Raw genomic sequence first — 57,671 nt, 5'->3', positions numbered from 1 at the left:
CTTGAGGGTTTGTCTATGAATGAAAACAAAGATGTCTTTCTTGAAGTTAATGAAGTAAATACGAAAGCACTGTCTTTTTATAGTAAACATGGTTTTGAAATTCTATCAAGGCGCAAAAATTACTATGGAAGTAATGATGCCTTGGTAATGAGGAAGGTGATGGAATGATTATATTAGCAATCGAATCAAGTTGTGATGAAACTTCTGTAGCTATCGTTGAGGATGGTCAAACAGTATTATCAAATATCGTAGCGTCACAAATTGATGTACATAAAGAATATGGTGGAGTTTTCCCAGAAGTTGCTTCAAGACTTCATGTTGAAAACGTAAACTTTGTAATACGTGATGCTTTACAAAAAGCAGATAAGTCCTTTGATGACATTGACGCTATTGCAGTAACACAAGGACCGGGTCTTATTGGTTCATTACATATCGGTGTTATGGCTGCTAAGACACTGGCTTGGTCTTTAAACAAACCATTAATACCTGTTCATCATATTGCAGGTCATATTTATGCAAATAAATTATCTGGAACATTAGAGTTTCCATTACTAGCTTTAGTTGTTTCTGGTGGACATACAGAGCTTGTACTTATGGAAGATGATTACAAATTCGAAGTAATTGGTAAGACCCAAGATGATGCAGTAGGGGAAGCCTATGACAAAGTAGCTCGATTAATGGATTTATCTTATCCAGGTGGTCCAATTATTGATAAGCGAGCACAAAACGGTAAAGTACACTACACCTTGCCAAAGGTAAAGACAGAAAATGACTTAGACTTTTCATTTAGTGGCTTAAAGTCTGCTGTTCGTCAGTCAATTTTACGTGAAGAACGTGAAAATAGAGAGCTCAATGTCGATGATATGGCATATGCATTTCAACATGCGGCAGTTGATAACTTGATGAGTCGCGTTAATATTGCTCTTGAAAGATATGATGTTAAATCATTTGTCCTTGCGGGGGGGTAGCTGCAAATAGTGAAGTAAGAAAACAAGTTGAAGGATTAAAGACCACATATCCAGACTTAAACATCCTACAACCTCCATTATGGGCATGTATGGATCAAGCTGCAATGATAGGTCTAGCTGCTTATACATGTTTTAATAAAGGAATTGTTGCAAGTTGTGAAATATCGGCATTATCTAACAAACAACTGAATGATTATTAATTTATTCACATAGATATGAAAGAGTCGTTATGGTATGATTACAGTGGTGGTGATATCAAATGAATCAAGTAACAGCTAATGTACCTAAGGCTACAATGCAAAGGTATCCAATATATTTAAAAGCTTTAAGAAAACTCTACAATATGGGAGTTGAACGCATTTTATCACGTGAACTTTCACTATTCGTAGATATAGAATCTACAACAATTCGTCGTGATTTTTCATTCATCGGATCACTTGGTAAACAAGGGTATGGATATGATGTTAAGTCATTGATAGAAACTTTTGATAATCTTCTAGGTGTAAGCTTTGAAGAAAAGTTAATATTAGTAGGTGCTGGTAATCTAGGACGTGCTATTTTAAACTACAACCGTTGGAATCACGTTGTAGGTGAAATAGTTTGTGGTTTCGATGTCGATCCAAACAAACTGGGAGAAGCATCAGATATTCCTATTTACCATATGAGTGAACTAGAAACTCGTATGCCAGAAGGATGCCGTATCGCTATCGTTACAGTATCCAAAAATGTACAAGAAACAATTGATCGACTAGTAGACCTTGGAATCGTTGGTATCGTAGACTTTTCAAGTGAACATATCCAAGTTCCAAAAGATGTCGTAGTAAAAACAGTTGATGTTGTTTCAACAATTCAAGAATTAATATTCCAAACAAACAATATTCGATAAGAGGTGGCTTAATGATTTCATATTTAACAATTCGTGAGTGTTATGATTTACTCGCTTATGGCTCAGAGATAGAAGTAGATGCAATTGAGTATATTCAACTACAAGGTTGGATTCGTACAAACCGTAAGGGGAAAAATGTAGGTTTCATTGAACTTAATGATGGAACGTATTTTAGAAATGCGCAGTGTGTTTATGCTGCAGAATTAGAAAACTATGACGAAATTGGTAAATATGGAACTGGTACAGCAGTAACTGTAACAGGACTATTTAAGAAAACACCAGATGGTCGTCAACCTTTTGAAATTGAAGTAACAGAAGTAGTTCTAGAAGGAGCTGCAAGTTCTGAATACCCGCTTCAAAAGAAACGTCATAGTTATGAGTATCTTCGTGAGATTGCTCATTTACGTACACGTACGAATACCTTTATGGCAGTGTTCCGTGTTCGTTCAGTGCTTTCTATGGCAATTCATGAGTTCTTCCAAAACCAAGGTTTTGTCTATGTTCATACACCAATCATTACTGGTAACGATGCTGAAGGTGCTGGAGAATCATTCCATGTCACAACACGCACAGATGGTGATTATGAGAAGGACTTCTTTGGACGTAAAGCTAGTTTAACTGTATCAGGACAACTTCATGCTGAAGCATTTGCATTAGCATTTAGAGACACTTATACATTTGGACCAACATTTAGAGCAGAAAACTCAAATACTGCACGTCATGCAAGCGAGTTCTGGATGATTGAACCTGAAATAGCATTTGCAGATTTAGAAGACGATATGAACTTAATTGAAGATTTAGTTAAGTATTGTATTGAATACGTGCTTGAAAATGCACCTGAAGAAATGAAATTCTTCAATGAACGTATCGATACAACATTATTAGAAAAATTAGAGTCACTTGTACAAAGTGAATTTAAACGAATGACTTATACTGAAGCAATTGACTTACTAGAAAAAGTAAACGATCGTTTCGAGTATAAAGTAGAGTGGGGAACTGATTTACAATCAGAACATGAACGTTATATTAGTGAAGAGATTGTAAAAGGTCCTGTATTTTTAACAGACTATCCTAAAGATATTAAAGCATTCTACATGCGTATGAATGACGATAACAAGACTGTCGCAGCATGTGACTTATTAGTTCCTTATGTTGGGGAATTAGTAGGTGGATCACAACGTGAAGAGCGTCTTGATTATCTTAAAAAAAGAATGGATGAAATGGGAATTCCTAAAGACCAATTAGAGTGGTATCTTGACCTTCGCCGTTATGGTGGAGTCAAACACGCTGGATTTGGTATCGGATTTGAGAGATTCCTAATGTATATCACAGGTATGCAAAACATTCGTGACGTACTACCTTTCCCACGTACACCAAGACATCTTGATTATTAGTAAAGAAAGTGATTTTTATGAAATACCGTTCTAATTATGTGCCTAAAGAAAAAAAAGTGAACTACAGAATTGTAGTTCCTTTTATCATAGTTTTGGTTTCTTTGGCCCTAACACTTATTATTGTATTCTTTCCAAAGACTGCTCATGTAGATACCTCATATACAATTTGTAATCTCAACGCAAAAGATTCTCGTAACATTATGATTAACAATAATACTGAATCCTTTACATCAATGAATGACTATAGTTTTTATGGTCAGACGCTGGGGTTTTACAAGGATACTTATACGCCTTATAAATCAGATGGCTTTACTGGTCGTACTATTTTCTTGAAAAATCTTTGTACCGATAAAGAGGAAGTTTATTTACTTGGATCAGAACTCGATAATAAAATTCCCTTAGATACGCTACAAGCTGGTTTCTATGAGATTCAAATATTGGAAGGTTTTTCTAGAAATCGATTAACTTCCAATTTTAAAATAAATGAAACATTTAAGACAATTTCAAAGAATAAAGAAGGCAAAGAAATTCGTCTAATTGCAGATCAATCAATGTTTAATAATGAAGGAGTTCCAGCGCTAAATGCACAATATGTCTACTTAGATGTAAAGAATATTAGCCAAGACCCAACAGGATTTGATATTGTATTAGACCCTAATGGTCTGTTTGATGATGGAAGAGGGTATATGACACCTGGTTTATCGTATAACGACTTTATTGAATCTAAAGAAATGTATGAAATGGCTGAAAAGGTACAATCAATTCTTAGCGAAAATGGTTATAGAGCTAAAATTGCGAGAGACAAAACTAAAGGTAAGAACTTCCATGGAGAAGGTGGACGTATTGAAGATGCATACAATGTTGATGCAAAGTATTACATTCATTTATCAATGGTTTATGATACAAAACCAGATACTAAGGGAGCAACTGCTATTTACTCAAATAAATCAACTTCTGATTTTGCAGTAAAAATTGCGAATGAACTAGCATCAAAAACTTCATTACCTCTTTATGATTATGGGAGTTCCCAAAAGGGGATATTTAGAACGTCTCTGTTCGAAGGTCTCGATTTGAATGCAATCTTGAGAGAAACGGGTGGAAAGTTAACAGGCGCTGGAACTGTTAATGACCGTTACAAAGCATTAAACAGCTTTGCGCAAAACAGTAATAGAGCCATGCACTCCGTGATAGTGGAGTTTGGATATATATCCAATCCAGATACATATCAAGCATGGTTTAGCGAAAAAGATAAAATTGCACAGGCTTTAGCTGATGCAATTATAAGTGAAATAGAAAAATAACAGGGGATTTATTATGATTGTGAATGTACGTGCTGCCAATAAATCTTTTGGCTCACAAGAACTTTTTAAAAATCTAAACTTAAAAATTGATGAACGTGAAAAAGTAGCGATTATTGGTGCCAATGGCGTTGGTAAAACAACGCTTTTTCATATTCTTCAAGGAACTGAGAGTCTTGATTCAGGAGATGTATTTTGGGCATCAAATATACGCATTGGATTCTTAGAACAACTTCATCTCGATGACATAAGTATCACAGTTAAAGATTACTTTAATGAAGCGTTCAAAGAGCTGTTTGTTTTAAAAGACCGTTTGGAGTCATTAGAAACAACGATGCTTACGGATCATAGCGATGCAGTATTGAAACAATATGACCGTGTTCAACAGTCCTTTCTAAGACTGGGTGGATACACCTATGAAACAGAAATACATACCATCCTTACAAAATTTAATTTTACTGTAGAAGATTTAGAAAGACCCTTAAATACATTTTCTGGGGGTCAAATAACACGTCTTGCGTTTATTCGATTATTACTTAGTAAACCTGACGTATTGTTTTTGGACGAACCTACAAACCACTTAGATATATCTACGATTGAGTGGCTTGAAGGATACTTGAGTTCCTATGATGGTGCTGTAGTAATTGTATCCCATGACCGTTTATTCCTAGATAGAGTTTGTCGTGTCGTAATTGAAATTGAGAACTACCAAGCAGAACGTTATGAGAGTAACTATAGTGGTTATCAAGTACTAAAAGAGAAGAATATTGAACGCCATAATATTAAGTTCCAAAATCAACAGCGTGAAATCGAACGTCTTGAAAAGTTAATTGAGAAGTTCCGCTTTAAACGTAGCAAAGCTGCTTTTGCGCAATCAAAAATTAAGTATCTCGACCGTATGGATAAACTTGAAAAGATTGATGTCAAGAAACGAGAGTTTAAGGCTAATTTTAAATCGAAGTTACGAGGTGGTAAAGAAGTACTTTCAATTAGTGAACTTGCTGTAGGATATGACAAACCACTCTTATCAATGACCTATACCTTTGAGAGAGGGCATCGTTACGCCATAGTTGGAGATAACGGAACAGGAAAATCTACTTTATTAAAAACACTAGCAGGAAAACTTCCACCACTTCAAGGTGAAATGCTCTTAGGGCATCAAATTGAAATGGGATATTTTGACCAACAACTTCTTAACTTCTCGATGAACAAAACAGTTCTAGAAGAAGTATGGGATGATTTCCCTGAACTTGATCACACTGAAATTCGTCAAGCACTAGGACGATTCCTTTTCAAAGGGATGATGTCTTTAAATCTGTAGGTGTTCTCTCAGGTGGAGAAAGAGTACGCTTATCATTAATCAAGCTAATGCTTAGTGGCGATAACTTACTAATTCTTGATGAGCCTACGAACCACCTTGATATTCAAGGCAAAGAAGCTTTAGAAAAAGCTTTAGAAAACTTTGATGGAACCATGATTTTTGTTTCTCATGACCGATATTTCATTGATAAACTAGCAAGTGACGTATTTGTGATTCAAGATGGGATAATTCGACATGAAGCACGTTCGATTCAAGAAATAGCTCATGAAGAAAAGAAAGCTGTTAATGAGAAAAAAGAAACCTCTAAAGAAGCGTACCAACAAATTAAACGTATAAAAAATAGACAACAGAAAATAGAATTACTCTTACCCGATCTTCATGAGCAGCTTGAATTACACAGAGAGTTGCGCTTTGATGAAGATTATTATCACGATCCACAAAAAATGGATAATTTGAATCAAGAAATTGATGCAATCCATGTGGAAATCAAGCAACTCGAGGATGAGTGGACTGAGAATGCCTTGATTTTAGAAGAACAAAGTAACAATGAATAGAAAGATTGGTTATTTTTGAATATTTGTGTATAATAGTATGTGGAAATATATAAGGAGACGATAGACACTATGGCTAAATGTTTAGTGGCTCAATCAGGTGGGCCAACATCAGTAATTAACGCTACAATCGCAGGTATCGTTAAAGCGAACCAACTTAACCCTGTATACGATACAGTTTTAGGTGGTATTCACGGTATTGAAGGAATCTTAGAAGAAAAATTCTATGACCTAACAAATATGAGTGATGACGAGAATAGAGTATTACGTCAATCACCATCAAGTGCATTAGGTTCATGCCGTTACAAATTAAAACGTGAAAACGTTGCTGACTTTGAGAAATTGTTTGACATCATGGAACGTCATGATATTCGCACATTATTCTACACAGGTGGTAACGACTCAATGGATACAGTTGCTGCTTTAGATGAATATGCAAAAGCAAACAACATCGAAGGATTCCAATTTGTTGGATGTCCAAAAACAGTCGATAACGACTTAATGGTTATGGATCATGCTCCTGGATTTGCTTCAGCAGCTAAATTCATCGCTACTACAGCTCTACAAACATGGACAGACTCAACTGTTTATACACGTCAAGATGTTTTCATTCTTGAAACAATGGGCCGTGATGCAGGTTGGTTAGCAGCTAGCTCATGTGTATCAGGAGTTGTTGATGTTCTTGTATTACCAGAACAACCATTCAATAAAGAAGCATTCTTAAACACAGTTAAGAAACATATTGAAGAAAAGAACAAATGCTACATTGTTGTTAGTGAAGGTGTTCGTTACGAAGACGGAACATACCTTGCAGCTGGCGAATCAAAAAATGATACATTTGGTCATGCTGTTCTTGGTGGAGCAGGTAATGCATTAAAAGAAATGATCTTAGAATCAGGCATCTCAGAACGTGCTAAAGTTCAAGACTTAAGTAATGCACAACGTTCACACGCAACAGAACAATCAAAAGTTGACGTAGAAGAGTCATTCCAATTAGGAATGTCAGCTCACATGCGTTCTATTGATCCATCATTCACAGGAATGACAGTTCTTGTTAAACGTGTTGAAGGTGACAAATATGATGTAGTTTACGATGCAACAGCATCAAGCAACATCGCTAACCATGTGCGTAACTTCCCACAAGAGTGGATTTTACCTAACTTTGCAGGTATCACAGAAGAAGCACATGCTTACTTTGAACCACTATTAGTTGGTATCCCAGAAATCATGTATGATGAAAAAGGATTACCACGTCAAGTAAAACCTTACTACATGCGTTAATTCAAAAGGAACTTCTTCATTGAAGTTCCTTTTTTCAAAAATATGTCTCTATACAAGTGTTTAGGATTTTATTTAATTTGAGAAACAATCTATTTATGAAAAGTTGAATATATCAATTTAATTCTATAAATAATCATTGTTGTGGAAAGCTTTTTGGAAAGGTTTAATTATTTTCATAAAAAAACCCCACTATTAAGTGGGCAAATTGACTTTATGGCGGAGAAAGAGGGATTTGAACCCTCGCGAGCGTGAACTCCTATCGGTTTTCGAGACCGACCCCTTCAGCCTCTTGGGTATTTCTCCATTGCTCATGTATTTTAGCATATTACGTCATAAAAAGAAATGTTTTTTCTTGTATTTGAATAACTAAAGGAGTATTATTTATTAGTATTTGGGAGGTTTTGTTATGGACGATTATATTTTACAAATCTTAAAAGCTAATGCAGAGGCAAAAGAACAGGTTCAAGAGGTTCTTGAATCACATGCCGATGATATTCAAAAGCTCCAACAGGAAAAGAAAAAAATAGATCAAGAGTTGGCACAACTACTTACAAAGGAAACAGATTCACTTCAGAAAGAAATGGATTCGTATCGTGAGTCATTAGAGCCGGTTTATGATCAAGACTATGAACAACGTGTCTTAGACCTTAGAAATCGCTTTAATGATGCCAAGGAAGCTTGGTATGAACGCCTATTAGAAAGTATTGTGACTAATAATGGCAAGTGATATTGCTATGGCTGTAAAGGCACGTTCTTTATTTTCAAAACACTTAACTGTTGAAGAGTTCCGGATGATGTCGCAGTTTAAAACTGTATCAGAGATTGCTGCATATCTTCAGACTAAACCACGATATCATGATGTTTTAGCTCAAATGGATAAGCAAGATGTCCATCGTGAAGAATTAGAGAAGCAAATTAGAAGAATGGGTATTAATGACTTCTTAAAATTAATGCGCTATGTTAAAGAAAGTGATGATTCATTCTTTAACTACTACATTAAAAGAAGAGAGATTGAGTTAATTCTGTATGTTCTTCATGCGATTCGCTCGCAGTCAAAACACCAAGTCGATACATATATTAATTTACTTGAACAGTATATGGAGATTAGCATTGAAAAGCTTATAAATACGACATCGTATAAAGAATTACAAGACTATCTCGTAACGACGTCATATGGTCATTTACTTGATAACTTATATGAGAATGATGTTGATTTGGCAGAAACTGAAGATAAGCTCAATGAGTATTATCGAATTGTACTGAAAAAATTAGTTCAAGGCTCAAACCATATTGAACTTCTATCGATTTTTAATATGGATGATGAATTAAAGACGATAGCTCATATCTATCGTTTGAAGAAGTATTACAAAGTTTCAGCAGAGGATATTATTCCTCGACTTCGTTATATTCCATTTTATATTCCTAAGCATCAGATGAAATATTGGGTTGAGACCTATGATGCTGAAGAGTTTATAGTAGCGTTTAGAAATTCAACATACAGTCGATATGCTTCTAAAGAAGATTTTGTAACAGTTGAAACGTATTTAAATTCTGTAAGATATCATTTTGCAAAACATCAATTACGATTTGCAAAAGATACGAATACTGTATTGGCATCATATATGATGCTAGTACACTTAGAAATTGACAATATTATCGATATTATTGAAGGGGTCAGATATCAAATATCTCCTGATTCGATAATGAACTTAATTACACAATAGGAGGATAGAAAAGTGGCAATAGAAAAAATGAGATTTGTAACAGTTTCTACACGTCCTGATGGTGTACTGCAAATGATTCGATCGATTAAAGACTATACAAGATTTCATCCAGAATTAAGTAGTTCGGTCATTACTGAAGGTGATGGTGGTGAAGCATATTCATCACCACATATCTATGAAAATTACTATAATCGCATCTTAAGCCTTTTAAAAGAATCAGAAGTAGTCCTTGAACCAAAGGTTACTCAAGACTATTCTATTGAAGAAATTGAAACAGTCATTTCTCAATCAGAGAAAATTGCAGATACACATCAAGAAATGCACGACTTTATGAAACAAATGCATAAAGATGATATTATCGCTTTTGAAAAGCTTCAAGAATATCCACTTGATGGTATTCATGATGGATTGATTTCATTTAATTTTGGTAGAATGCCGATTAGTAGTAGAGATAAGATTACACAGTATGCTGATGAGAAATTTGTCTTTACAGAACTTCATCGTAATAAGCATGATGCTTGGGTTATTTATGTGTGTCTTAAAAAGGATGAGCAATTCTTTGTAGATCTTTTTGAATCTTTAAGTTTTGATCTGATTCCTATACCTAAATCTTTAGATGCAGATATTCATTATACCTTTGACGATCGTTTACAAAATATCTATGGTTTTGTAGAGATGATGAGTGAATGTGAAGACTACTATAAATACATAGCAGTGTACAATGAGCAAGTAGTGTTATCAGGCTTTGTTACTGAGGACTGTATTCAAGACTTTAAAGAAAAATTCACAGCTGGTGAAGCAATTCATGACTTCCCACCTGAAGTACAAAAACAACTTTTACCACCAACTTCGTTGAAGAATCCAAAATTCTTTAAACCATTCCAATTATTTATTGAAATGTATGGTTTACCTAAGTATGGAGAATATGATCCTACACCATTTTTCGCGATTACATACTGCTTACTATTTGGCATGATGTTTGGAGATCTTGGTCAAGGTATGGTAATTGCATTAGTGGGTTACATATGGAATAAGAAGTGCTCCGGTGACTTAGCTAAAATTATCTTCCGATTAGGAATCTTCTCGATGATTTTTGGTGTAATCTATGGTTCATTCTTTGGAAATGAAGAAATTCTCAAACCATTCTTAGAACCATTTGGTTTACCAATCCATGTCACGAGCCCAGAATTCACAATGAATCTATTAATCTCAGCAGTTGCTGTAGGGGTGTTCTTGATATTGAGTGGAATGCTCACCAATATCATCATATCGTTACGTCGTAAACGATATGAGCGAGCACTGTTTACTCAAAATGGACTTGCTGGGTTTATATTCTATGGTTTCTTAATGTTAAGTATTGTAGGGTTAGCGAGTGGAAACAACATCTTAAATCCAATAACAATTGTTTGTTTCTTAGTCGTTCCATTCCTTATGATGTTCTTTAAAGAACCATTAACTCACTTGCTAGAAAAAAGAGAACTCGCTCCAGAAGAAGGATGGGGTGGTTACATCTTAGAATCAGTATTTGAGTTACTTGAAGTGTTACTAGGATTTGTATCCAACACAATGTCATTTATGCGTGTCGGTGGGTTTATCTTAAGCCATGCAGGGATGATGACAGTTGTAATGACACTTCAACAAATGACCGGTAATGCATCACCAATTGTATTCATTCTTGGTAATGTACTTGTTATCGGATTAGAAGGCTTGCTCGTAGGTATTCAAGCACTACGTCTTCAATATTATGAAATATTTAGCCGTTTCTATGACGGTGGAGGAAAACCGTTTAAAGCGGTCAAATAAGAAGGGGAACATTATGTTAAATTTATTCGAAATTATTATGCCAATCGTGCTAATTGCAATTATATCACTACCATTAGTACCAGTTTTTAAAGGAAAGTTAGACGTTCGTAGTGCTAAGTTCCGTATGTATCTACAAATTTCATTATTCTTTGCTACACTATGTGGTTTTATTCTATTCGCTGGAGCAACTTATGCTGCAGAAGCTGAATCAGCATTTGTAGGAAGCAACGCTCAAGGAATGGGATTCTTATCAGCAGCAATCGCTGTTAGTGCATCTGTAATTGGTGCTGGTTATGCAGTAGGGCAAGCAGCTCCTGCAGCTATCGGTGCTATTTCAGAAAATCCAGATAACTTTGGTAAAGCTATGATTTATGTTGTTTTAGGTGAAGGGGTTGCTATTTACGGTCTTCTTATTGCAATCTTAATTATTCAAAAATTATGAGAATGTATCTCATTAGTGATAATACAGATACACAAATGGGATTGCGACTCGCTGGAATTGAGGGAGTTATTGTTCATGAAAAAGAAGAACTTCATCGTGTTCTAGAAGAAGTCAAACAGGATGAAGCTATTGGAATACTATTAGTTACAACCGTAGTATTCAATCTTGATCGTGATAAATTACAAGATTTAAAGTTAAATTCGAAACGCCCGCTTATTGTGGAAATTAGTGATCGTCATAAGTCACACGAAGTTCAGGCAATGATTGATGAGACGATCTCGAAGATAATAGGAAGGAAGATAGGATGACAAGTGTTAAAGCTCAAGTAACTCAGGGTATTGTAGACACTATTGTTTCTGAGGTTCGTAATGAATCCAATGAAATGAATACACAGTTTACAGAAAGACTCCAGTCACAACTGGATGAATATACTCAAGAAAAGAAAAAAACATTTGATTCTAAGCTTAACTTAATTAAAGATAAAGTTTCGAAAGAAAGAAGCAAAATTGAATCAGAATTACGATTTGAAAACAATCGTAAACTAAGAAATGAACGCAGTCTTTTACTGGATGAACTTAAAGAATCTCTTACTAAAGATATTCTAGAGTTTATTAATACAAAAGAATACGCGTCATATTTGAATCAAATTATACAAACTCTCAAAGAACGTGTTAACGCGCATGACTTAATTGTGAAAGTACGTGCAGAAGACCATAAACTTATCACAGAAGATGTAACTGTAGAATCCATAGAATTACCGATGGGAGGAATTATTTGCGAATATCAAAATTTAGTCTTTGATTATTCATTGAAGACACGTTTTGATACTGCAATTGAAACCTTTATTAAAAACAGTAATGTAGGTATTGTGGAGGTTTCAAAATGAGTACAGTATATTGGATTAACGGACCTATCATAAAAAGTAAAGATGTCGATAATTTTATGATGTCTGAAATGGTTTATGTTGGTGATAAGAAAATCATGGGTGAAGTTATTGGAATCGATAAAGACTTTGTAACCATCCAAGTTTATGAATCAACAACATCCATGAAGGTAGGCGAATCAATTGAACATACAGGTTTATCTCTAAGTGTAGAGCTAGGACCTGGATTATTAGGAAATATTTATGATGGTATTGGACGCCCATTAAAAGGATTGTCTGAAACTTATGGTTCTTATTTAGATGTTGGTCAATCCATGCGTACCTTACCAGAAGATAAAGAATGGCATCTTCATTATCTAGTATCTAAAGGAGATTCTGTTAAAAGAGGTCAAGTATTAGCAACTTTTGAAGAAACAGGATCTATTGAACACCGACTCTGTTCAACACAAGATGGAGTAATTGCGTCTGAATGTGTTGATAAAAGTTATAAACTTGATGAAACGGTTATTGCATTTGAGGATGGAAATTCAATGACTCTATCTCTTAAATGGCCAATTCGTCACTCACGACCTGTTAAGAGTCGTATTGACGCGAAAGTTCCACTTATTACGGGACAACGTGTCATTGATACTTTCTTTCCAATTGTAAAGGGAGGAAGTGCTGCAATTCCTGGAGGTTTTGGGGCAGGGAAAACAATGCTTCAACACCAACTTGCGAAGTGGTGTGATGCTGATATTATTGTTTATATTGGTTGTGGTGAACGTGGTAACGAAATGGCACAAGTATTGGAAGAATTCTCAGAACTTGTTGACCCTAAAACAGGTCGTACTTTATTAGAAAGAACGATTCTTATTGCGAATACATCAAACATGCCGGTTGCTGCTCGTGAAGCATCCATCTATACAGGTATTACATTTGCAGAGTACTATCGTGATATGGGATACCACGTTGCGCTTATGGCTGACTCTACATCACGTTGGGCTGAGGCTTTACGTGAGCTTTCAGGACGTCTTGAAGAAATGCCTGCGGAAGAAGGATTCCCAGCATATCTTGCTTCTCGTCTTGCTCAATTCTATGAACGTAGCTCGTTTGTAGAAACATTAAATGGTGATGTCGGATCCATTAGTATTATTGGAGCAATCTCACCACAAGGTGCTGACTTCTCAGAACCTGTAACCCAAAATACACAACGTTTTATCGGTGCTTTCTGGGCTCTAGATAAGTCTCTAGCTTATATACGTCACTTTCCCTCAATCAACTATAATCAAAGTTATAGTGAATACCTCGTACAATTACGAGATTGGTATGGGGAGAACATCGCTGAAGACTACTTAGAATATCGCCAACTTCTTTTATCAATTCTTAATGAGGAAACAAGCCTCATGGAAATTGTGAAACTAATTGGACAAGATGTTTTAGCAGACCGTCAAAAATTAGTTATAGAGATTGCTCGTGTAATTCGAGTAGGTTATCTACAACAAAATGCATTCCATAAATTTGATAGTTCAGTTTCATTACCTAAACAATATGAAATGATGAAGCTTATTGCCTATGCATATAATAAGTCCTTAGAACTTCTTAAAGAACAAAAACCGATGAATGCTATTATTGAAACACGAATTTTCGAAGAAATTATTGGTGTTAAATATGTCATTGATACTGACTTAGATGAATTTAAGACATATTATGAAAAAATTGATGCAGCCCTTGCATCGATAGACTAGGAGGAATAAACATGAGTATATATATCAAAGGTTTAGAAAGTGTTAATGGTCCTCTAGTTGCAATTGATGGGGTAGAGACAGCTTCGTTTGACGAACTCGTAGAACTTATCGATGAAAATAATCATAAACGCCTTGGACGTATCATTGAACTTCAAGGAACACGTGCATTAATCCAAGTATTTGAAAATACAGAAGGTTTGTCAAAGAATAATGTCATGACAAAACTTACAGGTCGTCCTATTGAAATTGGTCTATCAGAAGAAATTCTAGGTAGAAGTTTTAATGGTTCTGGTGAACCAATCGATGGTTTGGGTGATGTCTTCATTGAAGAATCACGTGATATTAATGGTCGTGTTATTAATCCAGTTTCAAGAATTTATCCACGAGATTTTATTAATACGGGTATTAGTGCAATCGATGGTTTAAACACTTTAATACGTGGTCAAAAATTACCTATATTTTCAGGAAGTGGTTTATCTCATAATGAGCTAGCTGCTCAAATTGTGCGTCAAGCCAAACTTCACGGTGACAATGATGAAAACTTTGCGATTGTATTTGCTGCAATGGGTGTAAAACATGACGTTGCCGCATTCTTTAAACAAACATTTATTGATCACGGTGTCATGGATCACGTTACAATGTTTTTAAACCTTGCAAACGATCCAATTATTGAACGTATTTTAACGCCACGTTTTGCTTTATCAGCAGCTGAATACTTAGCTTTTGAAAAAAATATGCATATCTTAGTTGTAATGACAGATATCACCTCGTATTGTGAAGCTTTACGTGAGTACAGCTCTTCAAAAGAAGAAGTTCCAGGTCGTAAAGGGTATCCAGGATATCTTTATTCTGATCTTGCTTCAATGTATGAACGAGCAGGCTGTATAGAAGGAAGTACAGGGTCATTGACTCAAATTCCAATTTTAACTATGCCAAATGATGATATATCGCATCCAATTCCTGACTGTACTGGTTATATTACAGAAGGTCAAATTGTACTCGATCGCAACCTGCAACAAAATGGTATCTATCCACCAATCAATGTCTTGCCATCACTTTCACGTTTAATGAAGGATGGTATTGGTGAAGGCTTAACTCGTGGTGATCACAATAGTGTTTCTTCACAGCTTTTCGCTGCTTATGCACGTGTTATTGATGTACGAAACCTAGCATCTGTAATTGGTCTGGATGAATTATCACGTCATGATCAACGTTATCTTGCATTTGGTAATCTTTTTGAAGCTTATTTTGTAGGGCAAGGGATAAGGCAAACCGTCAAATAACTGAAACACTTGATATTGGTTGGCATTTACTGTCGCTTTTACCTAAATATGATTTAGACAGACTTGATGCAGATACATTAAATGCAAACTACGACAATTCTAAGGCTGTTAACTACTTTAAGATTAATGCACCTACTTTATTTGATGATGCACTTTTCGATGGAGTAAACTAAGATGTTAGTCACTAAGGGAAACTTACTTGCGAATAAAGAATCCTTGCGTTTAGCAAGAGTTGGTTATGATCTAATGGATCGCAAACGAATGATTCTGATGCAGGAGCTTACAAAGCTCATGGATGATGTTAAGGAACTCCGGGATGTGATTGATGTTGCCTATGAAGAGGCGTACGTAGCTTTACAGCGTGCTAACGTTAGTTATGGTGTTATTGATCGTCTTGCGAAGTTAATGCCTATAGAGGATGATATTAAGATTGTCTATCGTTCGGTAATGGGGATTGAGATTCCTAAGGTTACTCTAGAAGAGAAACCTTTAGAAATTCCTTTCTCACTTGGCATCTCAAACTCAACACTTGATGATGTATTCATTAAGATGAGACAGGTGAAGTATTACACTGTTAAACTAGCTGAGCTAGACAATGGAATGTATCGCCTTGCTAAGGCTATTGAAAAGAGTCGAAAACGGGCTAATGCTCTCGATAAAATTGTGATTCCTGATTTAGAAAACAACATTCGAGTTATTTCAGATGCTCTTGAAGAAAAAGATCGTGAAGAATTCCTCAGAATGAAGAAAGTAAAGAAAATGTAAGGCGTCTAAGACGTCTTTTTTCTATGAAGTAATATCATTTAAATAAAAAACCTTTTTTGTTTTGATAAGGCTATCAAAAAATGATAATATAGAAGTGTTGTACTGAGTGGAGGAGAAAATTATATGATTAAAGGTATCGCTGCTTCGGCAGGAATTTCAGTATCAAAAGTATTCAAATTACAACATCCTGTTGTAAATGTAGAACGTCGTGAGGCTAATGTTGATGAAGAAATCAAAAAGCTCGCAGACGCAATTACTGCAACTCAAAATGATATTGAGGCAATCAAAGCAAACGCAGTTGGACGTTTGGCAGATGAAGAGCTCGCAATTTTTGATGCTCACTTAATGGTTACTCAAGATCCTGAATTTGTTGGACAAATCGAAGAAGTTATTAAATCTGAGAATGTGAATGCTGAATTTGCTGTAAATCAAATCGCATCAACATTTATTGGTATGTTCGAAAGCATGGATGATCCATACTTCCGTGAACGTGCTGCAGATATTAAAGACGTAACATATCGTATTCAAACTCATGTATTAGGATTAATCATCCCAGACTTAACAACTATCAATGAAGAAGTTGTGATTGTTGCTGAAGATTTAACACCATCCGATACAGCTCAATTAAATCGTGATTTTGTTAAAGGTTTTGCAACTGAGATTGGCGGACGTACATCCCACTCAGCTATTATGGCTCGTAGTTTAGAAATTCCTGCAGTTGTTGGAGCAGGTGCACTTTTAGATAAGTGTGAACATGGTCAAGATATTATTCTTGATGCAATCGATGGTGTTATTATCTTTAACCCAAGTGATGCACAAAAAGAAGAATATGCTGCTAAAGGACAAGCTTTTGCAGACCATAAAGAAAGTTTAAAAGCTCTTAAAGATGCTGAATCAAAAACAACTGATGGACATGTTGTTGAATTAGCAGGTAATATCGGTACACCTAAAGATGTTGAAGGTGTTCTAAATAATGGTGGTGAAGGAGTGGGTCTTTACCGTACAGAATTCTTATACATGGATGCTTCAGAACTTCCTTCAGAAGAAGATCAATTCGTAGCATATAAAGAAGTATTAGAAAATATGGCACCAGGTCGTGTTGTTGTTCGTACACTCGACATTGGTGGAGATAAAGAATTATCTTACCTCAAATTCCCACATGAAATGAACCCATTCTTAGGATACCGAGCAATCCGTTTATGTTTAGACCGTACTGACATTTTCCGAGTACAACTTCGTGCATTATTACGTGCAAGTGTTTATGGAAAATTAAGTATCATGTTCCCAATGATCGCTACATTACAAGAATTCCGTGATGCTAAAGCTCTTGTTGAAGATGAAAAGAAAAACTTATCCAAAGAAGGTATTGCTTACAGTGATGATATTGAATTAGGTATGATGGTTGAAATCCCAGCAGCAGCAATGCTTGCAGACCAATTTGCTAAAGAAGCTGACTTCTTCAGTATTGGTACAAATGATTTAATTCAATACTCAATGGCTGCAGACCGTATGAACGAAAAAGTTTCATACCTCTACCAACCTTATAACCCTTCAATTCTACGTCTTGTTAAGATGACAATTGATGGTGCTCATAAAGAAGGTAAATGGTGTGGAATGTGTGGAGAAATGGCAGGAGATGAAAAAGCAATTCCATTGTTATTAGGACTTGGACTTGATGAATTCTCAATGTCTGCTTCATCAATCTTAGAAGCACGTCGTATTATCCGTGATCTAAGCTTTGCAGAAATGCAAAAACTTGCTGAAGAAGCACTTAACAAAGCAACGACTGAAGAAGTATTAGAACTTCTAAGTCAATATGTTAAGTAGTAAACAGCAACAAACAATTCAAACAATCGATTCCAAAATTTTTGAGTTATTTGCTCAAGAATATACGGGTCATGATTATTATCATACAAAACGTGTTGTAAATCTTACAACACGTTTAATGCATTATGATGATGAAGAATTGTTTGCTGCTCTAGTTATCGCATACTTTCATGATGTCTTTGATGATAAAATCAATCCTAGTGATGATATGAGTTCCGACTTACTAAAACTCTTTGGTGAGTGGAATCTTGACCTTGAAGGTAAAGAAAGCCTAATTATCGATGGTATCAAGCAAATAGGCTATCGTGGCGGTTATGGCATTAAGAATAAAACTTTCCCTGCACAGTATGTCAGCGATGCTGATTTACTTGATGCTATGGGAGCAGTAGGTATAGCACGTACTTTCTACTATGCAGGGTCTAAGAAACATCCCTTTCATGATCCTAAATTAGAAGGAATTGCTCCAGAAAACATCGAAGAATATCGTAATCTTGAAAGAAATCCAATCAATCATTTCAACGAAAAACTATTACTACTACGTGAATGGATTTTGACTCCTGAAGGTATTAAGATTGCAGAAACACGCCATCAATTACTCGTTGATTTCTACAATGAGTTTATGGAAGAAATGAAAGATAACCTTTAACCAACAACTTCTGTTGGTTTTTTTATATCAAAAGTGTAGCAATAACACCAATTGAAATAAATGGGATAAAGGGAATTCGTGTTTTTGTGCCATGTCCTTTAAGTAAAAGAAATAAGGAATATGTCAGACTTGAGATGATTGTAATGTACCAAGCAACTACAAATTGATCTAAAGACAACAAATAGGATAGAACCCCCAAGAGTTTAACATCACCCATACCTATACCACCTGTTTTGTTAGAGACTACATACAACGCTGTAGTGAGTAGTATGCAGAAAGTTAGGCTATCTGTAAGAGGTATACCGTTTAGGAGCCTTAAAAGGCCTGTAAGGGCTAGGAGAAGATAGTGAGTTGTATCATAAACGATTTGCAGTTGGATATCGATAAGCGATTCTGTAATAAGGATAAAAGCAATAGAGAAATGAATAAGGAAATGTTCAAATGATTGTGCGTTCATAAATAAGTAGAAAATTAACAATGGGAAGAAAAGTTCAATGAACCATTCTTTTTTATTAAGAGTATGCTTACAGTTGCGACACTTACCAGCTAGGAATATAAAACTAAAGAAAGGAATCAAGTCAAACCAAAATAAAGTGTGTTGACAGAAGTCACAACGCGAGCGGCTTCTAAGTAAAGAATCATTATTTATGATTGTAGAAACGAGCCAATTCATAAAAGAACTAACGATTGATGCAATAATCCAAATGACTATCAAAGTTATCACCACTATATAAATAGCTTGCATTAAGAAGAAACCATAAAAAAAGTTGATTTCTTTCGAAATCAACAATTGTATTACTTAGTTGTATTAAGGAACATTTCCTTTAGACGTACTGATAAGAAATCAATGTCTTGTTCTGATAATGGTGTTTGTCCATCGTGATCATCGACAGTTCCAAGGTGTGTTACAATGTTACCTGATTTACTAATTGAAACTAGGAATGGAACTTGAAACTTATCATTTCTATATTGTGTTGGTAATGTATCGTTGAAAGCAAAGTATCGTTCTTCTGCTTTACTATATTTATTAAAATCATCACTTCTAATATCGAGATATTGGATTTTTTGATCTACTTCTGTTGCTACATTTTCAAGAACAGGTACAAGGGCAACACACCAAGGGCATGTATCAAAACCAAAATAGTATAGACCTGGTTCTTTAGCTTCTAGCTTATTAAACATATCTTCTGCAGAAGTTTGTACATAATGGTGATCCTTCTTATCGAAACCTTTATAACCGCTCATGAAGTCTTTTGACCCGCTTGAACATCCTGTGATTATAAAAATCAGTGCTAAAATAGCTATTAATTTCTTTTTCATATAAATCCTCCATGTAACTATTATAGTTATTTTTTCAGAAAGCACAATCATTTTAACCAAAAGTTCATCTTGTATTCGTAATTGTGTTTGTGGTATAGTTTCTAAGGCAGTATATTATTACTGGATAGTGACTCGATAAAGGCGATTGTTAAGGTTATATGCATATATTAAGCAATTTCCTTAAAAAAACGTTAAGAATACGCGTTGAAATATTGCATTTTGAATCTCATTTGTTATAATTATAATGCTTGCATCAGAAGGGAGGTTAGTCATGTCGAGAGTAGTAGTTAAAGAGAACGAAGGTTTAGATGACGCATTACGTCGTTTTAAACGTCAAGTATCTCGTAATGGAACCCTTGCTGAGGCTCGCAAAAGAGAGTTTTATGTAAAACCAGGCGTTCGTCGCAAATTGAAATCTGAGGCTGCACGTAAAGCGCGCCGTAAGAAACGTAAATAAAAACTAATCTGTATCGTAAGATACAGATTTTTTTATGTTATGATAGTAGAAACAAGGAGGTCTGCTATTTGACAACTCGTATATTTGATTTATTAGAAAAAGATGTAAGCCTGCAACAACTCGCAGGAATTGAAAACAAAGCAATCTTTGAAGTAGAAAAAAGATATCGTGTAAGAATTAATTTAGTAAACAATGTTCTTGAAGTAGTTGGTCTTGAAGAAGATGTTCAAAAAGCACTTGATTACTTAAATCTAGCGACACAGGTAATTGAACGCTATCAACGATTAGAAATGAGTGATTTGGATTATCTCTTTGAGGTTGTTGATAAAGGTCATATTGATCGTTTTATCGAAATGATGGATGCGATTCTTACAAGAACCTTTAATGGTAAACCAATTCGCGCAAAAACCTTAGGTCAAAAACAACTTATTGATGCAATGAAGGTCCATGACCTAACGTTCGCAATTGGTCCTGCAGGTACTGGTAAAACATATTTAGCAGTATGTTATGCAGCTGAACAGCTTAAGAAAAATGAAATATCTAAAATTATCTTAACACGTCCTGCTGTTGAAGCAGGAGAGAACCTCGGATTTTTACCTGGAGACTTAAAGGAAAAGGTTGATCCGTATCTAAGACCACTTTATGATGCCTTAGATGATATGTTCTCTACTGAGCGTACCCAGCGTTATATTGAAAAAGGTATAATTGAAATTGCACCTCTTGCATACATGAGAGGTCGTACTTTGGATGATGCGGTGATTATTCTAGATGAAGCTCAAAATACTACAAAAGCGCAAATGATGATGTTCTTATCAAGGTTGGGGAGAAATTCTAAAATGATTGTTACTGGAGATGTGGATCAAATCGATTTACCTCGTAAGCAACAATCGGGATTGAAGATAGCTCAAGCATATTTGAAAGATATACCAGAAATAGCGTTTGCAAACTTAAGTCATACTGATGTGGTGCGACATCCACTTGTTATCAAGATTCTTAAGAAGTTTGCAGAAGGAGACAAGTTGAATGATGAGACTACTAATTATTGAAGATGAAGAGGGGATTAGGAGGCTTCTACGCTATGACCTTAAACAACTAGGGTATGAAGTCGACTCTGCTAAAGATGGCCGTGAAGGGCTTGAATTGGCTCTAAAGAATAACTATGATGCGATTGTCATTGATTGGATGCTTCCGTATTATTCAGGCGTTGAACTGGTTGCTAAATTCCGTTCTGCTGGTTTGAATGCAATTCTTATTATGCTTACTGCCAAAGACGAAGAAACAGATATTCTAGAAGCCTTTGAAGCTGGTGTCGATGATTATCTTACCAAACCATTTTCTCCACGAGAGCTTACTGCTCGAATCAAGGCACACCTAAGACGTGCATATGCGAATTCTCATCATCGCTATATAAAAGTTGGTAATGTGTCTGTGTCTTTAGATGAACATGAAGTAAAGATTAATGATGAGCTCATAGAATTAACGAAAAAAGAATTTGACTTACTTGTATACCTTCTAAGTAATGAAAACATTGTATTAAGTAGAGATCAAATATTATCAGAAATATGGAACTATGAATATGATGGCGATACTCGTATCGTAGACGTACATATTTTTAAATTAAGAAACAAATTGGAAACGTCCAATGTACGAATTAATTCGTTGAGAGGGGTAGGTTACGTTGCCAAAAGAATTTAAATTGAATATTATTATATTCTTAATAACAGGAGCACTTACAGTTTGGGCAAATAATAGAGCTGCTATATTATTGTTTATTCTCGTTCAGATTGTTGCGTGGCTTATGTATTACTTTAAACAAGACAAAGAACTATCAAGTATTGTGAAGAATGTTGAACAAGAGGCTGATGCTGCAAACGTAAGAGCTGATGATGCATTTGATAAGCTAAAAGCCTTAATCAATGCAATCCCTTCACCACTTGTATACATTAACCAAAGAGGAGACTTTGAAGTAAGTAATCAATACTTCGATAAATTAATTGGTGAGAAAGCAGTTAACGTTTATGACAGTGTTATTGATATTCATATACGACAAATTCTTCTTGATGCATTCTTAAATGAAAAGCAATTTGTAAGACAGTTAAATCACGAAGAAGTGGATTACCAAGTGTTATCTATTCCACTCGTAAGCGAAGATAATCGTTACAATGGATGTATGTTGATATTCCAAGATGTTACGCGCGTTGTTGATGGTGAAAAAATGCAGAAACGTTTTATTGCTGATGCTTCCCATGAGCTTAGAACACCGATTACATCAATTAAGGGAATGATAGAAATCCTGAACCGTGAAGACTTTGATGATCCAGAAACAGCGAAAGAGTTTCATGAGCAAATTGAGAAAGAAAACAATCGTCTTCAAAAGATTGTTGATGACTTGTTGTTACAATCACGTTTACGATCCAATCAAGTATACTTAGAGAAGACGCACTTCAATCTCAAACAATTCTTTGATGGATTAATACATGAACGTCGTCAAGAGCTTCATCAAGCAAACATTCGTGTTATCTTGAATTGTCCATCTAATTTAGAGTTGGATGCTGATCAGTTCCGTCTGAGTCAAGTTTTCCTAAATCTTTTCAACAATGCAATCAACTATGCAAAGGATGGAGAGATTCGTATCAATTGTAGTGAAAAAAATAATCGTATAAAAATTGATTTTAAAGACAATGGAGAAGGAATAAATCCAGAAATCTTACCTCATATCTTTGAGAGATTCTTTAGAGGGAATCCTGCTCGTGGTCGACAAAACGGAAGCAGTGGACTTGGCTTGGCAATTAGTAAGTCCATCATTGAATCTCATGATGGGACCATCGATGTTACTAGCGAACCTAAAAAGGGTACATGCTTTACAATAATACTTTAATATATCTTATGTGTTTGGATAACCGAGCACATAAGATTTTTTTGTTAACAGAATCTTAACATTTAATTGATAGTTCTTTAATCTTTCCTTGATAGGATACAGATAGCAGAAATGATAGACTGCATCGGAGGAAGTATGAAGAAAACTTTAGCATTATTATTAAGTATTCTTGTTTTAGTAGGTTGTTCAAGTAATCCATCCAGTAGCGAAGAAATTAAAGTATATACTCGTGATAGTTCTTCGGGAACACGCGAAGCTTTTGAATCAATTATTGGTTTGGATGCATTAACAAGCAACAGTGCTGAAACAACAGCAAATGGTGATATGGCCAAACAAGTAGGAGCGAGTCCATCAGGAATTGGATATGTTTCCTTAACAACGGATTTTGAAGCAAATAAGCTAAGTCCTTTATCTTATGAAGGAGTAGAACCTACAGTTGAAACAGTAAACAACGGTTCTTATAAGTTAGCACGTCCATTCTCTTATGTAACACGTGCAGATGGGGATTTCGGAAGTGATGAGAAACAACAATTAGTCTTAGCTTTCATTGATTATCTCGCAAATTCTACTGAAGGTAGACAAGTCGTGTTAGCGGCAGGAGGAATTGTTGATACTGCTTCAGGTACACCATGGGCACAACTTGCAAAGAATCATCCTATTGTAGAACAAGATAACAGTTCAATTACATTGAAAACAGGCGGATCAACTTCAGTTGATAAAACTCTAACTGCAGCTGTTAAATCCTTTATTCCTTTAGCAGGTAACTTCAAGTATGAACCAAATGCAACAGGGTCTGGAGATGCGTATAAACGTGCTCTAGGAGCAGAAAAAGATGGAGCGAATGCAATTGATATCGGATTTGCTTCACGTGAATTTAAAGCAGAAGAACCAGTTTCTGAAGGATTGACTTCAGGTGTCTATGCACTAGATGCGGTTGTAGTGGTAGTTTCATCATCCAATACAAAAATTAAAGATGCTAGTGCAAAACAACTTGTAGATATATTTAACGGTACAATTAAGACTTGGAATGAATTTGAATAAGCTTAGCTTGTCTAAGCTTTTCGCTTGAAAGTAGGGTGTTTTATGAATCCAGAAAAGTTATTAGGATATCAAAAAAGAAAAAGACTGGTTGATGTATTATTCCGTAGCTTATTTAAGCTTGCTGGAATTCTTTCGGCGTCAATGATTCTTTTTATCTTTGTATTTATTGTTCAAAAAGGTATTTCAGTTTTTATGCCGAGCTATGAAGGGTCTCTGAACATCCTTTCGTTTTTAAGTGGTTTTGAATGGCGTGCTGATCAAGGAGTTTATGGTGTATTGTTTATCATTATCAATACACTAGTGACAGCGTTTCTAGCTATGCTTATCGCATTTCCAATTTCGGTTCTTACGGCACTCTTTATCGCCAAAATTGCTCCTAAACCACTAGACACAATTTTTACTACAGTTATTGAGCTGTTGGCAGCTATTCCGTCTGTAGTATATGGGGTCTTTGCATCAGGGGTCATTGTTTCTTGGGTTGATAAGATGGCACTTACTTTTGGATATACTACCTTTGGTGGTCGTTCAATGTTAGCTGTTGTTATTTTGTTGGCTATTATGGTCATACCAACAATGACATCACTATCTATTGTTGCAATTAAGGCAGTACGTCCTGAATTAGAACAAGCGTCACTTGCTCTCGGTGCTTCTAAAACACAAACTAATTTTAAAGTAGTACTTACAAGTGCTAAATCCGGAATCTTTGCAGGTTTGATTTTAGGGTTAGCGCGGGCATTTGGAGAAGCTACAGCAGTATCCATGGTTGCGGGAAATAAATCAATGGGTCCTACTTGGAATCCCTTTGATATCACTCGTACACTTACGTCTACAATGCTTTCTGGTTTAAAGGAGACTACAGGACTTGACTATGACGTAAGATTCTCTGTTGGTATCGTCCTAATGATTACAATATTAATATCTAATTTCTTAATTCATAAGTTAAAACAAAAGATAGGGGATGAAGGGAAATGACACGAACACGTAAAATTAAAGATGCATTTCTTAACGCACTAACCTATCTCGCTTCATCACTTACACTAATAGTGCTTGTGGCAATATTTGGTTTTGTCGTTATCCAAGGTAAAGATTCTCTGAGTATGGAGATGTTGACGAATAATTATTGGACACAGAACTATTTAATTACTTGGGAAGATTCTCAAGCAACACACTTTGAAAGACCTGATGATCTGAAAGACAATGAATTCTTTAGTGAGAAATATGGGATAGCATTCGAAGATGCGATAAGTCATGAGAAAGCAAAACTTATTAAGGTTTCCTATGTTGATGAAAACTCTCCGTTTCGTGAATCTATTAATGCAACAAAAGGCTCAGGGTATGGTAATTCGCTAACGGTTAATGTAGGAGATCAAATTGAAAAGATTGATGCTTACGATGAATCAGGAGACATAATATTGATGGGGACTATATTCGCTGACAATGCTCAGTCCATGGTTTCGAAACTTGATACAAGTGTCTCACTAAACACCGTCTATTATCAAACACCAGGTGGAGGGATTTGGGGATCCTTACTTGCAACCTTGATGTTAATCGGTCTATCACTTTTATTTGCCTTGCCACTTGGAATTTTTGCTGCAATCTACTTAACAGAGATTGCAGAGCCCAATCGTTTCAATAGCTTTATTGAACGCTGTATAGAAATGTTAGCAGGTGTACCAAGTATTATCTTTGGTCTTATGGGTATTGTTGTTTTATATCCTATTACAACATTATTTAATATTAAGGGATTAAGTATTCTGTTAGGATCCCTCACAATGGCAGTCATTCTTTTGCCAGTTATAATACGTTCGGTGCAAGAGTCTTTAATTGTCGTACCACAGGCATATAGACAAGCATCACTTTCTCTTGGTGCTAGTCAAACACAAACGATATTTAAAGTTATCTTACCATCCGCACTTCCAGGGATTCTCTCCGCAGTATTACTTGCAGTTAGTCGTATTATTGGAGAATCGGCAGCATTAATTTATACAATGGGAACCTTCGTAAACGATGCACCTCGTGTTGGTGAAGGAGCTACAACCCTTGCTGTACAAATTTGGTCAGTAATGGGGCAGGAACAACCAAACTTTGAATTAGCGAGTGCCATATCAATTATTATCTTAGTGCTCGTATTATTGCTTAATGTTAGTGTTAAACTCTTAAGCAAACGCTTGAATAGAAAGTTGGGACAAGCATGAATCTAAACAGTTTTGAAGTTAGAAATCTGGATCTTTATTATGGCGACAACCACGCCCTAAAAGATATCAATATCGATATAAAAAAGAATAAAGTTACGGCATTTATTGGCCCGTCTGGATGTGGTAAATCTACATTCTTACGCACATTAAATCGAATGAACGATCTTATTCCTTCATGTCGTATTGAAGGTGATGTAAAATTTAATGGTAAGAACATATACGATTCAAAGCTTGATATTGTATCGCTTCGTACTAAAGTTGGGATGGTTTTCCAACAACCTAATCCATTTCCAATGAGTATCTTTGATAATGTTGCTTATGGTTTAAGGGTACAAGGGATAAAAGATAAAAAAATACTGAATGAAGCTGTTATTTCTTCATTGAAACAAGCGGCACTCTACGATGAAGTGAAGGATCGTCTTCATCAATCAGCACTCCGACTATCTGGAGGGCAACAACAACGTCTCTGTATCGCACGAGCAATTGCACTAAAGCCAGAAGTTATCCTAATGGACGAACCTACTTCAGCATTAGATCCAATAGCTACTGCGAAGGTAGAAGAGCTCATCGAAGTACTAAAACGTGATTATACAATTGTGATTGTAACGCACTCCATGCAACAAGCAGCGCGTATTAGTGATAAGACAGCCTTCTTCTTATTAGGAGAGGTTATTGAATATGATGACACTAAAGTGTTGTTCCACACACCAAAAGATAAACGTACAGAAGATTACATAACAGGAAGGTTTGGTTAATATGGGAATTCAAGACATAATGATTGAGTTTGAAAATGAACTGACAAACATGGCTACTAAAGTTCGTTATGCAATGAGTGAGGCAATTACTGCTCTACAGTCTAACGATAAAGTATTGGCGCTAAAAGTTGTTGAACGAGATGAAATCATTAACAACATTGATCATACAATTAATAACAGTGCGATATCAGCACTAAGTCTTCAACAACCAGTAGCTCGTGATTTAAGACTTCTAATAGGCGGGATTAAGATTGCGACTGATTTAGAACGAATTGGTGATTATGCCAAAAACATTGGGCGTTTCGTTATTAAAGGTGACGAAGATATGAGAAGCTTTCAAGAAGGTATTTTTGAGATGGCTTCAATTTTTATGACTAATTTCGATCTAGTCCTTGAAGCTTTAGAAGAAAAAGATGTCAAGAAAGCGTATGAAGCTGCTCAGCAAGACGACCTCTTAGATCAAGGATTTAAAACGATAGTCGATAGGTATGCTGATATGTCGGAAACTCATATATTTCCACTTCAACTAGCGGAAATATTGCGTAATATCGAACGGGCTGGGGACCACAGTAAGAATATCTGTGAACAGGTGATTTACATCGTAAATGGCCAACGCGTCGACTTCGGTTAAACAAAGTGTTAATTCACTTTGTTTTTTTAATGTTTAGGGTATAATTAAAGGACTAAAAGTGTGAAGAATAGTGGATATATCGTATTTCAATGCTTGTACCACTATGTTATAATAGTTTAGGATGTGATAACTATGGAAATTAACTTTATAAACAATAGCCAGGAGACGTCGTGGCGTGCTTATAAGCAATATTTAAAACCTCTCTTAAGTAAAACATTAGAGGTGGTTGAACATGATGAGAATGTCATTGTGAATGTGGTACTTGTTGATGATGAGACGATTCACCAGTACAATAGAGATTTTCGTGATGTTGATAGACCTACAGATGTATTAAGTTTTGTAGATGGAGATGTTGATGAAGGACAATTACTAATGGGAGATATCATCATTAGTGTGGATGCCTTACGTCGACAAGCTAAGGACTATGGGCATACTTTGAAACGAGAGTTTTGTTTCTTGGTGGTTCATGGTTATTTACATTTATTGGGTTATGACCATCACAGTGAAGCAGAAGAAAAAGAAATGTTTGGTTTACAACACGAAATACTGAAAGAGATAGCACCAAAACATGGTTAGACGATTTCTAGAAAAATTCCAAGCAGCTTTCTCAGGAATTAAAGCAGGAATACTATATGATCGAAGTATCTTAATCCAAGTTCTTATGGCAATAGGATCTGTTGGTTTCTTTGTTTGGTTAAAAATAGATAGTAATGAGTGGTTGTTTGTGATTAGTGCTATATTTGTAGTGCTAATTACTGAGTTTCTAAATTCTGCAATTGAAGATCTCTGTGACTTAATGATTCGTAGACATAATTTCCAAGTTAAACGTATTAAGGATATTGCCGCTGCAGCTGTTCTCTTGGCAGCGTTCTATGCAATAACAATCGCAATAATTATCGTTGCAAGGAGGGTGTTATGAAAGAAACACTAATTAAAAAAGCAAATGAAGCAATGAAGAATGCTTATGCACCGTATTCAAACTATCATGTAGGAGCATGCCTACTTACTAGTGATAATGAGTATTTCATTGGAGCAAACATTGAGAATGCGTCCTTTGGAGCTACAAACTGTGGAGAACGTTCCGCAATCTTTGCAGCATATTCTCATGGATATCGCTCAGGTGATATTCAAGGAATTGCGATAGTAACAGATGGTGATATCTTAGCTGGTCCATGTGGCATTTGCAGACAAGTACTCTCTGAGCTTTTAGAAGAAGAGACACCTATTTATTTATCAAATGGTAAAGAAGAAATGACAACTAATATTAAGAACCTTCTACCAATGATGTTTGGAAAGAAGGATGTGTTATAGTGGGATTTAAATCAGGATTTATTTCAATTGTTGGTCGTCCGAATGCAGGGAAATCAACACTTATTAATCAAATCGTTAAACAAAAAATCGCAATTGTGTCACCAAAGGCACAAACGACAAGAGATGCAATTATAGGTGTATTAACTGAAGAAGAGTATCAACTCATTTACATCGATACACCAGGTATTCATAAACCTAAGCACGAATTAGGTAGTAGAATGAATCAAGCATCATACTCTCATTTTAAGGGAGTGGATTTAATTTATTACATTATTGACGGTACTGAAGCTTTTGGTAAAGGTGATCAATTTGTTCTTGAACGAATCAGAAGCACTAAATTACCAGTGTTCCTTCTTATCAATAAAGTAGATGCTATGACAAAAGATGAACTTATCGAAAAAATCGCATTCTATGATGATGGAACCTTTAAAGAAATCATTCCAATATCTGCACTTACAAATGATAATGTTGATCGTTTGATTCAAGTAAGTTTAGAGTATATGGAAGAAGGGGTCATGTACTATCCTAAAGATCAGGTTAGTGCGTATCCAGAACAATTTATTTATGCAGAAATTATTAGAGAGAAAATTCTTGAATTAACAGAGGAAGAAATTCCTCACTCTGTAGCGATTGCGATTGAGAGAATTGTTAAAAAGAAAGATACGACGATAATTGATGCAGTCATCCTAGTCGATAGAGATTCCCAAAAAGGAATGGTTATTGGGAAACAAGGTAGAATGATTAAAGCAATCGGAGAAAAAGCTCGTGAAGAGCTTGAAACAATAATCGGCGGCAAAGTGTTCTTGGAAACCTATGTACGGGTTGAAAAGAATTGGCGAAATCGTGCGAAGATGTTAAATCAATTGGGCTATGTTGAGACAGAATACGAATCATAGTGAATGTGGTTATGTTCTTTCAATAACGCCTTATCGAGAAACCGATGGCATGGTACAGTTTCTGGGAGAAACATCAGGACTTATACGTCTTGTCTTGCCAGCTTATTACAAGCCAAAATCGAAACAGGGTAATTTAGGTTTAGAATTTACGTATGTAAGATACCGTTTTAATTCGCAAGAGAACCGTCTTAACCGTATTATTGGGGGAGATATTCTTAACAACTACAAAGAACTTCGCAGTAATATGTCGTGGCTATTAGATATGTCATTGATTCGAGAAGTTCTCGTACGAACATACTCTGGTGAGAATGAGAAATGGGTTTATGACGCATTTCATAAATTCATGCAAGAGTCAGATTCACGGTATCAACTTGTGTTGTTCTTAGTTAACACTATTGAAAGACATGGATTTAATCCTGATGTATCGGGTTGTGTAGTTTGTGGTTCACCTTTAATCAATGAATTCTCAGTGAGACAGGGTGGATTTCTCTGTAATCGACACAGTCATCGTCAAGATTCTAAATACTTGCTCATGATGATGAAAGGTTTGTTTAGCAAATCTGATGTATCAAAATATGCAGCAGAAGGAAAAATTGATGCTGTAGTGGAACGTCTATTACAGTATATTGAGTTTTATTTTGATATTCGTTTAAAAACGTGGGAATTAATAAAAGAGATAGGAGAATATGAAGTATGAGTGAGAAAAGATTTGATTTTGAGACCATTGTGAATCACGTTCGCATTAGTGGTTTTGTATACCAAGGTAGTGAAATCTATGGTGGTTTAGCGAACACATGGGATTTTGGTCCTTTAGGTGTCGAATTAAAGGAAAATGTTAAACGTATATGGTGGGAATCATTCGTTTCAAGAAACCCATACAACGTTGGGATTCAATCAGCAATATTAATGAATCCTTCCGTTTGGAAAGCAAGTGGACACTTAGATACATTTAACGATCCGTTGATGGATTGCCGTAAATGTAATACACGTCACCGTGCTGATAAATTAATTGAAGAGTTTAGTGGTGGCAGTGTTAATGCTGCAGTTATGACGCTAAAAGAGATGGAAGATTATATTAAAGAAAATAATGTTCCTTGTCCAAATTGTGGTGCTCATGATTTTACTTCAATTCGTCAATTTAACTTAATGTTTAAAACATTCCAAGGTGTTCTTGAAGATAATGCAAATGCAATTTATCTACGTCCTGAAACAGCTCAAGGTATGTTTGTGAACTTCAGAAACGTTCAACGTACAATGCGCAAGAAGTTACCATTTGGTATTGGACAAATTGGTAAATCATTTAGAAATGAAATTACTCCAGGACAATTTATCTTTAGAACTCGTGAATTCGAGCAAATGGAATTAGAATTCTTTGTAAAACCAGGAGAAGATCTAAAATGGTATAGCTATTGGCAAGAATTCTGTATGAATTGGCTTGTTGATTTAGGAATTAATCGTGAAAACTTACAAATGCGTGAGCATGAAGCCGAAGAGTTGTCACACTACTCAGTAGCTACCTCAGATATTGAATACCGTTATCCATGGGGATTTGATGAATTATGGGGTATTGCAGACCGTACAGATTATGACCTTAAAAAACACCAAGAACATTCAAAAGTAAGCATGGAATACCATGATCCAGAAACAAATGAGAAATACATTCCTTATACTGTTGAACCAGCATTGGGTGTAGAACGTTTAATGCTTGCACTAATTTGTGAAGCGTATGATGAAGAAACTTTAGAAAATGATGAAAAACGTATCGTTATGCGATTCTCACCAAAGGTTGCTCCAATACAAGTTGCATTCTTACCACTTTCTAAGAAATTAAGTGAAAAGGCAATGGAAGTAATGGCTCAATTCACATCAGAATTCGTATGTGATTTTGATGAGACACAAGGAATTGGTAAACGTTACCGTCGTCAAGATGCAATTGGAACACCATTCTGTGTAACAATAGATTTTGATACACTTGAAGATGATTCAATCACAGTTCGTTATCGCGATACAATGGAACAAAAACGTGTAACAATTGAAGAAGCAAAAGAACTATTACGTAAAGAAATTTTAGGGTGATGTGATGAGGCGAATGCCTGAAGATGTAATTAATGATGTAAGGTCTAAGGTTGATATTGTTGATACAATATCACAGTATATGACCTTAACTCGTAAGGGCAAAAATTATTTAGGTATTTGCCCTTTTCACGATGACCACGACCCATCAATGTCTGTTTCTCCTGATCGTCAGATTTATAAGTGCTTTGTTTGTGGAGCAGGAGGTAACGTATTCTCATTCATTCAAAACTTTGAGAAGATTGGCTTTATTGATGCAGTAATCAAAGCAGCAAGTACGGTTAATATCGATTTAAGTGAATATGAATCTACACAGACTCGGCCTGTTGATACGCATACCCAACGTCTTTTAGAGGCGATGGCAGAGGCTGAACAGTTCACTTCTTATCAATTATTTTCTCGTGATGGTAAAGAGGCTTTGGATAAACTTGAAGGTCGGGGATATTCTCAAGATCTTATTCGTCAGTTCAGGCTAGGAGTTGCAGGTGGTAACAATCAGCTTGCGAACTATCTCCTTGCAAAGGGATTTACTCAAGAAGAACTCATTGAGGCAGACTTAGTAAGGATGTCCGATGATGGTATACGGGACGTATTCTACAATCGAATCATGTTTCCAATTATGAATCCTTTTGGAAAAGTTATTGCCTTTAGTGCTAGAGCATTAAGTGATAGTAACTCGGTGAAGTATATCAATACTTCTGAGACGCCTATTTATACCAAAGGTCGTACCCTTTATAACTTTCACATCGCTAAGGACCAAGCACGCAGTATGGAGTTTGTAGTCGTTTGTGAAGGTGTTACTGATGTTATCGCAATGACCAAAGCAGGTATGCCTAATACTGTTGCTACATTAGGGGTCGCATGTACTGATGAGCAGATACGTCTACTCAAACAATGCAGTTCCAATGTCGTCTTAGCCTATGATGGTGATAGAGCAGGTATAGAAGCTACATACGCCATTGGGAAGCGATTAAAAGAGAGTCAGTGCAATGTATCAGTATGGTATAATGATAGTGGTTTAGATCCCGATGACGCAGTTCGAAAATTAGGTGGAGATACTGTTAAACAAGGTATTGAAGACAGAATTCACTGGTTAGACTTCATAATTAGCTATGCAGTAGGCAATTATGGAACTGAAAGCTTTGAAAAGAATAAACGTGTTGCTGAGTTTGTAATTGATCATCTAAAAACAGAAGATGAATTAACACAAAGTTATTATTTGAAACGTGTTGCTGACGTAACCAAACTCGATATGGCAGTATTAAATACTGTGCTATCGAAACAAACAGAAAGACGTCAGATGCCTGTTTCAACTAAAACGATTGTAGAAATTCCAAAAAGGCATGATGTATCAATTCCAGAACAAGCAATATTGAAACAAATGCTTAATTCCAAAGAAGCGGCATATGTATTCCGTGACCAACTTGGATTCTTAATATCCGATTTGGCAACAAATTTAGCGCTTGTAATTTTAGATGTTTATCGCACTGAAAATTCAATACAATTCGCAGATATTTTATCACTTGATATTCACGATTCTATGAGACAATTAGTCATTGAAATTGATCTGAGTGATATTGCGGGCGAATACGATAAAGACAGTTTAAGTGAAAACATTGAAATTGTAAGAAGAGAGCTTGTCCGAATGGGGATATTAAGTTTAAAAAACGAAGGTAGTCATCAACAACAACTTGATGAAAAAATACGCTTGTTGAATGAAGCAATTCAACAAAAAAGAAACACACTTAAGTAGGAGGTATGTGTATGGCACGCAAAAATCTTAAGACATTTGATGAGGTAAAGGAAAGTTTACTCAAACAATTTGAAAAGAAAGGTCATTTACTTAATGACGAAATAGAAAAAGCTATTAGTCACCTTAATTTATCTGATGAAGAAAACGATGAGTTATTTCAATGGATTAGTGACAATGATATTAAATTAAAAGATTCAGATGATGAAGAAGATATTTCAGAAGAAGAATTACTAGTATCTGATGATGACGATGATTTCATTGATGATGAAATTGAAGAAGTTGACCCTGATGCACCATTTGATGATTCAATGAATAAAGTTGACTTAAGTTCGTATGAAAATGAGCTTACAAGTGCAAACTTAGTTCGTATTAACGATCCAGTTAAGATGTATCTAAAAGAAATTGGTCGTGTTAACTTACTTGATGCTAAGGACGAACCTGAAATTGCTCGTCGTCTTCAAGAGGGTGAGGAAGCTCGTCAATTGATGCATAAAATGTATCGTGATACATTCTACCCAGATATTGAAGATGAGGACTTTGAGGAATTCTTAGAAACAATTCGTATTGAAGACTTATTTGATGAACTGAAGGAACACTATGCTGATGATGAGTCATCAATGTCATATATTGATAACTGTGTTACAACATATTTTGATGGTATGGAGGCACGTCGTATCTTAATCTCAGCAAACTTACGTCTGGTAGTTTCAATCGCTAAAAAATATGTAGGTCGTGGAATGCTATTCCTTGATCTTATTCAAGAAGGAAATATGGGTTTAATTAAAGCTGTTGAGAAATTTGATTATACGAAAGGGTTTAAGTTTTCAACCTACGCAACATGGTGGATTCGTCAAGCTATTACTCGTGCAATCGCTGACCAAGCTCGTACAATCCGTATTCCAGTTCACATGGTTGAAACAATTAATAAATTAACTCGTATTCAACGATCATTAGTACAAACATTAGGACGTGAACCAACAGCGGAAGAAATTGCAGCTGAAATGGAAAATATGACTCCTGAAAAAGTACGTGAGATTCAAAAAATCGCATTAGATCCAGTTTCATTAGAAACACCTATTGGTGAAGAGGATGACTCTCACTTAGGGGACTTCATTGAAGATAAAGAGGCATTATCACCAGATGATTATGCAAACAACCAACTTCTAAAAGAAGAAATCAATATGGTTTTAGAAGGTCTTACTGAACGTGAAGAAAAGGTACTTCGTCTTCGTTTTGGTCTTGAAGATGGACGTACACGTACACTAGAAGAAGTAGGAAAAGAATTCAATGTAACGCGTGAGAGAATTCGACAAATTGAAGCTAAAGCTCTTAGAAAGCTTAAACATCCAACACGTTCCAAACGATTGAGAGATTTTGTAGACAAACGATGAAATTATCCAACCGTCTTGAAACGCTGTTCGACTTAATTCCCGATGGATGTCGCCTTGTTGACGTAGGAACCGATCACGGTTTACTCGTTGTTAAAGCGATTCTTGAAGGGAAAGCTGAATATGCTTATGCATTAGATATTGCTTCAAGTCCACTTGAGCAAGCTCGTCAAAATGTTAATAAATATGAAATTAGTGATAAGGTCTCTTTAGAATTAAGAGATGGTTTACAAGGGTTTGAAGGTGATGCTAATTGTTATGTGCTCGCAGGTATGGGTGCAGAAACAATCTGGATGATATTGGAAGACTATGACTTTAACGATAGTGACATTATTATTATTCAAGCAAATACCAAGTTACCATGGCTACGCGAATCACTAGCCGAAGGTGGCTTTGAAATTATTGATGAACGTTACTTATTAGATCGAAATATTCCAACATTTATGATGAAAGTCATAAAAAGTCAAGACACCATCGAACTAAGCGACTACGATAAATGGATTGGACCGATACTTAAAGACAGTCAAGATGAAGATTATCTTACATATCTCAACAATCGTTATCGACATTTAAGAGAAATTAAACACTTTGATGATATTTTATTAGAAGAATATAATGTTATTCAAGGAATTATTTTATAAGAAAGGAGATTATTCATGAATCATTTAAACCAAGAACTATTTAGAAAAAATCACTTTAAACAATTAACTTCAGTGCAAGAAAAAGTTCTTAAAGAAATACCAAAAAAACGTGATTTAATAGTGCGTTCTCAAACTGGAACGGGTAAGACTCATGCCTTTCTATTTGCGATTAATGAATTATTAGATGTTGAAAGCCAACAAACACAAGCGATTATTATCGCACCAACACGTGAACTTGCAATGCAAATCTATGACTTTGCAAAGGTTATGCAAGAGATCAACAATCAAATCGATATTACTTTAGCTATTGGAGGTATGGAGAATTCCAAACTTAAACCTAAACTAGCGAAACAACCACACATTGTTATTTCTACTCCAGGAAAGTTTATAGACATCCTGGGGTGGAATACCTTGCGTCTTGACACTGTCAAAGCAGTAGTCATTGATGAGACTGATATGATGCTAGACTATGGATTCATTGATGAAGTAGATACCATTGCATCACGTATTCAAGATCATGCAATTTTTATGCTTTACAGTGCAACGATTCCTCAAGGTCTTCGTAGTTTTGTAAAGAAATACTTACACAATCCAATTGAGATTTTCTCAGAAGAGGAAGTCCTAAAACCAAGAATTACACATATTCTTGTCAATCAGAGACATCGTGATATGAATGAATCGGTATTGGATGTACTAACTGCAATTAATCCGCTTCTTGCAATTGTATTTGCGAATACAAAGACACAAGCAAAGGAAATTGCAGAGTATCTTCGTGATTACGGTATTGATTGTGTTGAAATCCATGGTGACGTAAGTGACCGTGGACGTAAACAAGTAGTTAGTCGTATTCATAGTAAGAAAATCCGCTATATCGTCGCAACTGACTTAGCTGCACGTGGTATTGATTTACCTGAAATTAGTCATGTGATCAATGCCGGCATGCCAGGTCATGATCTTGATTTCTATACCCATAGAACAGGACGTACAGGACGTAGTGGGCGTGAAGGATATGCAATTAGTATCGTTGGCGACAAAGATCAATCAGCTGTAAATAAACTACTCAAAACAGGAATTCAATTCCAATTTAAGCGTGTTAAAGATGGTGTTCTTGAAGATGCTAGACCATTCTATGCCGTACAAAAGAGAACTAAGAAACTTGATCCGGAAGTAGTTCAAGTATTAAACCGTAAAAATCAAAAAGTTAAACCAGGATACAAGAAAAAGAGAAAACAAGAAATCGAATCAATGATGCAACGTAAACGTCGTGATATGATTCGTGCAGAAATTAGAGATCAAAAGAAAGCTCGTGCTAAAGCGCGCCAACAAGCTAAAGAAGAGTGGTAATTGAGTAAAGGAGAGTCTTATGCAACGTCGAAATACAAAAGACAAAGTTAATGACTATAGTGGCAGTAGTGAACACTTAAAAAAAGACATTAATCTAAATAAGATAATCAATATTCGTCTAAAATTATTTATTGCGCTTCTTGTAGTGGTAGCTGGTGTATTAGTATGGCGTCTTTATACGATTCAAATTATTGAAGCAGATCACTATCAAACACTCTATGAACAGAATCAAACACCACCAATTCGTCGTCAAACGATGCGTGGAGAAATGTATGATAGAAATATGGAGAGTTTGGTTACCAATACACCGAAGATGTCCATTACATATTCACCCGTTGGCAGTTTGAAAGAAAAAGAACAATTAGAACTTGCAATGAAAGTATCAGAACATTTTGATATTAAACCGAATCAAGAAGGTAGTGCCAAAGAAAAACTTTCTAATGATGATTTAAAGGTGATTTGGTTAAGAATCAACGATAAAGAGAAACGCAATCTTGTTAGTGATGAAGAATACAAACAAGTATCAAACAATACAAGTGAGTACGAGAAACTCTTAAAATCAAGAATTACTGATGAAATGCTTGATGAAATTACTGAAGATCAAAGAGCAGCTTATTTTGTCTTGTTTAAAATGCAAAACATTCTTCTTGGAGCACCGGCAGTAATAAAGGAAGGTGTGTCCATAGAGGAAGTAACCTATCTAACAGAACATTTAGGAGAGTTTCCTGGATTTGATTATATCGTTGAGTATGATCGAGAAGTCACTAATGAGGTTGATTTGCAGTATCTGTTTGGGTCTGTTGGGGATATTCGCGCAGAAAAACTCGATTATTTCTTAGGTATGGGTTATAAAACAAGTGATAAGGTTGGTAGCTTCGGTCTTGAGTACCAATATGAATCATTTTTATCAGGAATTGATAGTAAATATGAAGTGAATGCTGGTAACAAACCTAATAAAATTGATTCAGGTCAAAAAGGTTATGACTTGAAATTATCAATTGATGTAGAATTACAAAAGCTTGTAGAAGAAACACTTATTAGTCACATAGAAAAAGTTAGACAAAATCCAAAACGTTACATGTCTAAAGAAGCACATATGGTAATTTCTGATCCCAATACAGGTGATATCTTAGCTATAGCGGCTATGAAACGTAAAGATGACGGAACTTACTATAACGATGTTCAGAGTGTTTTACTATCTACCGGAGTTTATCCAGTAGGTTCAGTCGTAAAACCTGCAACGGTATATATGTCGCTTGACCAAGGTGTTATTGGTGAATATGATAAGATTTTAGATGAGCCAATGTATATTCAGTCTTCACCAGTTAGAACATCGTGGAGATCTGGAATTGGTTATGTTGATGCACGTAGTGCTTTACAATATTCCAGTAATATTTATATGTATCAGATGGCAATAAAACTAGGTGGTGCAAAATATATACCGAATGGACCATTACGATTTGAAAATGCTGATGAAACGTTTAAACTTATGCGTCAATATTACAGTCAATTCGGGCTTGGAAATATTACGGGGATTGATTATCCACGAGAAGAGGTAGGAGATAAAGGGCCTACCAATGAATCTGGTAAGCTTTTAGACTTTGCGATTGGACAGTTTGATAGTTATAATGCACTTGAGCTTAATCAATATGTAAGCACCATAGCAAATGGTGGTACACGCTTAAAACCAAGACTTGTAACTGAGGTATTAGAACATGATACAAAAAACACCTATTATGAAAATGAAATCACACCTATCAATACACTTACGAATCAACATGCCTTAAAGGTCATTCAAGAAGGTATGAGAATTTATATAACTTCTGGACAAGGGTATGGACGTCCTAATGCACCATTTAATCCTGCCGGTAAATCAGGAACTGCTCAAATGTATCACACAGATTATTCTAAATCAGAAAAAGGTGAGACTTTGTATGTAAGAAATAGTACCTATATCGCTTATGCACCGTTTGAATCTCCTGAGATTGCTGTAAGTTGTATTGCTCCTGCAGCAATGCTTGACTCTGAAGGCCAAGGTGTAAGTAATATGTGTGGTAATGCTACTGCAGACGTTATGGAACATTACTTCAAAGATAAATATTAAAATATATAGGCATTCATATAAAATTATGATATAATAGCTACGCAATAGCGATTGGAGGGTAATTATGAGAACTCAAGCTATCTTAAAATGCACAGAATGTGGTGAAGAAAACTACTACGCATCACGTAATAAAAAAGTTCAATTAGAGCGCATGGAAGTAAAAAAATACTGTCCACGTGATCGTAAACACACACTGCATAAAGAGAAAAAATAAGTCGAATATCGACTTTTTTTCTATTACTTATGATAAAAGTAAAACAATTAGAAATGGGATATGTACAAACGAATACATATCTACTAGAAATTGATAATAAAGTTGTGATTATTGATCCTTGTGCAGATCCACACAATGATATATCAAGAATTGAAGCTCAATTACATGATAAAGATGTATTAGCAATACTATTAACACATGGACATTTTGATCATATTTCTGGAGTAGATGCAGTTGCTAAGAAATATCAATGTCCTGTATATATGTACCATGAAGAATTACATTACTTAAAGAACGCTAATGTGAATCTATCAAATCAAACACCTGAGCCATTTATTGTTGAAGCAGATGCAATAGGTATTGATTGTGAACCTTTAGATATTGGTCCTTTTGAATTTGATGTAATAAAAACAGCAGGACATACAAGTGGTTCTATCTCTTATATCATTGGAAATGATATATTTGATGGAGACTTTATATTTAACCAATCAATTGGAAGAACAGACTTACCAAGTGGTAGTATGCAAACTATGAATCAATCACTCAAAGAATTTATTGATGAATTTGGTGATAAAGATATAACGTTATATCCAGGGCATGGTAACATCACAACACTGAACAATGAACTAAAAATCAATCCGTTTATTAAGAATCTAGTTTAAAATCTAGGTTCTTTTTTTATTGTCCTCTATTTAATAGTATGAAAGATATTATTGTGGTTTTTAATGGAATGCTTAGAGATGCAATTGAATTAAAAATTAGTGACATACACTTTGAGATAAACAAGGAAAGGTCGGAGATAGTTTTTAGAAGTCATAAAGTGTTTATTAAAAAGTATACTAATCTTGATGTTGAAGCCATTTATAAGCATTTAAAGTTTATCGCACACTTTGATTTAACGTCCATTCAAGCTCAAACAGGTACATTTACTTGGATTGTTAATGAAAAGGAATACTATTTAAGGTTTGCAGCTATGGAATCTTATGAGCACAAGACAGGAGTCATTAGGATTCTGAATATTCATGAGGTCTTATCCATAGATGATATTATCTCATGCTCAAAAGTGAGTCAGAATATATTGTCACTCTTAAAAAATGAAGCAGGTATTGTTCTGTTTGTAGGGAAGACAGGATCAGGGAAATCGACAAGCTTATTTCATTGCCTAAATGCATTGGAGCATCGACATGTTTACACAATTGAAAATCCTATTGAACGATATCATCGTAAGTGGATACAGATTGAATCAAAGCAAATAGAAGGTACTCTTACACAACTACTACGCCATGATCCAGATATTATTATGATTGGTGAAATTCGTACTAAATCAGAAATTGAAGTCTTGATACGTGCTGGATTGAGTGGCCATTTTGTTGTGTCAACTATGCATGCTGGTTCAATTAAACAGAGTCTTAGACGTATGCAAGACTTGGGTGTCAGTTTATATGATATTGAAGAAATCGTCTGTGGTGTAGTCTTTCAGAGCTTAATACGAAAAGATACAGGGGAGGTTATCGTTGACTATGAAATTGCTCAAAGAAGGGACATTCAAAAAATCATTAAAGACTTATCGAATAAGACAACACTTTGATCTAATTCTTCTATACGTAAAGATGAAGTTATCGATTGATCAGATTAATGATAAGTTGCATTGTGAGTATGGGTCAATTGACCAATTGTTTTGTGATATCTATCCTGAAATATTAAAAAGTGCTAATGATGCAAGTGTCATTGTAAAACCAGTACATGAAGAAAACAAACTACTTTTAGAGATTCTGAGTATGTTAATTAAACCTCTAGTTTATCCTCTAATCGTATTGTTGTTTTGTGTGCTGTTAATGGCTTACTTTGTTTTTGGTTTAAGTCATATGATTCAAGGAATGTTGGCTGACTTTTCGGTAGATTTATCACAATTGACAATGATTAAATTAATGTTTAGCGCAGTTATTGGAATCGTAGTAATTCTTATTATTGTACTTCTATTATTGCTTATTCTATACCGTAAACAAAAAGTGTGGATATGGATTTTAGCAAGCAAGTGGAGTAAAGTTTTTCGAATAGTGAATACAATTCGATTTATTAACGTAAGTATCAATATGTTTGAAATCACGAATGACACACGATACGCCTTACTTGAAATTAAAAACATCTTTAATCAATCTATTCTCTCATGGCTAACTTATCATATTCATAGCAAGTTAGAAGTAGGCTTCTTCTTGTATGAATCGTTTGACAGTCATACTTTTGATGAAACCTTATCCATGATGCTCTTACAATGTCAATTTGAAGATAAAGTTATGGAGGTTTTTCGAGATTACAAAGAACACAGTAAGGAAGTCATCAGAAAAGAGATTCAAACAGGGAGTCGAATAATAATGCTACTGGCGTATATTGCTGTTGCACTGACTCTTTATGGCTTCTATACTGCATTAATGATTCCAATGAAAATAATGGAGGTATTATGAAAAAAGGATTCACATTAATTGAAATGGTTTTGGTTATGGCCGTGATTGTTGTGTTGTTTCTATTAACAATGCCTAATATTCAAAGTACAATGTCTGTAATCAATAATAAAGGATGCGATGCACAGTTAAAAATAGTTGATTCAGCAATACTTCAATGGCAACTAAAGAATGATAGTGTTCCTACTTCAATCCAACAACTTGTATCTGATTCATTTATTACGGAAAGGCAATCGTTTTGCAGCGACGGTACGGCAATCAAGGTGATAAATGGGCAAGCATCACGATAAAGGATTTACACTCATAGAGTTACTGATTGTAGTATCAACCATAACTTTACTACAAAGTATTTTCCCTATGAATTTGCTTATGTTTCATAAATCTTCACCTAACGATATTGTTCATAAGCAAATTGAGGCCATGTATTTTGATAAAAGAGTTAAGCTTACAGAAGATATTACATTCAATCGAAATGGAAACGTAAATCATGCACAGAGTTTTCACTATAACGGTCGACACTGTGTAATCCAACTAGGATATGGAAGATATCGCTGTGAGTAAAGGATTTCTACTAATTGAACTACTTCTTTCAATGATGGTAATGGTGGTGATTGTATTCTTAGTCGAAAAAATAGTTCAGATGCTTTTACACTTCTAGAAACACTTGTTGCCTTATTACTTGTGACTAGTTTATTGTTGTTATCAAACAGTCTTTTAAAGGTAATGCTTAATACTCAGGTGCCTACGATCAGTCAAGAAGAACTCTTTAAGGTTCAACTGTTACAGAGTTTATCTCGTGCTAGTAATATCATGTATGAAGACAATGAAATATCCTACAACTACAACAATGACGTCTTCGTTATTAAACAACACAAATCACGAATCATACGAGAACCAGGATATGAAATTCTACTTGAAGGTGTATTAAGCTTTACTGCTAATACTAATTTTGTAAGAGTGTGTGCTAAGGATGGTTGCTTTGAAATCGAGTAAGGGATTTATTCTTCCGAGTACATTGGTGTTGTTATTGTTCTTTGTATCATGGTTTACAAATGTATGTTTATCGGTCCAAAAACATCTACTGATGGATCATTACTTAAATGTCGTTCGATTGCGCATTCAAGCTGAAACGCAACTTTTCTCGAAGATAAGAGACAGTGATGAAATAGAATTTTATCATTATTATGAGGGAATTCGCTTAAATGCAGTCGTTTATGATACAATTCTAATAATAAAAGCGTCAGGAATTATGGAATATTACCGTGAATATGATATAATTACAGACGGAAGTTTTGTTATTAGATAACGGAGGATGTAATATGATTTCATCAAATGATTTAAGATCAGGTATGTCAATCTTACATGAGGGAAACTTATATGTAGTTATTGATACATCACATAATAAAACAGCTCAACGTCAAATGATTATTAAAGCTAAAGTTCGTAATATGCGTTCTGGTTCAGTAACTGAGTTAACCTTTATCGGTGGAGATAAGATTGAACCAGCACATATCGAAAAACGACCAATGCAATACCTTTACGATTCAGGAGACTTTATTGTCTTCATGGATGGTGAAACATACGAACAAATTGAAATTGAAAAATCACGCTTAGAGTGGGAATTAAATTTCATGAAGGAAAACTCAGATGTTACTGTCACAACATTTGAAAACGAAGTATTAGGTGTTAGCTTACCTGAAAAAATTGCACTAACAGTTACTCAAGCTGAACCAGCAGTTAAAGGTGATACAGCAACTAATGCACAAAAGAATGCAGTTGTAGAAACTGGATACGAAATCCGTGTGCCTTTATTCATTAGTGAAGGTGAAGTAGTGATGGTTAATACTACAGACGGAAAATATTCTGGACGCGCTTAAAACACAGGAAACTGTGTTTTTTTCTAGACTTACAACGTAATTCTGTCTATAATGTATATGTACTTCAGGGCAGGGTGAAATTCCCGACCGGCGGTAAACCCGCGAGCCTTCGGGTTGAACTGGTGAAACTCCAGTGGCGACAGTAAAGTCTGGATGAAAGAAGTCTTTTTTTCATGTTATTTGCCTTGAGTATTACTTTTTTCTAATAGGAGGCAAAACGATGGAAAAAATGAGTACTCGACATATGACACAGGTATCAATACTAGTAGCGATATCTGCCATATTTTATTATTTTGAATTACCATTACCTGGTGTTCCACTAAAGATGGATTTTAGTGATTTACCAGTACTAATTGGTGGCTATATGATGGGGCCAGTATACGGTATCCTCATAGCATTATTAAAGAATGTTATTCACGTTATAGCTATTTCAAATAATTCAAACTTAGCAGGAGAGTTAGCAAACTTTAGTTTCGCAGTATTAATGATGATTCCTGTATTACTTGCAAAAGGCAAACCAATTGTAAAGAAAATTGCCTTGTCAGCTATCGGACTACTAATAACAGTAGGGTTGATGCACTTAATAAACTATTACGTAACTTTCCCATTATATGGAATGGATAAGAGCACAGCAATGTCACAATTGATAGCAATCTTCTTACCATTCAACATTTTTAAAGGAGTAATTCTTTTAGTAATAATGACAATAATGGAACGTTATCTGGATAAAATTAATTAGAACTTAAAGATTTATGGTGAATAGCCATAAATCTTTTACGTTAAAATACCAATCGCACTAAAGTTTTGTTATAATATTGATAGTCTGGACATTTATGTTCGATATTATATCTATTAATTTAAAGGAGTGTTGTTTGATGAAATCTCGTGTACAAAAAAATCGTGACTTACACCAAAAATTATCCAATTCAATTGAGAGTGATGTTGAGTCTAGAGAACTTTCACAATTTGCTAATCGCTTGAATCAGATTGATGATCAATTTAAGAAGATGAATCTGCCTGAGGGAGAGGAACACAAGCCTCAACGTGCACGTCATAATAACATTGAAGAGGAACTTTTAGTGAAGGATAAGCCAGTTCAACAACCGGTTACTTTTGATACATTTGAAAGTACGTATCTAAAAGACTTCTTAGATGAGGTTAAGGAATATAATGTTAAGAAAGGGTATCGTGATGATGAGGATACACAATCTAATATTATGTCTAAAATTACAGGACGTCCTACAATTAGAAAAGCGGCAGATGATCCGATTCAAGCTGTTCTTAACGAGATTGATTCGGACTTAGCTGTATCAGAAGATCAAGAAATGGAATCAACACGTATCTTTTCCGTGGATACACTAATGGAGGACGAGACGGTTACTCCTTCAGAAAATGCAGATTTAGATCAAACAATAGCTCTAGCAGTTCAAGAGATGGTTATGGACGAAGAAGAAACAGCAAGTCCTTCCGAACCTGCATATGAAGAGGAAATGGTTGAAGATGTACCTATGACTCTAGAAAGTTATTTGGATGAAGTTCCAGAAGATTTCAGTGACATAGAAGATATTGATGAAGAATTAATTGTTGATGAAGAGTTAGACCTGGATTTAGATGATAATTTTGATATTGATTCTTTAGATGTTGATGCTCTAACAAATGATGCGTTCCATAGAGAACTCATCGAACAAACACAGACATTACAACACCGTATCGTGGATCAAGAAAAACACATTGAAGATATGAGTGATACAATTGTAAGAACAAATAGAATGTTAAATGCGGTTTTAGCAATTCTACTTCTTGCAATCTTCGTGGTTATTGTATTAATTGCAGTACAATTTAGTAAGATTATTTAAAAAATATTGAGGTGAGATAGTGATAAATATAGCAATTGATGGACCTAGTGCGTCCGGTAAAAGTACCATCGCTAAACGTTTAGCGAAAGCATTAAATTATACACACATCGATACAGGAGCAATGTATCGTGCTGTAGCATTAAAATGTATCTTAGAACATGTTGACTTAGAAGATGAAGCTGCGTGTTTAGAAGTTGCTCAAAAGAGTGAAATAAGTTTAAAAACTGATGGATCTATCTTCTTAGATGGGGATGATGTTTCTCGTTTAATTCGCTCTGATGAAGTTTCCCAAGGTGCATCAAAAGTATCAAAATTTGCCTCAATTCGTGAAATCTTAGTAGGAATGCAACGTAAAATAGCAAGTAAAAAAGGATTTGTTTTAGATGGACGAGATATTACATCAGTAGTCCTTCCTGATGCTGAAGTAAAAATCTACCAAACAGCTGATGTTGGAGTTCGTGCCCAACGTCGTTATGAAGAGTTGTTAAAAGCAGGACATGAAGTTAGTTTTGATTCCTTATATGATGAGTTAGTCGAAAGAGACTATCGTGATATGAATAGGGAATCATCGCCTCTCATTAAAGTAGAAGATGCTTTAGAGATTGATACAACTCATTTATCAATTGATGAAGTAGTCTCCTTAATAATGGAGTATATAGAGAGTAGGAATTTAAATGATTGATGGCGTAGTAGCAATAGTAGGTCGCCCCAATGTAGGTAAATCATCGTTATTCAATAGAATTATGGGAGAAAGACTTTCCATTGTTCATGAAGAAGCAGGTGTAACCCGTGATCGTCTTTACGGTAAAGTTACCTGGCTTACAAAAAATTTAAGATTTATTGATACAGGTGGTATTCAAATTGAAGACCAGCCTTTTGATGAAGAAATTGCAATGCAAGTTGAAATTGCAATAGATGAAGCGGATGTTATTCTTTTTGTAGTAAGTGCAATGGAAGGAATCACCAATGATGATCATCATATTGCGAGATTATTACGTGAAACAGAAAAGCCTGTAATCATTGCTGTAAATAAAGTTGATGATGTTCAATTCCAAGCTGATATTTATGAGTTCTATGCTTTAGGTTATGATGACCCTATTGCAGTAAGTAGCCTTCATGGTATCGGTGTAGGGGACCTTTTAGATAGTGTTATTAGTAAACTACCTGATAATAAAACAACCCTCTATACTGATGAGTTAAAGTTCTCAATTATCGGTCGTCCTAATGTTGGTAAAAGTTCATTAGTAAACTCACTTCTTGGTCAAGAACGAGTTATTGTATCGAATATAGAAGGTACTACCCGTGATGCTGTTGATACTCCGTTCCGTTATCATGATCGTGATTTTGTGGTAATTGATACTGCTGGTATTCGTAAGCGTGGAAAAGTTTATGAGGATGTTGAGAAATATTCTGTTTTACGTGCTATGACAGCAATTGAGCGTAGTGATGTTGTTTTATTTGTGCTTGATGGTGAACAAGGTATTCGTGCACAAGATAAACACGTTGTAGGCTTTGCTCATGAAGCAGGGAAACCAGTTATTATCGTTTATAACAAGTGGGATACAGTCGATAAAGAAGAAACAATGATGGAAGATGTTCGTAAGAAAATTGAAGCGGAATTTGTCTATCTAAGTTATGCACCAATCGCATTTGTTTCTGCACTGACAAAGAAACGTGTTCATACATTGATTCCAATGATAGAAGAAGCTTATGAAAACAGTCAACGTCGTATTAGTACTAGTGTATTGAATGAAGTTATTCATGATGCGATTCGTATGTCTCCGCCACCATCACACCATGGTAAAAGGGCTAAAATACTATACGCATCTCAGGTTTCTGTAGCACCACCTACATTTGTAATATTTGTAAATGATCCTGATCTTGTACACTTCTCATACAGAAGATATATTGAGAATTCATTGCGTCGTGCATTTAATTTTGAAGGAACACCAATCCATATTATTGTTCGAAAGCGAGGAGAATCATGAAAATAGGTATTTTAGGTTCTGGTAGCTGGGGTACAGCTTTAGGGAATGTACTTGCAGATAATGGTCACGAAGTATTAATCTGGGGAAGAAAACTTGATGAAGTCGTTGATATTCATCTACACGGTTACAATGAAGCATACTTTCCAGGAGTAAAGCTTAATGATGATCTTGATGCAACCACAGATTTAGAGAGACTAAATGATGCTGATGTGATGTTACTAGCAGTGCCTACAGGTGCTGTTGAAGAAGTATCCAAGCAATTAAATGATATATTAGAAAAACCGACACTTATTATTAATGTAGCTAAAGGATTTCATCCAGTAACTCATGAATTATTAATGGATGTCATTAAGAATTCAGTTGATCAGAGTAAACGAAGTGCTGTTGTAAGTCTCATAGGACCGTCTCACGCAGAAGAAGTTGTTGAGAGAGGTCTTACAGTAATTAATGCTGTTTCTGATGATGAAGAAGCTGCCGTTATTGTCCAAAATTTATTCTCAAATAATTATTTTAGAGTATATACCAACACAGACACTATCGGTGCTCAGATTGGTGTTGCTATAAAAAACATCATTGCTGTAGCAAGTGGTGTTCTGTCAGGACTAGGATTAGGAGATAATGCTAAAGCGGCTCTTATGACTCGTGGGCTTGCAGAGATGACACGTTATGGTGTTGCACATGGTGGCCAAGCTGAAACATTCTTAGGACTTTGTGGTGTTGGTGATTTAATTGTTACCTGTACAAGTCCACATTCAAGAAACTTCCAAGCAGGATACTCAATTGGAAAAAACAACTCTGCTAAACACTTTTTTGACAATAACACAAAAACTGTTGAAGGAGTCTTTGCAGCAAAAGTTGTTCATGAAGTAGCAAAAGAGAAAAATATCTCAATGCCAATCACTGAACAAGTATATCTAGTTGTCTATGAAGGTAAATCGCCATCAGAAGCAATCAGTGATCTTATGGAACGTGATTTAAAAGCAGAAAATAATTCATTTTAAAAACGATAGTATCATTCTATCGTTTTTCTTTTTTAATATTCTTAACATCTAATTCTAACTGTAAGTTGATTCACAAACTTATCACTACAAAATCTCATAATACTGCGAAACAAAGCCTTAATAGCTTGTTTTTTACAGTCTTAAGTGTTATTATTTGAATATGAATGGAGGTTTCAATATGAGTGAAACATACAACAAAAAATTAATCGGGGAAGCAATTGCAACTAAATTAGATATTAGCAAAAAACAAGCAAATGAATTTGTGGAAGCTTTCTTAGAAGAAGTTAAATCAGTTCTTGAAGATAAAGGAACAGTTGACTTAGCAGGATTCGGAAAATTTGAAGTTCGTGAGCGTGCAGCCCGTGATGGTTTCAATCCTCAAACAAAAGAAAAAATCCGTATTGCAGCTTCACACAGCGTAGGATTCAAACCTGCAAAAGCTCTTAAAGACGCTGTTAAATAAGAAACGTTTTACATTATAAGGAGCCTAGCTCCTTTTTTTAAAAGAGAAGGGGGAACACTTATGCCATTTCGATATTCATTATTTAATATGACAGGTATTGGTTTTGTAATTATAGCTGGAATTATCTCTTTAGCAGCACAACTCTTTGTGCAATCAACATATAGTAAGTATAGGAATGTTCGTACTTCAGCTGGATTAACTGGTGCTGATGTTGCACGAAATATCTTACAACAGAATGGTATTTTCGATGTTCAAGTTATTCGATCAAATAGAGGCACACTGAGTGACCATTATGATCCGACACGTAAAGTTGTAGCCTTATCACCAGATGTCTACGATGGAACCTCTATCGCATCTGTATCAATTGCAGCGCATGAGGTAGGACATGCTATCCAACATGCGACAGGTTATGTCTTTATTGCAGTACGAAATAAAGTATTGCCACTTGCAATCGTAGGTAGTAATGTAGGTGCTTTTGCATTTATGTTAGGTCTTGCTGGTGGAGCGTTAGGCTTTCTGATGGACGTTGGGATTATTGCAATCTCTGTCGTTGCATTATTTCAGCTCATTACACTTCCAGTGGAATTCGATGCTTCTGCTAGAGCATTAAAAATAATTGGTTCTAACGGTATGTTGAACCAAAATGAGTTATCAGGTTCAAAGAAGATGCTAACAGCTGCTGCCTTGACTTATGTTGCTTCATTAGTCAGTGTATTGGCAACACTTGCTCGTTATATCGCAATCCGTGATAGTCGAAGAGATTAATACTTTAATTTATAATTATTATCTAAGAAGGAAGAATATTTTTCTTCTTTTTTATTGTGAAATAAGGCGTTCTGGTCTATTCAACATGTGAAAATATTTCCGTATTCTAAAGATATTCTTTCATTACGCATTGTTTGTGATTAATTTACTTACTAATTTTAATAACAGTCATTTCATTATTAGTTCTTTAATTTTGAAATATTATTTTCAATGTACAAACTTTGGTATTAAAAATATCCACTAAATAGGGGAAATTTAAACAATGTATTTTTTTCTTTGAAAGATAATTACTTGTATATCATCGTAATTTTGAAAAAAATGGATGTCAAGTATATATTTTTTTACAATCTTTTTAATGGAATTTACCGTTTTGCATTGTGTGTTATTGTGTGATATGTTTGTCGAGACATAAGATATTATTAAACCATTTCCAAAGTGATATTTTTTTACAACATTAAGAAAGCGTTTTCGAATGGTTTAAAAATTCGTAAGTCACATATTCATGTATCTAAATGGAAAGGGGATGCAATATGGTAGGAATTATTCTTGCTAGTCATGGAGAACTGGCAACCGGTATTCTTCAATCTGCAACTATGATCTTTGGTGAACAAGCTAATGTTAAAGCATGTACATTAATGCCAAGTGAAGGACCAGAAGATATCAAGAGAAAAATGGAAGAAGCAGTCGCATCTTTCGATACAGACGAAATTGTCTTTATGATTGACTTATGGGGTGGCACTCCATTTAATCAAGCTAGTGCATTGATTGAAGGTCATCAAGATAAGTGGGCTATCCTTACTGGATTAAACTTACCAATGTTAATTGAAGCATTTGCTGCTAGATTTTCATCAGAAGTTGCTCATGAAATAGCAAGTAAAGTACTTGTAACAGCTCGAGAAGGGGTTAAAGCTCTTCCAGAAGAGTTAGAACCAGAAGTAGTTGTATCAGAAGCAGCACCAACACAAAAACAAGGTGCAATTCCTGAAGGTACTGTCATTGGTGATGGAAAGATCAAATACGTATTAGCTCGTATTGATACTCGTCTATTACACGGACAAGTTGCTACAGCATGGACTAAATCAACAAATCCAGATCGTATCATTGTTGTTTCAGATTCAGTAGCGAAAGATGATTTACGTCGTAACATGATTGAACAAGCTGCGCCTCCAGGGGTAAAAGCTAATGTTGTTCCAATTAATAAAATGATTGAAGTATCCAAAGACCCTCGTTTTGGTGGTATGAGAGCATTGTTATTATTTGAAACACCACAAGATGTAGTACGTGTATTAGAAGGTGGTATGGACTTAAAAGAGGTTAACTTAGGTTCAATTGCTCACTCAACAGGTAAAGTTGTTGTAACACGTGCAGTTGCAATGGATAATAGTGACTTAGAAGCTTTAGAAACAATTAAAAATATGGGAGTATCTGTTGATGTTCGTAAAGTCCCAGCAGATTCTTCAGAAAACTTTGATAATATGCTGAAAAAAGCAAAAGATGAATTAGCTAAGATTGGAGATAAAAAATGAATATAGTAACAATACTATTAATCGTGTTTATTGCATTTCTAGCTGGTATGGAAGGGATTCTTGACCAATTCCAATTCCACCAACCACTAGTTGCATGTACATTAATTGGATTAGTAAGTGGACACTTAGAAGAAGGAATTATCCTAGGTGGTAGTTTACAACTTATGGCACTTGGTTGGGCTAACGTTGGTGCTGCTGTTGCTCCTGATGCTGCTTTAGCATCTGTAGCTTCTGCAATCATCATGGTTCTTGGTTTACAAGGCGGAAACGTAGCTTCAAAAGATGTTATCATAACATCAATCGCAGTTGCTGTTCCATTATCAGTAGCAGGTTTATTCTTAACAATGATTGCTCGTACATTAGCGATTCCTTTGGTTCACTTAATGGACAGCAATGCAGAAAAAGGAAATATCCGTGGTGTTGAAATGTGGCATATTCTTGCAATCGTTATGCAAGGTGTTCGTATTGCTATTCCAGCACTTGCACTATGTATTGTTCCTTCAGAATTAGTAACTGAAACGCTTAACAAAATGCCAGCTGTAATTCAAGGTGGTATGGCTGTTGGTGGTGGTATGGTTGCTGCAGTTGGTTACGCAATGGTTATCAACATGATGGCAACAAAGGAAACATGGCCATTCTTCGTTCTAGGATTCATTTTCGCAATCATTACTCAATTAACATTGATTTCACTTGGTGCAATTGGTGTTTCTATTGCATTAATTTACTTAGGACTTAAAGAAAATTCAGGTGGCGGTAATGGCGGCGGCGGTTCAGGCGATCCATTAGGCGACATCTTAAACGATTACTAGGAGGAGGAGTGAAAATGTCAAACGAAATTAGATTAACGAAAAAAGATCGATTAGCAGTAGCGTGGCGTCATCAGTTCCTTCAAGGTTCATGGAACTACGAACGTATGCAAAATGGTGGCTGGTGTTATTCAATAATTCCAGCAATCAAAAAATTATACAAATCAGATGAAGATCGCAAGGCAGCTTTAAAACGTCACCTTGAGTTCTACAACACACACCCTTATGTATCATCACCAGTTATGGGAGTTACACTTGCTCTTGAAGAAGAGAAAGCTAACGGAATGCCAGTTGATGATGTAGCAATCCAAGGTGTTAAGATTGGTATGATGGGACCTTTAGCAGGTGTTGGTGACCCAGTATTCTGGTTTACACTCCGTCCAATTCTTGGAGCTTTAGGTGCTACATTAGCATTAAGTGGAAACATTGTTGGACCATTATTATTCTTCTTTGCATGGAATATTATTCGTATTGGATTTATGTGGTATACACAAGAATTCGGATACAAAGTGGGAACAACAATTGCTAAAGACTTATCTGGTGGACTTTTAGGTAAGATTACACAAGGTGCTTCAATCCTAGGTATGTTTATTATTGGATCCCTAGTACAACGTTGGGTTTCAATCTCATTCACACCTATCGTATCAACAGTTACTCAAGCAGACGGTGCTTTCATTGACTGGAGTAAAATCCCAGAAGGTGCAGCAGGAATTAAGAGTGCTCTTGAACAATTTGCATCTTTAGGTGCAACTGGACTTAATCCAGAGAAAGTAACAACACTACAACAAAACCTTGACCAATTAGTTCCTGGTTTAGCAGCGTTATTACTTACATTATTATGCAGCTGGTTATTGAAGAAAAAAGTTTCTCCAATCATCATTATCGTTGCATTATTCATAATTGGTATTTTAGCTCGCTGGGCACAAATTATGTAGTAATTTCAAAATTGAGGTGAGTTAATGATAGAGTCAATGAATAGTAGAGTAGATTATACAACTCCTGGTACATCGTATTTGGGGTTGAGTAGCTATGGAAAAATAATGGTAGGGGATAATGCATTTGAGTTTTACAACGATAAAAATGCTAGAGATTTTATCCAAATCCCTTGGGACCAAATTGATCACATTGCTGCATCTGTTAACTTTAAAGGCAGATGGATATCAAGATTTGTAATTGTAACCCTAGCGGGTCAACAACTCAAATTTTCATCACGCAATAATAAGAAACTCCTTCGGGAAGTTCGCAATCACTTTGACGCTAATAAAATTGTTCGCTCATTATCATTTTTTGACGTTATAAAAAAAGGATTACTATCCTTATTTAAAAGAAAAAAATAACCTAGATACACTAAACGCACATCGTGAGATGTGCGTTTGTATTTATTTCTTGTCTTTATCTAATGCTGCTTGAGCCAATAGGTTTAAGTAGTTCCATGGGCGGTCAAAATGAGGTTGGAAGAAGAAATCAACATAAGCTAGATCTTCTATTGTCATCTTATTTTGAACTGCTAGTGATAATGTATTTGCTGATTGGGTAATATCGTATTTAGACAGTACTTGTCCACCAACAATACGTCCTGTTCCTTTTTCCCAGACAAGTTTCATAAGAACTTTTTCTGTAGTAGGCATAAATTCTGGACGGTAATTATCTTCTACAATTACACTGTCAACTTCGAGTCCAAATGCAGGTGCTGAGTTAACAGTAACTCCTGTAGAACCGATGTTGTAACCAAAGAGATACAATCCTGATGTACCTTGTGTTCCACGGTATTTAACTTTGTTTTCGAGAATATTCTTACCAACTAGGGATCCCATACGAACTGCGTTTGTTGCAAGTGGGATGTATGCATGTTCACCATTTGGATTGTAGTGAACAGCAACGTTGTCACCAGCTGCATAAATTTCTGGACGGCTTGTTTGCATGTAATCGTTGACTTTAATAGCTCCGTTAGGTAATGTTTCAACTTTATCTTTGATAAGTTCATTACTTGGTCTAAAGCCAACGCAAAGGATTACCATATCAGCTTCGTATTCTCCATTAGATGTAACAACTGTCTTAACTTGACCTGTTTCATCAGCAACGAATTTATTAACAGTTTGGTTAAGGGCGATGTTTACACCACGTTCTCTTAAATCATTTTCAAGAACATCTGTAAATTCTGGATCAAGGTATTTATTTAATATACGATCAAGACCGTCTATTAAAGTTACTTCTTTACCTGATTCAACAAACGCTTCAACCAATTCGATTCCAATGTAACCACCACCAACTACAGCGATACGTTTTGCATCCGTCTTGCGTGCAATGATTTCTTTAGCTTGGTTGTAGTTTTTACATAGTAGAATATTGTTTGATTCAATTCCTGGAATAGGTGGCGTAATAGGCCATGAACCTGTTGTAAGAACTAATTTATCGTATGTATCTGTGAAACTTTCATCTGTTAGTAAATTTGTAATTGTTACAGTTTTAGAATCAACATCAATGTCTGTAACATTATGTTCCATAAATACATTAGCACCAAGTGCGCTTAGTTCCTCTGGATTTGAATAAAATAATTCTTGAGCGTTTTTAACAACACCTCCAACATAGAGTGCAATACCACATGATAAAAATGATACATTATCATTTCTTTCGTAGACAGTAACTTCTACGTCTTTTGTTTCGTTAAGTATAGACTTAACTGCGGATGTACCTGCGTGAGTACAGCCGATAACTATAACTTTCATAACATACCTCCTGTGTACGCTTTCATTATATGTGAAAAGGTATACTAATACATTACATATGCTTATGAATTATTTTTGTTGACAATTTGGAGGTAGATATCTATAATTGTAGTTGCGAATCATTTGCAACTAGAGGTGGAGTATGAAAAAGATTATATCGATTGTAGCAGTATTATTTATGTTGGTAGGCTGTTCACAATCCGTTAAACAAACAGAGAATTTAGTAATTATGACCAGTTTTTATCCGGTTTATGATTTTACTCAAGAAGTAGCAGGGGATAAGGCTACTGTTAAATTAGTAATGCCAGAAGGTGTTGATGCTCACGACTATGAACCAAGTCCACAAGTTGTTGCAGCAATTCATGATGCGGATGTATTTGTTTATCATGGAGCTGGTATGGAACCATGGCTTGAATCAGTATTATCAACATTAAATAAAGATAAAGTCAAAACGGTAGAACTCAGTTCTGTTGTTAATTTAATTGAAAACAGCGAGGAAGACCATGACCATGAAGAGCATGACCATGACGACCATGATGGACATGATCATGGAGCATTTGATCCTCATACATGGCTTAGTCCTAAAAATGCCATTAAGGAAGTATCGCTAATTCGAGATGTTCTTTCTGAAATTGACTCAGATAATAAAGATACATATATAAGCAATACAAGATCGTATATTTCAAAACTTCAAGATTTAGACAGAGACTTTGAAAGCCTTAAGTCACTACCAAATCATGATTTCTTAGTAGATCATCAAGCTTATGCTTATCTAGCTCATGACTATGGACTTCATCAAAAGGGATTGATGGCAAGTATGTTAAAAGAAGAACCTACTCCTAAAGAGCTAGAGAACATCTTAGATACAATTCAAACTGAAGGTATTAAAGCATTCTTTGTCGATCCATCGAATGCTACAAAACTCATTGATGTTATTACAAAAGAAACAGGTGTAAAGGTCTTTCCCTTACACACAATTGAATCTTTAACTAAGGAACAAATTGCTAAAGGAGATACATATCTTTCTTTAATGCAAGAAAACTTCAATTCATTGAAAGAAGGGTTAATTCGTGAATAATCCAGTAATTCAAGTTAAAAATCTAAGCTTTTCATATGAGAAGCGAGCTGTACTTAAAGACGTTTCATTTGACATTCAAGCACGTGATTTTGTAGCGATTGTGGGCTCGAATGGTAGCGGCAAGTCAACGTTGATGCAATTGCTTTTAGGCTTACTGAAGCCTCAAAAGGGATCCGTAGAACTTTTTGGGACAGATGTACTGCAATTAAAAAACTATGCATCTTTAGGATATGTTCCTCAAGGAGGATTGCTCCAAGTTTCTGCCTTTCCGGCAACAGTATTGGAAGTAATACTCTTACGCTTACCCAAAGGAAATTTCTTTAATTTTAGTAATCATCGTCGTGTTCAAGAAGCTATGAAAACACTTCGTCATGTAGGGATGGAAGAGTACGCACATAGACTCATTAGCACATTGTCAGGTGGACAACTTCAAAGAGTCCTTATTGCACGAGAACTCATGATGAATCCTGAAATTCTATTATTGGATGAGCCTACAAGTGGTCTTGATAAAGAGTCAATAGAAGCGCTTTATACTTTGCTTGACCACATAAATGAAGTACACGATATCACGATTATCATGATTACCCATCAACACAGTCACCAAGAAAGTAGAATCAATAGAGTGTTTGAAGTCTTTGATTACTCTGTAAGTGAGGTAGATCCTAATGTTTCGATATGAGTTTATGAGAACCGCATTTATTGTTGGAGGACTCTTAGCAATTGTGATTCCAATGATTGGTAACCTTATTGTGTTTAAAAGAATGTCTATGGTTGGTGATGCATTATCCCATGTTTCATTAAGTGGTATTGCGATTGGATTGATTCTTAATGTGAATCCACTTCTAGGAGCAATTCTAATGGCGATAGTCGCTACTTTAAGTATTCAGTATATTCAAGATCGATTTGGTAAATATACAGAACTAGCAACCGCAATCATCATGGCCTTTGGGATAGGATTATCAGCAGTATTGTTAGGATTTGTAGAAAGTCCAGCAAGTTTCAATAGTTTCCTATTCGGTAGTATTGTAGCGATCGGTGGAAGTGATAGTATGTATGCAATCATCCTATCAGTAATCATTGTGATTATTTCTTTATATTATTATAGAGATTTCTTCTTTATTGCTTTTGACGAAACAGCGGCAACGTTATCAGGAATTAATGTAAAACGAGTCAATACAATCTTTATGATATTAACTGCAATCACAATTTCTGTAGGATCTCGAATCGTTGGTGCATTAATTGTCTCGTCATTAATGGTAATTCCAACAGCAACATCACTTCAACTTGAAAAAAGTTATCGCCAAACAATGTTTATTGCTATGGTGTATT

The 57,671-nt window shown here is 35.4% G+C and carries 63 protein-coding genes, 1 tRNA gene, 2 pseudogenes and 1 riboswitch (2 of these 67 only partly in view); of the genes and pseudogenes, 62 read left to right on the top strand and 4 right to left on the bottom strand.

Annotated elements, in window-relative coordinates:
• From G7059_RS07395 to G7059_RS07365, 8 genes and pseudogenes are all read left to right on the top strand, one after another.
• Window positions 1-168, top strand: partial view of an N-acetyltransferase gene (locus G7059_RS07395; protein WP_166081449.1) — the end only. It extends 213 nt beyond the left edge of the window; only the last 168 of its 381 coding nucleotides appear in the window; its start codon lies off the left edge, out of view; the stop codon is at window positions 166-168.
• Window positions 165-1,168 (top strand): annotated as a pseudogene (tsaD, locus tag G7059_RS07390) (tRNA (adenosine(37)-N6)-threonylcarbamoyltransferase complex transferase subunit TsaD). The gene G7059_RS07395 and the pseudogene tsaD overlap by 4 nt, the downstream one beginning before the upstream one ends.
• 59 nt (window positions 1,169-1,227) lie before the next feature.
• Complete coding sequence (locus G7059_RS07385; protein ID WP_166081448.1) at window positions 1,228-1,854, top strand: redox-sensing transcriptional repressor Rex; 627 nt, start codon at window positions 1,228-1,230, stop codon at window positions 1,852-1,854.
• A gap of 11 nt (window positions 1,855-1,865) precedes the next feature.
• Entirely contained in the window at window positions 1,866-3,248 is a 1,383-nt protein-coding gene (gene asnS / locus G7059_RS07380) for an asparagine--tRNA ligase (protein ID WP_166081447.1), read from the top strand.
• 17 nt (window positions 3,249-3,265) lie between these two features.
• Window positions 3,266-4,549 carry an N-acetylmuramoyl-L-alanine amidase gene (locus G7059_RS07375; protein ID WP_166081446.1) on the top strand — a complete coding sequence of 428 codons (1,284 nt, stop codon included), beginning with the start codon at window positions 3,266-3,268 and terminating at the stop codon, window positions 4,547-4,549.
• Between the two features lie 13 nt (window positions 4,550-4,562).
• On the top strand, window positions 4,563-5,867 hold the full coding sequence (locus tag G7059_RS07370; protein ID WP_370519178.1) for an ABC-F family ATP-binding cassette domain-containing protein: 1,305 nt from the start codon (window positions 4,563-4,565) through the stop codon (window positions 5,865-5,867).
• Window positions 5,868-5,914: 47 nt separating this feature from the next.
• Window positions 5,915-6,421: a hypothetical protein gene (locus G7059_RS10690; RefSeq protein ID WP_370519177.1), complete on the top strand. Its 507-nt coding sequence runs from the start codon at window positions 5,915-5,917 to the stop codon at window positions 6,419-6,421.
• Between the two features lie 69 nt (window positions 6,422-6,490).
• Entirely contained in the window at window positions 6,491-7,699 is a 1,209-nt protein-coding gene (locus G7059_RS07365) for a diphosphate--fructose-6-phosphate 1-phosphotransferase (protein ID WP_166081445.1), read from the top strand.
• A 214-nt stretch (window positions 7,700-7,913) separates the two neighbouring features.
• Here G7059_RS07365 and G7059_RS07360 read toward each other — a convergent pair.
• A tRNA-Ser gene (locus tag G7059_RS07360) sits at window positions 7,914-8,002 on the bottom strand.
• 103 nt (window positions 8,003-8,105) lie between these two features.
• On the opposite strand from G7059_RS07360, the gene G7059_RS07355 reads away from it, so the two are divergent.
• The 11 genes and pseudogenes from G7059_RS07355 to G7059_RS07305 all read left to right on the top strand — a co-directional run bounded on the left by G7059_RS07355 (window position 8,106) and on the right by G7059_RS07305 (window position 18,796).
• Window positions 8,106-8,426, top strand: coding sequence for a hypothetical protein (locus G7059_RS07355; protein ID WP_166081444.1), 321 nt, complete (start codon window positions 8,106-8,108; stop codon window positions 8,424-8,426).
• Window positions 8,416-9,423 (top strand): V-type ATPase subunit, encoded by a 1,008-nt coding sequence (locus G7059_RS07350; protein WP_166081443.1) that lies wholly within the window; start codon window positions 8,416-8,418, stop codon window positions 9,421-9,423. Before G7059_RS07355 ends, G7059_RS07350 begins: the two co-directional genes overlap by 11 nt.
• Before the next feature lie 12 nt (window positions 9,424-9,435).
• A complete protein-coding gene (locus G7059_RS07345) occupies window positions 9,436-11,226 on the top strand; it encodes a V-type ATP synthase subunit I (protein WP_166081442.1) in 1,791 nt (596 codons plus the stop codon).
• Between the two features lie 13 nt (window positions 11,227-11,239).
• Window positions 11,240-11,668 carry an ATP synthase subunit C gene (locus G7059_RS07340; RefSeq protein WP_166081441.1) on the top strand — a complete coding sequence of 143 codons (429 nt, stop codon included), beginning with the start codon at window positions 11,240-11,242 and terminating at the stop codon, window positions 11,666-11,668.
• On the top strand, window positions 11,665-11,976 hold the full coding sequence (locus tag G7059_RS07335; RefSeq protein WP_166081440.1) for a V-type ATP synthase subunit F: 312 nt from the start codon (window positions 11,665-11,667) through the stop codon (window positions 11,974-11,976). The genes G7059_RS07340 and G7059_RS07335 overlap by 4 nt, the downstream gene beginning before the upstream one ends.
• On the top strand, window positions 11,973-12,554 hold the full coding sequence (locus G7059_RS07330; protein WP_166081439.1) for a V-type ATP synthase subunit E family protein: 582 nt from the start codon (window positions 11,973-11,975) through the stop codon (window positions 12,552-12,554). Before G7059_RS07335 ends, G7059_RS07330 begins: the two co-directional genes overlap by 4 nt.
• Complete coding sequence (locus G7059_RS07325; protein ID WP_166081438.1) at window positions 12,551-14,275, top strand: V-type ATP synthase subunit A; 1,725 nt, start codon at window positions 12,551-12,553, stop codon at window positions 14,273-14,275. The genes G7059_RS07330 and G7059_RS07325 overlap by 4 nt, the downstream gene beginning before the upstream one ends.
• An 11-nt stretch (window positions 14,276-14,286) precedes the next feature.
• Window positions 14,287-15,731: pseudogene (locus G7059_RS07320) on the top strand (V-type ATP synthase subunit B).
• A 1-nt stretch (window position 15,732) separates the two neighbouring features.
• Window positions 15,733-16,323, top strand: a complete 591-nt coding sequence (locus tag G7059_RS07315; RefSeq protein WP_166081437.1) for a V-type ATP synthase subunit D — start codon at window positions 15,733-15,735, stop codon at window positions 16,321-16,323.
• A 123-nt stretch (window positions 16,324-16,446) separates the two neighbouring features.
• Window positions 16,447-18,150, top strand: a complete 1,704-nt coding sequence (gene ptsP, locus G7059_RS07310) for a phosphoenolpyruvate--protein phosphotransferase (RefSeq protein ID WP_166081435.1) — start codon at window positions 16,447-16,449, stop codon at window positions 18,148-18,150.
• Entirely contained in the window at window positions 18,140-18,796 is a 657-nt protein-coding gene (locus G7059_RS07305; protein ID WP_166081434.1) for an HD domain-containing protein, read from the top strand. The genes ptsP and G7059_RS07305 overlap by 11 nt, the downstream gene beginning before the upstream one ends.
• 22 nt (window positions 18,797-18,818) lie before the next feature.
• On the opposite strand, the gene G7059_RS07300 is transcribed toward G7059_RS07305, so the two are convergent.
• Both G7059_RS07300 and G7059_RS07295 read right to left on the bottom strand, forming a co-directional pair.
• Window positions 18,819-19,511 (bottom strand): A24 family peptidase, encoded by a 693-nt coding sequence (locus G7059_RS07300; RefSeq protein WP_166081433.1) that lies wholly within the window; start codon window positions 19,509-19,511, stop codon window positions 18,819-18,821.
• An 80-nt stretch (window positions 19,512-19,591) separates the two neighbouring features.
• Complete coding sequence (locus tag G7059_RS07295) at window positions 19,592-20,116, bottom strand: thioredoxin family protein (RefSeq protein WP_166081432.1); 525 nt, start codon at window positions 20,114-20,116, stop codon at window positions 19,592-19,594.
• A gap of 271 nt (window positions 20,117-20,387) precedes the next feature.
• Here G7059_RS07295 and rpsU point away from each other — a divergent pair, with 271 nt between their 5' ends.
• The 40 genes from rpsU to G7059_RS07095 all read left to right on the top strand — a co-directional run bounded on the left by rpsU (window position 20,388) and on the right by G7059_RS07095 (window position 53,875).
• Window positions 20,388-20,573 carry a 30S ribosomal protein S21 gene (gene rpsU, locus G7059_RS07290; RefSeq protein WP_166081431.1) on the top strand — a complete coding sequence of 62 codons (186 nt, stop codon included), beginning with the start codon at window positions 20,388-20,390 and terminating at the stop codon, window positions 20,571-20,573.
• 68 nt (window positions 20,574-20,641) lie between these two features.
• Window positions 20,642-21,619: a PhoH family protein gene (locus G7059_RS07285; protein WP_166081430.1), complete on the top strand. Its 978-nt coding sequence runs from the start codon at window positions 20,642-20,644 to the stop codon at window positions 21,617-21,619.
• Window positions 21,597-22,268, top strand: a complete 672-nt coding sequence (locus G7059_RS07280) for a response regulator transcription factor (protein WP_166081429.1) — start codon at window positions 21,597-21,599, stop codon at window positions 22,266-22,268. The genes G7059_RS07285 and G7059_RS07280 overlap by 23 nt, the downstream gene beginning before the upstream one ends.
• A complete protein-coding gene (locus G7059_RS07275) occupies window positions 22,252-23,451 on the top strand; it encodes a cell wall metabolism sensor histidine kinase WalK (RefSeq protein WP_240920469.1) in 1,200 nt (399 codons plus the stop codon). Before G7059_RS07280 ends, G7059_RS07275 begins: the two co-directional genes overlap by 17 nt.
• Window positions 23,452-23,586: 135 nt before the next feature.
• On the top strand, window positions 23,587-24,492 hold the full coding sequence (locus tag G7059_RS07270) for a substrate-binding domain-containing protein (protein WP_166081428.1): 906 nt from the start codon (window positions 23,587-23,589) through the stop codon (window positions 24,490-24,492).
• 42 nt (window positions 24,493-24,534) lie between these two features.
• Entirely contained in the window at window positions 24,535-25,464 is a 930-nt protein-coding gene (gene pstC, locus G7059_RS07265; protein ID WP_166081427.1) for a phosphate ABC transporter permease subunit PstC, read from the top strand.
• Window positions 25,461-26,687 carry a phosphate ABC transporter permease PstA gene (pstA, locus tag G7059_RS07260; protein WP_166081425.1) on the top strand — a complete coding sequence of 409 codons (1,227 nt, stop codon included), beginning with the start codon at window positions 25,461-25,463 and terminating at the stop codon, window positions 26,685-26,687. Before pstC ends, pstA begins: the two co-directional genes overlap by 4 nt.
• Window positions 26,684-27,442, top strand: coding sequence for a phosphate ABC transporter ATP-binding protein PstB (gene pstB / locus G7059_RS07255; RefSeq protein ID WP_166081424.1), 759 nt, complete (start codon window positions 26,684-26,686; stop codon window positions 27,440-27,442). The genes pstA and pstB overlap by 4 nt, the downstream gene beginning before the upstream one ends.
• A 1-nt stretch (window position 27,443) precedes the next feature.
• On the top strand, window positions 27,444-28,073 hold the full coding sequence (gene phoU / locus G7059_RS07250; protein ID WP_166081423.1) for a phosphate signaling complex protein PhoU: 630 nt from the start codon (window positions 27,444-27,446) through the stop codon (window positions 28,071-28,073).
• 132 nt (window positions 28,074-28,205) lie between these two features.
• Window positions 28,206-28,649, top strand: a complete 444-nt coding sequence (gene ybeY / locus G7059_RS07245; RefSeq protein ID WP_166081422.1) for an rRNA maturation RNase YbeY — start codon at window positions 28,206-28,208, stop codon at window positions 28,647-28,649.
• Window positions 28,642-28,992, top strand: a complete 351-nt coding sequence (locus G7059_RS07240) for a diacylglycerol kinase (protein WP_166081421.1) — start codon at window positions 28,642-28,644, stop codon at window positions 28,990-28,992. Before ybeY ends, G7059_RS07240 begins: the two co-directional genes overlap by 8 nt.
• Entirely contained in the window at window positions 28,989-29,384 is a 396-nt protein-coding gene (gene cdd / locus G7059_RS07235) for a cytidine deaminase (RefSeq protein WP_166081420.1), read from the top strand. The genes G7059_RS07240 and cdd overlap by 4 nt, the downstream gene beginning before the upstream one ends.
• Complete coding sequence (era, locus tag G7059_RS07230) at window positions 29,384-30,280, top strand: GTPase Era (RefSeq protein WP_166081419.1); 897 nt, start codon at window positions 29,384-29,386, stop codon at window positions 30,278-30,280. Before cdd ends, era begins: the two co-directional genes overlap by 1 nt.
• On the top strand, window positions 30,255-30,977 hold the full coding sequence (gene recO, locus G7059_RS07225; protein ID WP_166081418.1) for a DNA repair protein RecO: 723 nt from the start codon (window positions 30,255-30,257) through the stop codon (window positions 30,975-30,977). The genes era and recO overlap by 26 nt, the downstream gene beginning before the upstream one ends.
• Window positions 30,974-32,356, top strand: a complete 1,383-nt coding sequence (locus tag G7059_RS07220) for a glycine--tRNA ligase (RefSeq protein ID WP_166081417.1) — start codon at window positions 30,974-30,976, stop codon at window positions 32,354-32,356. The genes recO and G7059_RS07220 overlap by 4 nt, the downstream gene beginning before the upstream one ends.
• 13 nt (window positions 32,357-32,369) lie before the next feature.
• Window positions 32,370-34,106, top strand: coding sequence for a DNA primase (dnaG, locus tag G7059_RS07215; RefSeq protein ID WP_240920467.1), 1,737 nt, complete (start codon window positions 32,370-32,372; stop codon window positions 34,104-34,106).
• 11 nt (window positions 34,107-34,117) lie between these two features.
• On the top strand, window positions 34,118-35,497 hold the full coding sequence (rpoD, locus tag G7059_RS07210; protein ID WP_166081415.1) for an RNA polymerase sigma factor RpoD: 1,380 nt from the start codon (window positions 34,118-34,120) through the stop codon (window positions 35,495-35,497).
• Window positions 35,494-36,135 (top strand): class I SAM-dependent methyltransferase, encoded by a 642-nt coding sequence (locus tag G7059_RS07205; protein ID WP_166081413.1) that lies wholly within the window; start codon window positions 35,494-35,496, stop codon window positions 36,133-36,135. The genes rpoD and G7059_RS07205 overlap by 4 nt, the downstream gene beginning before the upstream one ends.
• 15 nt (window positions 36,136-36,150) lie before the next feature.
• A complete protein-coding gene (locus G7059_RS07200) occupies window positions 36,151-37,479 on the top strand; it encodes a DEAD/DEAH box helicase (protein WP_166081412.1) in 1,329 nt (442 codons plus the stop codon).
• 19 nt (window positions 37,480-37,498) lie between these two features.
• On the top strand, window positions 37,499-39,583 hold the full coding sequence (locus G7059_RS07195; RefSeq protein ID WP_166081411.1) for a penicillin-binding protein 2: 2,085 nt from the start codon (window positions 37,499-37,501) through the stop codon (window positions 39,581-39,583).
• Window positions 39,584-39,647: 64 nt separating this feature from the next.
• Complete coding sequence (gene rpmG / locus G7059_RS07190) at window positions 39,648-39,797, top strand: 50S ribosomal protein L33 (RefSeq protein WP_166081410.1); 150 nt, start codon at window positions 39,648-39,650, stop codon at window positions 39,795-39,797.
• A gap of 29 nt (window positions 39,798-39,826) precedes the next feature.
• Window positions 39,827-40,459: an MBL fold metallo-hydrolase gene (locus G7059_RS07185; protein WP_240920466.1), complete on the top strand. Its 633-nt coding sequence runs from the start codon at window positions 39,827-39,829 to the stop codon at window positions 40,457-40,459.
• A 38-nt stretch (window positions 40,460-40,497) separates the two neighbouring features.
• Complete coding sequence (locus G7059_RS07180) at window positions 40,498-41,385, top strand: ATPase, T2SS/T4P/T4SS family (protein WP_166081409.1); 888 nt, start codon at window positions 40,498-40,500, stop codon at window positions 41,383-41,385.
• The gene (locus G7059_RS07175) at window positions 41,318-42,259 is read left to right on the top strand and encodes a hypothetical protein (RefSeq protein WP_166081408.1); all 942 of its coding nucleotides are present in this window, start codon (window positions 41,318-41,320) and stop codon (window positions 42,257-42,259) included. The genes G7059_RS07180 and G7059_RS07175 overlap by 68 nt, the downstream gene beginning before the upstream one ends.
• On the top strand, window positions 42,256-42,546 hold the full coding sequence (gene comGC / locus G7059_RS07170) for a competence type IV pilus major pilin ComGC (protein WP_166081407.1): 291 nt from the start codon (window positions 42,256-42,258) through the stop codon (window positions 42,544-42,546). The genes G7059_RS07175 and comGC overlap by 4 nt, the downstream gene beginning before the upstream one ends.
• Window positions 42,527-42,817 carry a prepilin-type N-terminal cleavage/methylation domain-containing protein gene (locus tag G7059_RS10685; protein ID WP_166081406.1) on the top strand — a complete coding sequence of 97 codons (291 nt, stop codon included), beginning with the start codon at window positions 42,527-42,529 and terminating at the stop codon, window positions 42,815-42,817. Before comGC ends, G7059_RS10685 begins: the two co-directional genes overlap by 20 nt.
• 162 nt (window positions 42,818-42,979) lie before the next feature.
• Complete coding sequence (locus G7059_RS07160) at window positions 42,980-43,249, top strand: hypothetical protein (RefSeq protein WP_205700194.1); 270 nt, start codon at window positions 42,980-42,982, stop codon at window positions 43,247-43,249.
• Window positions 43,236-43,562 carry a hypothetical protein gene (locus tag G7059_RS07155; RefSeq protein ID WP_166081404.1) on the top strand — a complete coding sequence of 109 codons (327 nt, stop codon included), beginning with the start codon at window positions 43,236-43,238 and terminating at the stop codon, window positions 43,560-43,562. The genes G7059_RS07160 and G7059_RS07155 overlap by 14 nt, the downstream gene beginning before the upstream one ends.
• 13 nt (window positions 43,563-43,575) lie before the next feature.
• A complete protein-coding gene (gene efp / locus G7059_RS07150) occupies window positions 43,576-44,133 on the top strand; it encodes an elongation factor P (RefSeq protein ID WP_166081403.1) in 558 nt (185 codons plus the stop codon).
• Between the two features lie 56 nt (window positions 44,134-44,189).
• Window positions 44,190-44,302: riboswitch (FMN riboswitch) on the top strand.
• A gap of 51 nt (window positions 44,303-44,353) precedes the next feature.
• Window positions 44,354-44,872 (top strand): ECF transporter S component, encoded by a 519-nt coding sequence (locus G7059_RS07145; RefSeq protein WP_166081402.1) that lies wholly within the window; start codon window positions 44,354-44,356, stop codon window positions 44,870-44,872.
• Window positions 44,873-45,008: 136 nt separating this feature from the next.
• Window positions 45,009-45,989 (top strand): hypothetical protein, encoded by a 981-nt coding sequence (locus tag G7059_RS07140; protein WP_166081401.1) that lies wholly within the window; start codon window positions 45,009-45,011, stop codon window positions 45,987-45,989.
• Between the two features lie 19 nt (window positions 45,990-46,008).
• On the top strand, window positions 46,009-46,671 hold the full coding sequence (gene cmk / locus G7059_RS07135; RefSeq protein ID WP_166081400.1) for a (d)CMP kinase: 663 nt from the start codon (window positions 46,009-46,011) through the stop codon (window positions 46,669-46,671).
• Complete coding sequence (gene der, locus G7059_RS07130) at window positions 46,664-47,977, top strand: ribosome biogenesis GTPase Der (RefSeq protein WP_166081398.1); 1,314 nt, start codon at window positions 46,664-46,666, stop codon at window positions 47,975-47,977. Before cmk ends, der begins: the two co-directional genes overlap by 8 nt.
• Window positions 47,974-48,978 (top strand): NAD(P)H-dependent glycerol-3-phosphate dehydrogenase, encoded by a 1,005-nt coding sequence (locus G7059_RS07125; RefSeq protein ID WP_166081397.1) that lies wholly within the window; start codon window positions 47,974-47,976, stop codon window positions 48,976-48,978. The genes der and G7059_RS07125 overlap by 4 nt, the downstream gene beginning before the upstream one ends.
• A gap of 178 nt (window positions 48,979-49,156) precedes the next feature.
• On the top strand, window positions 49,157-49,441 hold the full coding sequence (locus G7059_RS07120; RefSeq protein ID WP_166081396.1) for an HU family DNA-binding protein: 285 nt from the start codon (window positions 49,157-49,159) through the stop codon (window positions 49,439-49,441).
• Window positions 49,442-49,501: 60 nt separating this feature from the next.
• Complete coding sequence (locus G7059_RS07115) at window positions 49,502-50,206, top strand: zinc metallopeptidase (protein ID WP_240920464.1); 705 nt, start codon at window positions 49,502-49,504, stop codon at window positions 50,204-50,206.
• A gap of 530 nt (window positions 50,207-50,736) precedes the next feature.
• A complete protein-coding gene (locus G7059_RS07110; RefSeq protein ID WP_166081395.1) occupies window positions 50,737-51,732 on the top strand; it encodes a mannose/fructose/sorbose PTS transporter subunit IIA in 996 nt (331 codons plus the stop codon).
• On the top strand, window positions 51,729-52,541 hold the full coding sequence (locus G7059_RS07105) for a PTS mannose/fructose/sorbose transporter subunit IIC (RefSeq protein WP_166081394.1): 813 nt from the start codon (window positions 51,729-51,731) through the stop codon (window positions 52,539-52,541). The genes G7059_RS07110 and G7059_RS07105 overlap by 4 nt, the downstream gene beginning before the upstream one ends.
• A gap of 14 nt (window positions 52,542-52,555) precedes the next feature.
• Window positions 52,556-53,473: a PTS system mannose/fructose/sorbose family transporter subunit IID gene (locus tag G7059_RS07100; protein WP_166081393.1), complete on the top strand. Its 918-nt coding sequence runs from the start codon at window positions 52,556-52,558 to the stop codon at window positions 53,471-53,473.
• A 24-nt stretch (window positions 53,474-53,497) separates the two neighbouring features.
• The gene (locus G7059_RS07095) at window positions 53,498-53,875 is read left to right on the top strand and encodes a DUF956 family protein (protein ID WP_166081392.1); all 378 of its coding nucleotides are present in this window, start codon (window positions 53,498-53,500) and stop codon (window positions 53,873-53,875) included.
• Between the two features lie 42 nt (window positions 53,876-53,917).
• Here the strand turns inward: G7059_RS07095 and G7059_RS07090 are convergent, their stop codons facing one another.
• A complete protein-coding gene (locus tag G7059_RS07090) occupies window positions 53,918-55,264 on the bottom strand; it encodes an FAD-dependent oxidoreductase (protein WP_166081391.1) in 1,347 nt (448 codons plus the stop codon).
• A gap of 142 nt (window positions 55,265-55,406) precedes the next feature.
• Here G7059_RS07090 and G7059_RS07085 point away from each other — a divergent pair, with 142 nt between their 5' ends.
• The 3 genes in view from G7059_RS07085 to G7059_RS07075 are tightly spaced (each overlapping or abutting the next) and all read left to right on the top strand, a layout consistent with a single transcriptional unit that may run on beyond the window.
• Window positions 55,407-56,342 carry a metal ABC transporter solute-binding protein, Zn/Mn family gene (locus G7059_RS07085; RefSeq protein ID WP_166081390.1) on the top strand — a complete coding sequence of 312 codons (936 nt, stop codon included), beginning with the start codon at window positions 55,407-55,409 and terminating at the stop codon, window positions 56,340-56,342.
• On the top strand, window positions 56,335-57,021 hold the full coding sequence (locus tag G7059_RS07080; RefSeq protein WP_166081389.1) for a metal ABC transporter ATP-binding protein: 687 nt from the start codon (window positions 56,335-56,337) through the stop codon (window positions 57,019-57,021). Before G7059_RS07085 ends, G7059_RS07080 begins: the two co-directional genes overlap by 8 nt.
• Window positions 57,008-57,671: the 5' portion of a metal ABC transporter permease gene (locus G7059_RS07075; RefSeq protein ID WP_166081388.1), read on the top strand. Its footprint extends 140 nt past the window's final position; the window shows 664 of its 804 coding nt (coding positions 1-664); the start codon lies at window positions 57,008-57,010; its stop codon lies off the right edge, out of view. Before G7059_RS07080 ends, G7059_RS07075 begins: the two co-directional genes overlap by 14 nt.

Origin of the sequence: Erysipelothrix sp. HDW6A, assembly GCF_011400295.1 — a bacterium.
Taxonomy (GTDB): Bacteria; Bacillota_I; Bacilli_A; order Erysipelotrichales; family Erysipelotrichaceae; genus Erysipelothrix.
Note: the sequence above shows the minus strand (reverse complement) of the source record. Positions and strands in the feature narration are given on the sequence as shown.

Excerpts from the sequence above, each read along its gene's own strand:
- G7059_RS07180 (WP_166081409.1), top strand. The coding sequence starts at position 40,498 with ATGAAAGATATTATTGTGGTTTTTAATGGAATGCTTAGAGATGCAATT.
- G7059_RS07085 (WP_166081390.1), top strand. The coding sequence starts at position 55,407 with ATGAAAAAGATTATATCGATTGTAGCAGTATTATTTATGTTGGTAGGC.
- efp (WP_166081403.1), top strand. The coding sequence starts at position 43,576 with ATGATTTCATCAAATGATTTAAGATCAGGTATGTCAATCTTACATGAG.
- pstA (WP_166081425.1), top strand. The coding sequence starts at position 25,461 with ATGACACGAACACGTAAAATTAAAGATGCATTTCTTAACGCACTAACC.
- G7059_RS07370 (WP_370519178.1), top strand. The coding sequence starts at position 4,563 with ATGATTGTGAATGTACGTGCTGCCAATAAATCTTTTGGCTCACAAGAA.
- G7059_RS07305 (WP_166081434.1), top strand. The coding sequence starts at position 18,140 with ATGTTAAGTAGTAAACAGCAACAAACAATTCAAACAATCGATTCCAAA.
- rpoD (WP_166081415.1), top strand. The coding sequence starts at position 34,118 with ATGGCACGCAAAAATCTTAAGACATTTGATGAGGTAAAGGAAAGTTTA.
- G7059_RS07110 (WP_166081395.1), top strand. The coding sequence starts at position 50,737 with ATGGTAGGAATTATTCTTGCTAGTCATGGAGAACTGGCAACCGGTATT.
- G7059_RS07240 (WP_166081421.1), top strand. The coding sequence starts at position 28,642 with ATGGTTAGACGATTTCTAGAAAAATTCCAAGCAGCTTTCTCAGGAATT.
- G7059_RS07185 (WP_240920466.1), top strand. The coding sequence starts at position 39,827 with ATGATAAAAGTAAAACAATTAGAAATGGGATATGTACAAACGAATACA.
- G7059_RS07200 (WP_166081412.1), top strand. The coding sequence starts at position 36,151 with ATGAATCATTTAAACCAAGAACTATTTAGAAAAAATCACTTTAAACAA.
- der (WP_166081398.1), top strand. The coding sequence starts at position 46,664 with ATGATTGATGGCGTAGTAGCAATAGTAGGTCGCCCCAATGTAGGTAAA.
- G7059_RS07330 (WP_166081439.1), top strand. The coding sequence starts at position 11,973 with ATGACAAGTGTTAAAGCTCAAGTAACTCAGGGTATTGTAGACACTATT.
- G7059_RS07280 (WP_166081429.1), top strand. The coding sequence starts at position 21,597 with ATGATGAGACTACTAATTATTGAAGATGAAGAGGGGATTAGGAGGCTT.
- G7059_RS07105 (WP_166081394.1), top strand. The coding sequence starts at position 51,729 with ATGAATATAGTAACAATACTATTAATCGTGTTTATTGCATTTCTAGCT.
- comGC (WP_166081407.1), top strand. The coding sequence starts at position 42,256 with ATGAAAAAAGGATTCACATTAATTGAAATGGTTTTGGTTATGGCCGTG.
- phoU (WP_166081423.1), top strand. The coding sequence starts at position 27,444 with ATGGGAATTCAAGACATAATGATTGAGTTTGAAAATGAACTGACAAAC.
- G7059_RS07205 (WP_166081413.1), top strand. The coding sequence starts at position 35,494 with ATGAAATTATCCAACCGTCTTGAAACGCTGTTCGACTTAATTCCCGAT.
- G7059_RS07160 (WP_205700194.1), top strand. The coding sequence starts at position 42,980 with ATGCTTAATACTCAGGTGCCTACGATCAGTCAAGAAGAACTCTTTAAG.
- G7059_RS07140 (WP_166081401.1), top strand. The coding sequence starts at position 45,009 with ATGAAATCTCGTGTACAAAAAAATCGTGACTTACACCAAAAATTATCC.
- G7059_RS07175 (WP_166081408.1), top strand. The coding sequence starts at position 41,318 with ATGAAATTGCTCAAAGAAGGGACATTCAAAAAATCATTAAAGACTTAT.
- rpsU (WP_166081431.1), top strand. The coding sequence starts at position 20,388 with ATGTCGAGAGTAGTAGTTAAAGAGAACGAAGGTTTAGATGACGCATTA.
- G7059_RS07335 (WP_166081440.1), top strand. The coding sequence starts at position 11,665 with ATGAGAATGTATCTCATTAGTGATAATACAGATACACAAATGGGATTG.
- G7059_RS07100 (WP_166081393.1), top strand. The coding sequence starts at position 52,556 with ATGTCAAACGAAATTAGATTAACGAAAAAAGATCGATTAGCAGTAGCG.
- G7059_RS07090 (WP_166081391.1), bottom strand. The coding sequence starts at position 55,264 with ATGAAAGTTATAGTTATCGGCTGTACTCACGCAGGTACATCCGCAGTT.
- G7059_RS07365 (WP_166081445.1), top strand. The coding sequence starts at position 6,491 with ATGGCTAAATGTTTAGTGGCTCAATCAGGTGGGCCAACATCAGTAATT.
- G7059_RS07220 (WP_166081417.1), top strand. The coding sequence starts at position 30,974 with ATGAGTGAGAAAAGATTTGATTTTGAGACCATTGTGAATCACGTTCGC.
- G7059_RS07340 (WP_166081441.1), top strand. The coding sequence starts at position 11,240 with ATGTTAAATTTATTCGAAATTATTATGCCAATCGTGCTAATTGCAATT.
- G7059_RS07315 (WP_166081437.1), top strand. The coding sequence starts at position 15,733 with ATGTTAGTCACTAAGGGAAACTTACTTGCGAATAAAGAATCCTTGCGT.
- rpmG (WP_166081410.1), top strand. The coding sequence starts at position 39,648 with ATGAGAACTCAAGCTATCTTAAAATGCACAGAATGTGGTGAAGAAAAC.
- G7059_RS07325 (WP_166081438.1), top strand. The coding sequence starts at position 12,551 with ATGAGTACAGTATATTGGATTAACGGACCTATCATAAAAAGTAAAGAT.
- ptsP (WP_166081435.1), top strand. The coding sequence starts at position 16,447 with ATGATTAAAGGTATCGCTGCTTCGGCAGGAATTTCAGTATCAAAAGTA.
- asnS (WP_166081447.1), top strand. The coding sequence starts at position 1,866 with ATGATTTCATATTTAACAATTCGTGAGTGTTATGATTTACTCGCTTAT.
- ybeY (WP_166081422.1), top strand. The coding sequence starts at position 28,206 with ATGGAAATTAACTTTATAAACAATAGCCAGGAGACGTCGTGGCGTGCT.
- G7059_RS07350 (WP_166081443.1), top strand. The coding sequence starts at position 8,416 with ATGGCAAGTGATATTGCTATGGCTGTAAAGGCACGTTCTTTATTTTCA.
- cdd (WP_166081420.1), top strand. The coding sequence starts at position 28,989 with ATGAAAGAAACACTAATTAAAAAAGCAAATGAAGCAATGAAGAATGCT.
- G7059_RS10690 (WP_370519177.1), top strand. The coding sequence starts at position 5,915 with ATGCTTAGTGGCGATAACTTACTAATTCTTGATGAGCCTACGAACCAC.
- pstC (WP_166081427.1), top strand. The coding sequence starts at position 24,535 with ATGAATCCAGAAAAGTTATTAGGATATCAAAAAAGAAAAAGACTGGTT.
- G7059_RS07095 (WP_166081392.1), top strand. The coding sequence starts at position 53,498 with ATGATAGAGTCAATGAATAGTAGAGTAGATTATACAACTCCTGGTACA.
- pstB (WP_166081424.1), top strand. The coding sequence starts at position 26,684 with ATGAATCTAAACAGTTTTGAAGTTAGAAATCTGGATCTTTATTATGGC.
- dnaG (WP_240920467.1), top strand. The coding sequence starts at position 32,370 with ATGCCTGAAGATGTAATTAATGATGTAAGGTCTAAGGTTGATATTGTT.
- G7059_RS07115 (WP_240920464.1), top strand. The coding sequence starts at position 49,502 with ATGCCATTTCGATATTCATTATTTAATATGACAGGTATTGGTTTTGTA.
- recO (WP_166081418.1), top strand. The coding sequence starts at position 30,255 with ATGTTGAGACAGAATACGAATCATAGTGAATGTGGTTATGTTCTTTCA.
- G7059_RS07125 (WP_166081397.1), top strand. The coding sequence starts at position 47,974 with ATGAAAATAGGTATTTTAGGTTCTGGTAGCTGGGGTACAGCTTTAGGG.
- G7059_RS10685 (WP_166081406.1), top strand. The coding sequence starts at position 42,527 with ATGGGCAAGCATCACGATAAAGGATTTACACTCATAGAGTTACTGATT.
- G7059_RS07145 (WP_166081402.1), top strand. The coding sequence starts at position 44,354 with ATGGAAAAAATGAGTACTCGACATATGACACAGGTATCAATACTAGTA.
- G7059_RS07355 (WP_166081444.1), top strand. The coding sequence starts at position 8,106 with ATGGACGATTATATTTTACAAATCTTAAAAGCTAATGCAGAGGCAAAA.
- G7059_RS07195 (WP_166081411.1), top strand. The coding sequence starts at position 37,499 with ATGCAACGTCGAAATACAAAAGACAAAGTTAATGACTATAGTGGCAGT.
- G7059_RS07270 (WP_166081428.1), top strand. The coding sequence starts at position 23,587 with ATGAAGAAAACTTTAGCATTATTATTAAGTATTCTTGTTTTAGTAGGT.
- G7059_RS07385 (WP_166081448.1), top strand. The coding sequence starts at position 1,228 with ATGAATCAAGTAACAGCTAATGTACCTAAGGCTACAATGCAAAGGTAT.
- G7059_RS07295 (WP_166081432.1), bottom strand. The coding sequence starts at position 20,116 with ATGAAAAAGAAATTAATAGCTATTTTAGCACTGATTTTTATAATCACA.
- G7059_RS07120 (WP_166081396.1), top strand. The coding sequence starts at position 49,157 with ATGAGTGAAACATACAACAAAAAATTAATCGGGGAAGCAATTGCAACT.
- G7059_RS07375 (WP_166081446.1), top strand. The coding sequence starts at position 3,266 with ATGAAATACCGTTCTAATTATGTGCCTAAAGAAAAAAAAGTGAACTAC.